Source organism: Bacillus safensis FO-36b, assembly GCF_000691165.1.
GTDB lineage: Bacteria > Bacillota > Bacilli > Bacillales > Bacillaceae > Bacillus > Bacillus safensis.
Window position 1 is genome coordinate 459,847 of the sequence record NZ_ASJD01000003.1, and the last position, 55,288, is coordinate 515,134.

A 55,288-nucleotide genomic window follows, 5' to 3' on the forward strand; every position below is an offset into this window, starting at 1 on the left:
TGATCAAATTTATGACGGCCTTGACCAAACAAATGAGGGCCAAAAACAATTGATTAAAGAAATGCCTAAAATCGAAGATGGTGCAGATCAGCTGACAGAAGGCCAAAAAGCCATCAAAAAAGGATTTAGCCAGCTTTCATCGAAACTTACGTTATTAACAGATGGATTAGATGAAAGTATTGAAGGGCTTGAGCAGGTCAAAAGCGGCTTCACCGAGGCTGACGGCTACTTAAAGCAGCTTCAGCAAGCGCCAGATGAAGAAGTAACGGGCTGGTTTATTCCAGAAGAAGTGCTGAAACGCCAAGAATTTAAGCAAATCTTTCATACGTATATGTCTCCAGATCGTAAATTAACGACTTTTGAAGTCATCTTAAATGTGAATCCATACAGCAATGAAGCGATGAAAGGTGTCGCGAAAATTGAGGAAACCCTTGATCAATATTTACCTGTAAGTGGACTCAAAAATGCCAAATACGGGGTATCTGGTATCTCAAGCTTAAATGTGGACTTAAAAGAAACGTCTGACGGTGACTTTATTCGAACTGTTATCTTCATGTTAATTGGTATTTTTATTATTTTAATTATTTTATTACGGTCAATCGTCATGCCGATATACTTAACACTTTCACTGATTTTAACGTATTTTACATCAATCGGTTTAACAGAATGGATCTTTAAAACATTTTTTGGCTACGATGGTGTCAGCTGGGCTGTCCCATTTTTCAGCTTTGTCATTCTTGTGACGCTCGGGATCGATTATTCCATCTTCCTCATGGATCGTTTTAATGAATGGAAGGGAGAGCATGTACAAGCATCGATGATATCAGCGATGAGAAATATGGGTTCTGTCATTATTTCTGCAGTGGCCATTTTAGCAGGTACGTTCGCTGCTATGCTGCCATCAGGAGTATTATCGCTTGTTGAAATTGCAACGGTCGTACTCATTGGACTTTTATTATATGCTTTTGTTGTATTGCCCCTCTTTATTCCGGTCATGGTTCGTATTTTTGGTAAATGGAATTGGTGGCCGTTTAGAATGAAATAACGACTGGCGTCTCTGCTATGAGCAGAGGCGTTTTTATTTCCTATCCTTTCCTCTGATTGATATAATGTCTATTAAATGGCTGTTTCACGTATATATCAGCCATGTTCTAATACATAATAAATAGGATGAACAAAGGAGGTTTCTCATGACGTACTTACAAGAGAAGACACTGGACACACCCGGTCTTCATACTCATATTGTCAAAACAGAAAAATTCAAAACCGTGACAATCCTTTTTAAAATGCTTGCACCGCTATCCAAAGATGACGTCACCATGCGTTCTCTTTTCCCGCATGTGCTGTTGAGAGGAACAGAAAAGATGCCCAAAACAGGCGCACTGCGTGCCTATTTTGATGAGCTCTATGGAGCAACCGTTTCGGCAGACATGGCAAAAAAAGGTGAGAATCACATCATTACCTTCCGCCTAGAAATGGCGAATGAAAAATATTTAAAGGATCAAACTCCTTTACTAGAAAAAGGGATTTCCTTACTATCCGACCTATTATTCCACCCGTATGTTGAAGATGGGGTGTTTAGTCAATTATATGTGGATCAAGAAAAACGCACTTTAAAACAGCGAATTCAGGCAGTTTATGATGACAAAATGCGTTATTCGAACTTAAGACTCGTGCAGGAAATGTGTAAAGGAGAACCATATGCACTGCACGTCAATGGTGAAATGGAAGACATTGACGCCATCACAGCTCACTCGCTCTTTGAAGCTTATGAGCATGCGCTTCAATCAAACCAGCTTGATCTTTATGTTGTCGGAGATGTTGACGAAGAAGACATCAGCCGAATGGTCTCCCAGTACTTTAAAACAAGTGAAAGAGAACCAGTCAAAAAGCAGACTGAATCAGCAAGACCTCAAAATGAACCAAAAGAAGTCATTGATGAAGAGGACGTGAAACAAGGCAAGCTGAATATCGGCTTTCGCACACATACAACGATTGCAGATAAAGATTATCCGGCACTGCATTTGTTTAATGGCATATTCGGCGGTTTCTCGCATTCTAAGCTTTTCATTAATGTTCGGGAAAAAGCAAGTCTTGCGTACTATGCTGTGTCTAGACTTGAGAGCTTTAAAGGCTTGATGATGGTGATGTCAGGAATTGAAGTCGGCAACTACCAGCAGGCAGTGGACATCATCAAAGAACAATTTGAAGCGATGCAAAAAGGTGATTTTTCAGATGAAGCAATTGATCAAACAAAAGCAGTCGTCAAAAACCAGCTGCTTGAAACGATCGATACGTCTTATGGAACAGCAGAATATTTGTATCAGCATGCCGTTGTGCCAACTGGGGAAACCCTTGATTCCTTTTTAGAAGCATTAGACCGAGTGACAAAAGAGGACATCATCAAAGTGGGTCAGAAAATCGAATGGGATACGACCTATTTTCTTAAAGGAACGGAGGGTGCTTCATGACAGTGAAAACAATTCAATTCGATCAGCTGCAAGAAACGGTCTATCACGAAAAAATGGAAAGCGGACTTGACGTCTATGTGCTGCCAAAGCAAGGGTTTAACAAAACCTATGCGACCTTTACAACAAAATATGGCTCTGTCGATAACGAATTTGTGCCGCTTGGAAAAGAAGACATGATTCGAGTGCCTGACGGAATTGCCCATTTCTTAGAGCATAAGCTGTTTGAAAAAGAAGATGGAGACGTGTTTCATACTTTTAGTAAACAAGGAGCATCCGCAAACGCTTTTACAACGTTTACAAGAACGGCTTATTTATTCTCAAGCACCTCAAATGTCGAACAGAACCTTGAGACACTCATTGATTTTGTTCAAGAGCCTTATTTTACTGAAAAAACAGTCGAAAAAGAAAAGGGCATCATTGGTCAAGAGATTAACATGTATGATGACAATCCGGACTGGCGTTTATTCTTTGGTCTGATTGAAAATTTATATCAAGAGCATCCTGTGAGAATAGATATTGCTGGAACAGTAGAGAGCATTGCCCCTATTACAAAAGATCATTTATATGAATGCTATGAAACGTTCTATCACCCGAGCAATATGCTTCTATTCGTTGTCGGGCCTGTTGATCCGAAGCAAATTTTAGATCAAGTCAGAGCGAATCAGGCGAAAAAGCCATTTACAGACCAGCCGGAGATCAAACGAAAAGACATCAATGAGCCTGAAGGTGTATACCGGAAAGAATACGAACTTCCAATGAACGTACAAGGCTCTAAATGTATGTTCGGTTTGAAAACAAAGAATCCGCATAAAAAAGGAAATCAGCTGCTAAAGCATGAGCTTGGGATGAATCTCATTTTAGAGACGCTGTTTGGCAAAAGCTCCTTACAATATGAACAGATGTATGAAAAGGGCTTAATTGATGAAACATTCAGCTACGATTATACCGAAGAAGGCGGTTTTGGCTTCACTTCAGTTGGCGGGGATACAAATGATCCTGATCAACTCGCAAAGGTATTAAAAGAAACCCTTCTTCAAGCAAAAAGCCTCATGACAGAAGAGAAAATTGAGCTTGCACGCAAGAAAAAAATCGGCAGCTTTTTAAAAGCCATGAATTCTCCAGAATATATCGCGAACCAATTTACTCGATATGCATTCTTAGACATGAGCTTATTTGATGTCGTCACAATGCTGGAACAAATTCAATTAGCTGATATTCAGCAAATTTTAGATGAAGAAATTGATGAAGAACGGATGTCTGTTTTCAAAGTCGTCCCAAAAACAAAATAAATTTAAAAAGACAAACTCATATCGGCAGAGTTTGTCTTTTTTATGTTCATTGAAAAAGCCGCTTTATTTACGAGGATATTCATTGACATTTGTTTTGGATATTAGTTAAACTCTTTAATAGTTAAACACTTAAACTAAAAAGGAGCAGCGTATGGAACAAAATAAAATTGCCCAGCTCATCCAGAGGTATGCAGATGTCTATCTCTGGATGGAGAAAAAAGTCTCGAGTATGATCACCGAAAAGCTTGATAAAGAGCTGACGCTTGATCAATATTACTCGCTTCGATACATCAATTTACATCCAGGGTGTACATCTACGGACCTTGCTTATGTATGTAATGTAAACAAAAGTGCTGTAACATCCATGACCAACCGTCTTTTTACGAAAAACTATATTTTTCGTGAACATGATCAAGCTGACAGAAGGAATGTTCATCTGTACGTCACGCCAGAGGGCAAAGAAGTGGTCAGCCGAATGGAAAAGCAGCTTCAAGACTTAGTTCGGTCTTATTTTGAAAAGCTTGAAGAAAAAGAAATGGAATCATTTATTCAAACATATGAAAAGATCTATCAAGTGATCATCGAAGAGGAGGCACAAAGTACTAATGAGAGCAATCATAAAGGGTAGATGGCTGATCACGATCCTGTGGGTCGTATTAGCGGCAGTGTTACTCATCACCGCTCCTAATATGGCGCAATTAACAAAAGAAAAGGGGCAAATTTCTGTACCAGACGGCTATCCGTCCTCATATGCCAATCAGTTATTAAAGAAAATGTCTGAAAACGGCGATACAGAAAAATCAATCGTCATTGTCTTTCAAGAAAAGAACATTGTGAAAGAAAGAGAAACATCTTTAAAAAAGGCAATGGATATTTTAGAAAAGGATCAAGATCTCCACATAGAGGACATTACTTCTTACTTTGAAGCCAATAAAGATATCAAAAAACAAATGCTCTCTAAAGATCAAACGACACTCCTTGTTCCAGTTACATATGACTCAAACAAAATCAAAGCGTCCGATTTTAAAGAAAGAGTCAATGAAAAGCTGAAAAGCTTAAATCTGAAATTTGAAATGACAGGGCAGCCGTTAATTGATGATGATGTTATTACAAGTTCGCAGGAAGGCCTGAAGAAAACAGAATTCATTACGATTGGGTTTATTCTCGTTGTCCTTATTCTTGTCTTTAGGTCAGCTGTGGCGCCTTTCGTTCCGTTAGTCGCAGTGGCACTGTCTTACTTGGTGAGTCAATCAATCGTAGCTTATTTAGTGAAATATGTAGACTTTCCGCTCTCGACCTTTACTCAGATCTTTATGGTCGCGATCATGTTTGGAATTGGAACGGACTACTGCATACTGCTTCTCAGCCGTTTTAAGGAAGAGATCGCACACGGTAAAGATAAAATTGAGGCGATTCTGATTACGTATAAAACAGCAGGAAAGACCGTCTTATTCAGCGGAATTGCGGTTCTGATCGGTTTTACATGTATTGGCTTGGCACAATTCCAGCTTTATAAATCAGCTGTTGCAGTAGCAGTTGGGGTTGCTGTGCTCATTGTGGCTCTTCTCACGATTGTGCCGTTCTTTATGGCAGTTTTAGGAAAGGTGTTATTTTGGCCGATTAAAGGCGATATTGCCCACCCGCAGTCAAAAATGTGGGAAACAGCAGGCCGTTTTTCATTTAAGAAACCGCTTTTCAGTTTATTAATTGTAGGAATCATTACGCTTCCGCCAATTCTCATGTATAAAGGAACTCTTTCTTATAACAGCTTAGATGAAATTGGTAATAAATACGAATCGGTTAACGCATTCAATACCATTTCTGATAAGTTTGGACCGGGTGAAGCACTTCCGGCAACAGTGGTTGTGAAATCATCTGACCTTTTAGACAACAATGAAGGGCTGATTGCCATCGAAAAACTCAGCCGTGCAATTGAACAAACAGATGGCGTCAGCAAAGTCAGAAGTGCCACCCGTCCTGTCGGTAAAGGGCTGAGTGATCTGTACGTAAAATCACAAGCCAAAGAACTGAACACAGGACTTGATAAAAGCAATGAAGGCTTGAAAAACATCCAAGATGCACTGACGACAATGAGTCAATCCATTGAGGATCAAACGCCGCAAATCAAATCATCAGGAAAAGGCATTAACAAATTGATTTCTGGTACAGAATCTGTGCAAACAGGGATTCAAAATGTTGAAAAATCCTTAAGAAAATTGCAAAACGGCATCGACCAAAATAAAAAAGGTGTAGCAGCCATTAAAGATGAAATCAAAGGTGCAAAAAAGGAATTAATGGCTCAAGTCGCACAAGTGAATCAGCAAGTTTCACTGTATAAAAGCATTTCCAAAGAATTAAAGGCAGCATTAGCGCAAGTGGATACGTCATCCTCTGCCGCAGCAGATGTAAAAGCGTTAATCAAACAAGCAAATACACAATTTAGTACCCTTGAAAAGCAAATCCCGCAGGTAAAAGAAAATCAATCGTATCAAGCGATTAAAGCTTCGTACAATGAACTTTCTGCGACTTTGCAAGAAGGGGCGAAACAGGCAGACAGCTATGCCAAACAAGCGAAAGAAGCTAGAAAGCAGCTTGAAGCAGCTGATGCCTTTATCGCAAAAGCTTCTGAGCAGCAAAAAGTCTTGACAAATCAAATCGATGAACTCATTGCTGGCTTAGATGCAGTTGAAAATGGACTGGATCAAACGTCTAAAGGTCAAGGACAATTAGCTGATAATATGCCAAAGCTTGCAAATGGAGCGGGCGACATCATGAATGGCCAAAAGCAAATGAAAGAAAAGATTGGCGGCTTTGGGGATAACCTGACCAAGCTGACAGACGGTCTGAACAAAAGTGTGAAAGGATTGGAGAAAATTTCAAGCGGCTTAATGGGTGCAGGTGACTACTTAGACGAACTGAAAAATGCACCAGATCAAGATATGACCGGCTGGTTTATTCCAAAAGACGTCTTAAAAAATAAAGCATTCAAGCAAGTATTTGATTCATACATGTCAGATGACCGCAAGATGACAAAAATTGATGTCATTTTAGAGAAAAATCCATATGGAAATGACGCCTTGTCGATAATTAAACAAGTGGAAGCTTCTGTCGAGCGGGCACTTCCTGAAACAAACCTAAAAGATGCGTCATTTGGCGTCTCAGGTGTATCAAGTATGAACGCTGATCTAAAACAGCTGTCAGACCAAGATTTCAATAAGACAGTTCTTTACATGATGATTGGTATTTTCCTTATTTTGGTGATTTTGTTCCGTTCGCTTGTCATGCCGCTTTACTTGGTAGGTTCACTCATATTGACTTACTTTACAGCAATCGGTGTAACAGAATTTATTTTCACCCATTTCTTCGGATATCCTGGCATTAACTGGGCAGTACCATTCTTTGGATTTGTCATATTAATGGCGCTCGGAGTCGATTATTCGATTTTCTTAATGGAGCGGTTCAATGAATATAAAACAAAAGACATCCAGTTTGCCATGACTGAATCAATGAAAAATATGGGATCTGTCATTATGTCTGCTGCTGTTATTTTGGCAGGTACATTTGCCGCAATGCTTCCATCCGGTGTGCTGTCTCTCCTGCAGATTGCAACACTTGTCCTCACAGGACTTTTACTGTACGCACTCGTTGTGCTACCATTATTCGTACCTGTGATGGTGAAATTGTTCGGATCAGCCAACTGGTTCCCATTTAAACGAAAAGAATAGGTATTCTATATAGAAAGAAGGAATCAATGTGACGAGTCGTTGGGCGCTGATAACAGGTGCCAGTGGCGGGATTGGGCAGGCAGTTGCCAAAAAGCTTGCCCAAGAAGGCTGCCATGTGATGCTCCATTATTATAAAAATGAACAGGCAGCTGTGCGCCTCGCCGCTCATTTGGATGAGGTATATTCCATTCAAACGCATGTCGTTCAAGCAGATTTATCTAAAACGGGAGGAGCAGATGAGCTTGTCAGCCGTCTGCCGCTCTGTCCAGATATTCTTGTTTTAAATAGCGGCAGGAGCCATGTCGGATTGGTGACAGACACAGAAAAAGACGTATTAGCCAGTATGGTGCAGCTTCATGTCACAAGTCCATATGAGCTTACCCAATCCCTTTTACCTGCCATGATTCAAAAGAAAGCAGGCCATATCATTGCGGTCAGCTCGATATGGGGAGAAACGGGAGCATCGTGTGAAGTGCTGTACAGCATGGTCAAAGGTGCGCAAAATGCATTTATAAAAGGATTAGCAAAAGAGCTTGCTCCAAGTGGAATTAGAGCAAATGCTGTCTCGCCAGGTGCTGTCAAAACAGACATGATGAATCGTTTTACGCAGGAAGACATCGCGATGCTGGAAGAAGAAATTCCGCTTGGCCGGCTTGCATCGCCTGAGGAGGTTGCAGATGTCATTTGGTTTCTCGCCTCAAAACAGTCAAGTTATATCACCGGTCAAATTTTATCTGTCAATGGCGGCTGGTACTGTTAAAAAACGTGTATAATTCGTCTCTCCATGACAAAAGCTATGGCTGTAATTCATCTTTTCGAATGGAGGAATCGACATGTCTGTACTTGAGAACTGGGACCATTGGAAAAACTTTTTAGGTGATCGCTTAAATCATGCGCAGGATAAAGGTTTAGAGGATGAGACCATCAATAACCTTGCGTATGAAATTGGCGGATATCTAGCTAACGAAGTTGAGGCAAAGAACGAGCAGGAAAGAGTACTTGCTGACCTTTGGAGCGTTGCATCAGAAGATGAGCAGCGTGCCATTGCAAATATGATGGTCAAGCTGGTTGAAAATAATAGCTCGCACTAAACAAAAAGAGAGGTCGTTTGTGCCTCTCTTTTTATTTTAACCGTTTCACAACATTGTGCTTTCTAAAAATGTGAAAATGCTTTATGATAAAGGAAGGTAAAAATTTGCCACAATGAAGGGGGTAATATCATTTGGCAAAGCTCGAATGGTATTTTGAATATGAGATACAGGTAAACCGTCCCGGACTTTTAGGAGACATTTCTTCTCTAATGGGGATGCTTTCAATTAATATTGTGACAATCAATGGTGTTGATGTATCAAGACGCGGAATGCTTTTACGCTGTGACCACACAGATCAAATTAAGCGGCTTGAATCAATTTTAAATACAATGGAAACGATAAAAGTAACGAAATTAAGACAGCCAAAGCTTCGTGACCGCTTAGCTGTTCGTCATGGAAGATACATACAGCGTGATGCGGATGACAAAAAGACGTTCCGTTTTGAAAGAGACGAGCTCGGTCTTCTTGTTGATTTTATGGCTGAACTCTTTAAAAAAGAAGGACATAAATTGATTGGGATTCGCGGAATGCCGCGTGTCGGAAAAACAGAATCAATTGTGGCTTCAAGTGTTTGTGCAAGCAAGAGATGGCTGTTTGTATCATCAACTCTTTTGAAACAGACGATCCGAAGTCAGCTGATCGCAGATGAATACAGCCCAGATAACGTCTTTATTATTGATGGGATTGTGTCGACAAGAAGAGGTTCTGAGAAGCATTTGCAGCTTTTAAGGGAAATTATGAGACTGCCGGCAACGAAGGTGGTCGAGCATCCAGACATCTTTATTCAAAATTCAGAATATACAATGGATGATTTCGACTATATCATTGAATTGCGGAATAGCGCAGACGAAGAGATTACATATGAACACGCTGAAGAACCACAAGTGTTTGATCATTCTGGTTTTTCCGGCTTCGATTTTTAATATGGTAATGGTAGGTGTTTGTTTTGACTGAATTGGGAAAACGGCTCGTTGAGGCCAGAGAGGAAAAAGGGATGTCGCTGGAGGATCTGATGGCGGCTACCAAGATCCAAAAGCGCTATTTGCTAGCAATCGAACAAGGAAACTATGATATTATTCCAGGTAAATTTTACGTCAGAGCGTTTATTAAACAATATGCCGAAGCCGTTGGACTGAATCCTGAACAATTGTTCGAAGAATTTCGTAAAGATGTTCCAAGCACGTATAACGATGAAGTATCTGATAAATTATCGAATATTAAGCCGCAAAGAGAGCTGCCAAAGCCTGCCTCGAAAGTGCTTGAACTATTGCCGACAATTTTAATTATTGGAGGCATCATTGTGGTCATCGCCATCATCTATGTGATCGTGCAGGCGGTCAATCATGATAGCGGACAGAAGAATAATCAGGCGGCCCCTCAGCAATCAGAATCTAAATATGAAGTATCTGAGGATTCATCTCTTGCAAAAGATCAAAAGAAAAAAGAAAAAGCTTCATCAGATGATAAAGAAAAATCATCTAAAAAAGAAGATTCATCAAAAGATGATGAAACGGTATCTTTAAAGGCGACGAATACAGAAGGCTCGACGACAACGTATGAAGTATCAGGTGCTGACGAAATGGAGTTAACCATTTCTGCCTCGCAAGCTTCATGGCTGCGCGTAAGAGACGAATCTGGAAAAGTGCTGAAGATGGGTGAACTAAAAGATGGCGAATCGTTTAAAACAGACCTGTCTGATCTTTCTCAGGTCGATATCCGTCTAGGCAATGCGTCTGGAATAGATATCAAGGTAAATGACGAGACACTTAAGTACGAATTAGACCCTAAGAATACCATGACACAAAACATTGTGATTGTGAATAAAGGAAAGGAAAAGTCATCTTAAGCAAGTAGATGACTTTTCTTTTGTTCCTACTATTATATACATAAAAAATTGCATTATTGGAGGATTGGATTTCATGTTTAACTTACCGAATAAAATAACCCTTTCTAGGATCGCCTTGATCCCTGTTTTTATGATTATTATGCTTGCACCGCTAGATTGGGGTGTTGCGCGCTTTGGCGACGTCAGCATCGAAGTGACGCACCTTGTTGGAGCGATCCTGTTTATTGTCGCTTCAACAACTGACTGGATTGATGGATACTACGCACGTAAGCTTAATTTAGTGACGAACTTTGGTAAATTTTTAGATCCGCTTGCAGATAAATTGCTTGTTTCAGCTGCTTTAATTATACTTGTTCAATACAACCTCACACCGGCATGGATGGCGATTGTGATCATCAGCCGTGAATTTGCTGTAACTGGTCTAAGGCTTGTATTAGCCGGAGGCGGTGAAGTAGTGGCAGCGAATATGCTTGGAAAGGTGAAGACATGGGCGCAGATCATTGCGATTTCAGCACTTTTACTGCATAACCTGCCGTTTGAACTTGTGTCATTCCCGTTTGGTGATCTAGCGATGTGGGTAGCGGTGTTCTTCACTGTTGTCTCAGGCTGGGATTACTTTGCAAAAAACTGGGAAGCTTTAAAGAATTCTAACTAAAAAGGACGTGTACGCTTTGAAGTCAGAGAGAAAAGCAGAAATTATTGCAGTCGGTTCCGAACTATTGCTTGGGCAAATTACGAATACGAATGCACAATTCATCAGCAAACAACTAGCCGAAATTGGTGTGAATGTTTATTACCATACAGCAGTTGGTGACAATCCAGAGCGTTTAAAACAGGCCATTCAGGTGGCGCAGGAAAGATCTAATTTTATTATCTTCTCAGGTGGTCTTGGACCAACCAAAGATGACTTAACAAAAGAAACCATTGCGAGCTCGCTTGGGAAAGAGCTTGTACTAAATGAAGAAGCATTTGAATCGATTCAAGACTACTTTCTAAAGACCGGACGCGTTATGTCACCGAACAACCGTAAGCAGGCACTCGTTCTAGAAGGGTCTGATGTGCTCGTGAACCGTTTCGGGATGGCCCCGGGTATGTTTGTTCAAGAAGACGATACGTTTTATATGCTTCTTCCTGGACCGCCAAGTGAATTGCACCCGATGTTTGAAAACGAGGCAAAGCCGCTGATTTCTGAGAAACTTGGCTTAAAGGAAAAGATCGTGTCTGTTGTTCTGCGCTTCTTCGGAATCGGTGAATCGCAGCTTGAAACAGACCTAGAAGATTTAATTGACGCTCAAACGAATCCGACAATTGCACCACTCGCATCTGACGGTGAAGTGACGCTAAGGCTGACTGCTAAGCATGAGGATGAAAAAGAAACAGAGCGTCTGTTAAAAGAAACAGAAGCGCAAATTTTGGCGCGGGTAGGTGAGTACTTCTACGGATATGGGGATACATCACTTGTCCGCGAAGCATCCAAAGCCTTGCACGAGCACGGAAAAACAGTAGCAGCAGCAGAAAGCCTGACTGGCGGAATGTTCTCCGAATGGCTGACAGATCTCGAAGGAGCATCATCCATTTTGAACGGAAGTGTGGTTTGTTATACAAACCAAGTCAAGCAGCAGGTACTTGGCTGCCGGGAGGAAACATTGTCTTCCCATGGTGCTGTCAGCAAAGAGTGTGCTTTAGAGCTTGCTGAAGGAGTTAGAAAGCTGACCGGAAGTGATATTGGCATTAGCTTTACGGGTGTAGCAGGGCCTGATACCCAAGAGGGTCAGCCTGTTGGAAAAGTGTTCATTGGACTATCTACGAAAGACCAGACGGACGTGTTTGAATGGATGTTTACAGGCAGCCGGTCGGGCATTCGAAAGCGTGCTGTGAAATATGGTCTGCATCACTTACTCAACTTATTAAGAGAGAGTTAATTTTGTTTTTTGTTAGGTTTACTCCTTTATAAAAGAGCGTTTTTTCTAATAGAAAATACTCTTTTCTTAAAAAATCTGCCAAGAAAAAATCGAATATGTGTTCGTTTTTTTCTTGGCAAATGACGTAAAACAAGGTATAGTATAGATAGTGGAATTGATAAAGGAGGAAACAATAGAATGAGTGATCGTCAAGCAGCCTTAGATATGGCTCTTAAACAAATAGAAAAACAGTTTGGTAAAGGCTCTATTATGAAACTAGGAGAGCAAACAGATACACGTATTTCAACAGTACCTAGTGGTTCGTTAGCACTTGATACTGCGCTTGGAATAGGCGGATATCCCCGCGGCCGTATTATCGAAGTATATGGTCCAGAGAGTTCTGGTAAAACGACAGTAGCCCTTCATGCCATTGCTGAAGTTCAGCAGCAGGGAGGACAAGCTGCATTTATTGATGCAGAGCATGCACTCGATCCAGTTTACGCTCAAAAACTAGGTGTCAACATTGATGAACTGTTACTTTCTCAGCCGGATACAGGAGAGCAAGCACTTGAAATTGCAGAAGCTCTTGTCCGAAGCGGGGCAGTTGATATTGTTGTTATTGACTCTGTAGCTGCTCTTGTACCAAAAGCAGAGATTGAAGGAGACATGGGTGATTCACACGTTGGTCTTCAAGCACGTTTGATGTCCCAAGCGCTCCGTAAACTATCAGGTGCCATCAACAAATCAAAAACAATTGCCATCTTTATCAACCAAATTCGTGAAAAAGTTGGTGTCATGTTTGGTAACCCTGAAACAACGCCTGGTGGACGTGCGCTGAAGTTCTATTCGTCTGTTCGTTTAGAAGTGCGCCGTGCTGAACAGCTGAAACAAGGCAATGACATTATGGGGAATAAAACGAGAATTAAAGTGGTCAAAAACAAAGTAGCACCTCCATTCCGTATTGCCGAAGTAGATATTATGTACGGTGAAGGGATCTCAAAAGAGGGAGAAATCATCGACCTTGGAAGCGAGCTGGATATCGTACAAAAGAGCGGTGCTTGGTATTCTTACCAAGAAGAACGTCTTGGACAAGGCCGTGAAAATGCGAAACAGTTCCTAAAAGAAAATAAAGATATCATGCTGATGATCCAGGAGCAAATTCGCGAACACTACGGTTTGGATACAAACGGAGTGAAAGCAGCTGAAGAAGAAGGACAAGAAGAATTGGAGTTTAATGACTAAAAAGACTAAAAGACGCTGAAAAGCGTCTTTTTTTTACATTTACATGACAGCTGGCAGGTCAAAAGTTCTGTCTTTGCTTGAAATAACGACTTACGCCTCAGTCTGACTAGCTTGACAAGTATTTCCGACACAATTACAATGGGAATGTATCACTTGTTTTTCTTAACATGATTGATAACTAATTTAAACTTGACAAGGGCAGTGAGGATCTCATTCCCTGTGAAGGCCCTGTATGTTGAGACACAAAACAATGTACATGCCGACACTTTATTTGTAAAACCAAGTTCATAGCAAGAGGAGGTGAAAATATGTCGCCTACGATGTTTACGATCATCTCCATTTTGCTGAGCCTAATCTGTTTAGTTGTTGGCTACTTTGTTCGTAAAACCATTGCAGAAGCAAAAATATCCGGCGCAAGAAACATGGCCGAACAAATTGTTGAGGATGCAAAGCGTGATGCGGAAGCATTGAAGAAAGAAGCGCTCTTGGAAGCGAAAGATGAAATTCATTCGTTTCGTGTAGAGGCGGAGCAAGAAGTTCGTGAAAGACGAAATGAGCTTCAAAGACAAGAAAACCGTTTACTTCAAAAAGAGGAAAATCTTGATCGCAAAGACGAATCTTTAGATAAACGGGAGTCCCTGTTGGAGAAGAGAGATCATTCTCTGAATGAACGACAACAACATATTGAAGAGATGGAAAGCAAAGTGGATGATATGATTCGTTTGCAGAAAGCCGAGTTGGAACGTATTTCAAGTCTAACTCGAGATGAAGCGAAACAAATCATTCTGGATCAAGTTGAAAATGAGCTTTCCCACGACATTGCAGTCATGACGAAAGAATCTGAAAACCGAGCGAAAGAAGAGGCTGACAAAAAGGCGAAAAACATTCTTTCACTTGCGTTACAGCGTTGTGCAGCTGATCATGTGGCTGAAACAACGGTATCTGTAGTCAATCTTCCAAATGATGAGATGAAAGGTCGTATTATCGGACGTGAAGGACGAAATATCCGTACGTTAGAAACGTTAACAGGTATTGACTTGATCATAGATGATACACCTGAAGCTGTTATACTATCGGGCTTTGATCCGATTAGACGTGAAACAGCGAGGATAGCTCTGGACAAGCTAGTCCAGGATGGCCGCATTCATCCTGCACGAATTGAAGAAATGGTGGAAAAATCACGCCGTGAAGTCGATGATTATATCCGTGAGATGGGTGAGCAAACGACATTCGAAGTCGGAGTTCACGGTCTGCATCCGGATCTGATCAAAATTCTCGGCCGCTTAAAATTCCGTACAAGTTATGGACAAAATGTCCTGAAGCATTCAATTGAGGTTGCACATCTTGCAGGTCTCATGGCTTCAGAGCTTGGAGAAGATGCAAAGCTTGCAAAACGAGCAGGTCTTCTGCATGACATTGGAAAAGCCATTGATCATGAGGTAGAAGGAAGCCACGTAGAAATTGGCGTTGAGCTTGCGACGAAATATAAAGAGCATCCTGTTGTCATCAACAGTATTGCCTCTCACCACGGTGACCAAGAACCGACATCTATTATCGCTGTTCTTGTTGCGGCAGCTGATGCATTATCTGCAGCACGCCCTGGTGCAAGAAGTGAGACACTTGAAAATTACATTCGGAGACTTGAGAAATTAGAAGATATCTCTGAATCTTATGAAGGTGTTGAAAAATCGTTTGCGATACAGGCTGGACGTGAAGTACGTATTATGGTGAAGCCAGATTCAATTAATGATCTTGAAGCTCACCGTCTAGCAAGGGATATTCGTAAGCGAATTGAGGACGAGCTCGATTACCCTGGTCACATTAAAGTGACAGTCATTCGAGAAACTCGCGCAGTAGAGTATGCAAAATAGAGCGGTGCGCTTAGCGCCGCTTTATTTTTTTGTGTAAATATGCAACACTGATAAGAAGATCAATTTAAAAGAGAAAGGGTTCAAAAGCGCATGAAAATATTATTTGTTGGAGATATCGTCGGTTCACCTGGCAGAGACACACTGAAAGAATACTTGCCAAAGCTGAAGAAAAAATATCAGCCGCACTTTACTATTGTCAACGGAGAAAATGCTGCTCACGGGAAAGGTCTAACTGAAAAAATCTATCATGAGCTGCTGCAAGCAGGAGCTGATGTGCTCACAATGGGTAACCATACATGGGATAAAAGAGACATTTTCGATTTCATCGATGATGCAGCAAATATGGTCCGACCTGCTAACTTCCCAGAAGGCACACCTGGAAAAGGTCTCACCTTTATTAAAAAACAAGGAAAAGAATTGGCTGTCATCAACCTGCAAGGACGTACGTTTTTACCGCCAATTGACTGCCCATTTCAAAAAGTAGATGAATTAATTGCGGAAGCATCCAAACGGACACCGTTTATTTTTATTGACTTTCATGGTGAAGCCACAAGTGAAAAGCAGGCGATGGGCTGGTATACAGACGGCCGTGCATCATGTGTCGTTGGAACGCATACACATGTTCAAACAGCAGATAACCGCGTATTGCCTAAAGGAACTGCGTATATTTCAGATGTCGGGATGACAGGACCTTATGATGGCATTTTAGGTGTTGACCGAGAAACGATCATTAAACGATTCAAAACAAGTCTCCCAGTCCGGTTTGAAATTGCAGAAGGCCGCACGACGTTAAGTGCAGTAATCGTAGAAATTGACGAACAGTCGAAAAAAGCTGTCAAAATTGATCGAATTTTGATAAATGATGACCATATTTTCTTTGAATAAATGTTCACATATTTATTTCAGAAAAATATTAATCAGAAAGAAGGAATATGCGCCCTCTATCGTGAATATAGTAAAAATGGTAGGTAGCCTGCTATTTTTGAAAAACATTTTGGGGATGGATTTTCAAAAAAATAGCATCATCTAACAAAGATTGTTCTAATGAACACTCACTTATCCATTGTAAATTTAAGGGGGAGCAGAAATGGAAATTTTAAAAGTTTCAGCAAAGTCAAATCCGAATTCAGTAGCAGGAGCATTAGCCGGCGTTTTACGTGAACGCGGTGCAGCGGAAATACAAGCAATCGGCGCTGGAGCACTGAATCAGGCGGTTAAGGCTGTCGCCATTGCAAGGGGATTTGTCGCGCCAAGCGGAGTGGATTTGATATGCATTCCAGCCTTTACTGACATTCTGATCGATGGAGAAGAAAGAACAGCCATCAAATTGATTGTTGAGCCACGATAATTCTAATTTTATTATTTTCAACCTGCTTACATCATGTAAGCAGGTTGTTTTTGTTTACCGCTATACATTTCTTATATAACATATTCAGTTCGTGAAATAGATAAAAATGACATATTAGAGCTTGCATTTTTTCACCATGATGATAAATTAAGATTAAGTTGAATTTACTTCATCAAAAATAAATATTTAAGTAGGTGAAATAATGTTCGAAGCTTTTTTGAAAAGAGGAAAGCTAGTTTTTATTTTATTTTTTATCGTTCTCATTGCTGGCGGCTATTTATTCGCGCAGCTTCCTAAACGAGAACTGCCAGAATTCGAGGCGAATCTCGTCACGATTTCTACCGTTTTTCCTGGTGCAGATGCAAAACAGGTGGAAAGAGATGTCACCAATAAGCTGGAATCAGCCCTATCTGATATCAACGGTGTAGAGAAAACGAGCTCGATTTCAGCCATTGGTTTCTCAAATATTGTGATTGAAATTGAGGACCAAGCCGACTTTCAAAAGGCGGCAAGTCAAATTAAGAATGAAACCACAAGTGCTGCGTCGTCTTTTCCTGATGGGGTGATGGAGCCGGAAGTAAAGGATGAATTTGGCAGCGTGCCGGTTGGTTCTTATATGATTGTGTCGAGTGAATCATCGGACTTAGCAAAGAGTCAGAAATCGCTGCGTGCATTGAAGGAAAAAGTGGAGGACATCAAAGGGGTAGACAGTGTCGTTATCAAAGGCTTCAATGACAAACAAGCGATATTAAACTTAGATTCAAACAAGCTGGAGGGTGAAGGGCTCAATGTAACTGATGTCACAAATGCCATCAATCAAGAATTTGACACATCTCCACTAGGCGATATTCGGGCAGGCAAAGAGAAGGTGAAGCTGTCCATCGATACATATGACCGCTTAGATCAGGTTAAAAAGATTGAGCTTTTTTCTAAAACGAAAAGAGAGCCGGTCACAATTAGTCAGCTTGGCAGTTTAAAAGAAGTAGAAAAACAGAAAAGTGATATTGTGTCGTATAACGGAAAGCCCGCTTATTCATTTACTGTGAATATTAAACCAGGGCTTGATATTCCTAAAATGTATGACAAAGTCAGTGGTGTCATTGAGAAAGAAAAGCAGCTGCCAAACGGGGTGGAGTGGGTAGACTACTATTCACAAAAAAGTGAAGTGGATACCATTTTCAATGATTTAATAAAAGAAGCCATTATTGCGGTCATTGCTGTCATAATTGTTACCACACTTGGACTCACGATTGGCGGGGCGTTTATCGTTTCACTAGCCATTCCGCTATCGATTACAATTGGAACGATTCCGCTACCATTTTTACAAGTGGACCTCAATCAAATTTCGATCATCGGCTTTATTATTGCCTTAGGGATACTTGTCGATGATGCCATTGTCGTCAATGATAATATTTTAAGACAAATGAAAAAATACGAAAGTCCGCTTAAAGGAACAATTGCAGGAGTGAAAGAAGTCGCAGGATCCATTTTGACATCAACACTAGCTGTTGTATTTGCCTTCCTGCCGCTTGTTTTCCTATCAGGTGCAAACGGTTCATTTATTCGGGCATTACCGTCTGTTCTAGTTACGACTGTGCTTGCATCCATGGTGATTTCTCTGACACTTGTACCGGTCTATCAATATACTGTGAACCGGAAAAGAAAGAACAAAAACAGTCAAAAAGAGCCGGGATTCCTAGGGAAACCATTAAAAAGGCTGGCTGATTTCTATGCAGACCGTGTGCTGACAAACATTGTGAAGCGGCCGCTCGTTATTGGACTAAGTGGTTTGCTCGTTGCAACGCTTGCTTTTTTACTTATTTTCGTCACACCATTTGAATTTTTCCCTGCGGCGAATAAGAAAGAAGTGGTCGTCACTGTCACACTTCCAAGTGAAACAACACTAGACAAAACAAATGAAACACTAAAGAAAATAGAACAAGAGATCAAACGGCAAAAAGGCATTGAAGAAACGGCGATTTTTGCAGGCGGCGGTGTGCCGAACCTGTTTAATGAAAGTATTTCAAATGCAAGTGACCACACCGGTCAAGTTGTTGTGAGAGTAGACAATGATCAGATAACTAGTAAGGCATTGATAGATCGTATGACTGAGCCTTTGCGAGAGAAATTCAATGAGGCAGAAATCTTTATGAAAACCATTGTTCAAGGGCCGCCATCTGGAGCACCAGTGACAGTAACGGTTGCGGGTGAATCTTTTTCAAAGCTCATTGATGTCAAAGAAACGCTGACAAATGAAATGAAAGACAAAGGGGCAAGCTTGATTACGGACGATGTCAATCAGCCGGTGAAAACGATCTCCTTTGAATTAAACCGCGAGCGAATGGCAGAGGATGGGCTCAGTGCTCAATTTGTCAGCAGACAGCTTGGTCTTGTGACAGAAGGAATTCCATTAGGTACCTTTCAACAAGGAACAAATGATATCGATTTAGTGGTGAAACAGGATATAGGCACACATCAAAATGGTTTAAAGCTAAAAAAAATGAATGTGCCTGTGAAGACAAATGAAGGCGGTATGCCTCAACTTGAGCCGCTTAGCCGATATGTAAAAGAAAAAGAAACAGAGCAGTACGAAAGCATTCCACATGAAAATGGAGTGCCGACCATTACGCTGAAGGCGTATCCCGGTGCATCAGATTCGTTTAAAGACGATATGAAAGAAGTCGTCAATCAAGTAGGAAAAAGCGCTGCAGCGAAGGATTTGACCATTTCACAAGGTGGAGAAAATGAAAATCAGACCCAGTTCTTTATTGAAATTAGTCTCTTATTTGCAGTTGTCTTGCTGCTCATTTATGTGACCATCGCATTCCAGTTCAATTCATTGATGCTTCCGCTGTTAGTTCTAGGAACTGTTTACTTAGCCGTATCAGGAGCCATTATCGGACTATTTGTTACACAAACACCATTCAGCTTTATGGCAACAATGGGAATTGTCTCATTGGCTGGTATTGTCGTCCGAAATGCGGTCGTCCTCTTCGAATTTATTGAGCAGCGGCGCAAGCAAGGGTTTGATCAACAGACAGCTGTCATTGAAGCAGGAAGAGCAAGGATTAAGCCAATTCTCTTAACAGCATTTACGGCACTTGTTGCACTAATGCCTGTTGCATTAAGTCATGATCCACTCTTTAAGCCACTGGCCATCTGCATTGTATCTGGTGTCTTTTTCTCAACAATACTGACATTATTCATTGTGCCAGCCCTATATGTTGCCGTTTCAAAGAAACGCTGACGATGAAAGCAAATCTCCGATCGAAAGGAGATTTGCTTTTTTTTTAGAAAAATATCCAAAAAAATATGTGGGGTGTTCATTTGTATTTATCTGGTGGACAGTGGTATTTACGACTAAAATAAGTCGTGTTAAAATCTGATTGGGAGAAGTTTTTTAACAAAGGGGTTGTACGTCATGTGTGGAACGATGAAAGCAATTGTTAAAAAAGAAAGCGCTTACGGAGCGGCGTTGATGGAGATGCCGATTCCAGAAATCAAAAATCATGAAGTTTTGATCCAAGTGAAAGCCACTTCGATATGCGGAACAGACGTGCATATTTATAATTGGGACGACTGGGCTAAGGGAAGAGTCAAAGCGCCCTACATTTTTGGACATGAATTTACTGGGGAAGTTGTTAAAGTGGGGAAGCAAGTCTCACGAGCAAAGGTAGGGGACTTTGTATCGGCTGAGACGCATGTTGTATGTAATCAATGTTATATGTGCTTAACAGGGCAGCAGCATTTGTGCAGTGAAACGAAAATTTTAGGGGTAGACATTGATGGCTGTTTTGCTGAATATGTCAAAGTACCTGAACAAAATGTGTGGCACAATCCAGCCCAAATGCCGGTTGAGCTTGCCTCTATACAAGAGCCGCTAGGAAATGCTGTTCATACTGTACTGCACACACCTGTTTCAGGTAAGTCAGTGGCAATTTTTGGCTGCGGACCAATCGGTTTAATGGCAATTGCTGTCGCAAAAGCCTCCGGGGCTGTTCAAGTGTTCGCTGTTGATAAAAATGAATACAGGCTCGATCTTGCCCGAAAAATGGGTGCAGATCATATTGTAGATATTGGAAAAGATGATCCAGTCGCGATGATTAAGCAGCTCACGCGGATGGAAGGGGCAGACGTGATGTGTGAGATGTCAGGTCATCCAGCTGCCATTAATCAAGCACTCGAAGCTTGTGCAAATGGAGGAAAAGTCAATATACTAAGCTTGCCAGAACGGCCAGTGACAATTGATATTACGAATCAAATTGTTTTTAGGGGATTAACCGTGCAAGGGATCACGGGGAGAAAAATGTTTGAGACGTGGCGTCAAGTATCTGAGCTGTTAAGAACGAATACCATTGATGTAAAGCCAGTTGTCACTCATACACTGCCATTTGAAGAGTTCCAAAAGGGATTTGAACTTATGCAAAGCGGTACGTGCGGAAAAGTCGTACTGATGATGCCATCATATCAAAGGGGGAAGAAATGATGAAAGAATTCACGTATTTACAAGATGAATTGGACACAATGAAGCAGCAAGGCACCCACCAAACTTTGAAAGAGATTGACTCAAAACAATCATCCACTGTTACATTAAATGAACAATCTGTCATACAACTCTCCTCAAATAACTACTTAGGCCTCACCTCGCACCCAAGGCTGATGAAAGCAGCAAAAGAGGCGATTGATGAATTCGGTGCGGGTACAGGATCTGTACGAACCATCGCCGGCACAATGACAATGCATGAACGCCTTGAAAAAAAGCTTGCTTCATTTAAAAAGACAGAAGCTGCTCTTGTGTTCCAATCAGGCTTTACGACCAACCAAGGGGTCTTATCCAGTATCCTGACAAAAGATGATATTGTCATTTCAGATGAACTAAATCATGCCTCCATTATTGATGGAATCCGATTAACCAAAGCAGATAAGAAAGTATACAGTCATTCTAATATGGAAGAGCTGGAGAAGATTTTGAAGAAATCAATGAATTACCGCGTCCGCCTCATCGTTACAGACGGTGTGTTCTCGATGGATGGAGATATCGCGCCACTTCCTGAGATCGTCAGGCTCGCAGAAGCATATGATGCATTTGTGATGGTAGACGATGCGCATGCCTCGGGCGTGCTTGGCGAGAATGGCCGCGGGACGGTCAACCATTTTAAACTCGACGGCAGAGTGCACATTCAGGTCGGGACACTTAGCAAGGCTGTCGGAGTGCTCGGCGGCTACGTGGCTGGTTCAGCGGTTTTAATTGATTATTTAAAGCATAAAGCAAGACCGTTTTTATTCAGCACCTCACATCCGCCAGCTGTGACTAGAGCGTGTGAAGAAGCAATTGAAGTGCTGTTAGATGAACCGAAGCGAATCGATACACTTTGGGAGAACGCCGCTTATTTTAAAGAAAAAGTCATCAGCCTTGGATTTCAAGTCGCTCCAACAGAGACACCGATTATCCCAATCATGATTGGAGACGAAGCACTTACTTTTCGTTTCTCAAAGGCTTTAATAGAACGAGGCGTGTTTGCCCAAGGCATCGCCTTCCCAACTGTAGCAAAAGGCAAGGCAAGAATTAGAGCCATCATCACAGCCGAGCACACAAAAGAAGAACTAGACCGGGCACTGACAATCATTGAAGAAGAAGCAAAAAAACTAAACATACTTGATTGAGAGAGCGCAGGCTCTCTTTTTTTTGACGATATTCTTTCCAATTTTCATCAAATCTACCGTTTGTTATGTATAATGTATGTAAAAAGATCTATTGGGGTAAGTGATGAGACAAATGTTATTTAATAAAGAAGATTTTTATAAGCAATATTTAGATTATAAGAGCAATGTAATAACAGATAAGAATCACCCTTTTCACAAAATGTTTAATAAAGAGATACCAAACAAAATTCAAAATGAATTAGAAAAACGTCATATGAAAAATTTGGATAGAATCGATATTAAAGCATCTACAGGAAATGGAAAAGTTTCAGAGTCTATTTGGATAGCGTTTCTAGACCAGCTCTTAACAAAGAATCAAAAAACAAATAAAACAACAACACAAAAAGGATTATATATAGTCATTTTATTCGCTAATAATGGCAAAGACTTTTATTTATCGATTGATTTAGGTACTGAAAATCTATCTCTCAAAAAGATTGAATATGAAGCGAGTGTTTGGCGAGAACGACTAAAACCTCAATTGATGAATAGTCCTAATTTAAAAGGATTTGAAATAGGTGATTTTTACTTAGGAGAATCTGATAGACCTAAAAAATATGCAGCAGGTTCTTTGGTATTTAAAAGGTATAATATTGATACATTTAATCAATACGAATTTTTAAAGGACATATATAACTTAAATGAATTTTTTTATGATTTTATTTTCGAAATATATTCGAATCCGGATCTTCATATGGACACAAAGATTAATAAGAGTATAAAACGAAAAAGAATCATCCATAGAGACGTTTATAAGCAATTAAGAGAAGAAAGAGCCAAGCAAAATGAAGAGACAGGTCGAATAGCAGAGAAATTTGTTTATGATATGGAAGTAGAGCAATTAAAAGCAGCGGGTCAGGAGCAATTAGCGAAAAATGTCAATTGGTTAGCCGAGGCGGAGGATGGTCATGGATTTGATATCAAATCTTATTACCCTGATGGAAAAGAAAAACTTATAGAGGTGAAGGGTTCTAAACTTGCTCATCAAGACTTTCCTTTCTTCTTATCTGAACAAGAAAGAATGGTAGCAGAAGAGGAAAAAGAAGCGTATGTGATTACTTTAGTTGAGAGTGTCGGTACAAAGCAAATGAAGATTGTAAAAGAAATACAAAATCCTTTGGAGAAAGATAACATACTGTTAAAACCTATTCAATACTCATGCAGAATCCGGGTGGATTGAAAAGTGATGACACATATGATTTATTTTCAATTCATCACAAAATAGTCTATACTGTAGGGTGGAACTTGGTTTGAAAGGAGTACAAATTCATGAATGAAGAGCAGAGAAAAGCGAGCGGACAAGTAAGTTCATCGGACAAAAAATCCGAGAAGGACTACAGCAAATATTTTGAAGCTGTGTACATTCCGCCTTCCTTAAAAGATGCAAAAAAACGGGGTAAAGAAGAAGTTGAATACAATCAATTTCAAATTGACGAGCAGTTTCAAGGGTTAGGAAACGGCCGCAAGTTTTATATTCGCACATATGGCTGTCAAATGAATGAGCATGACACAGAAGTGATGGCTGGTATTTTTATGGCGCTTGGCTATGAACCAACAAACTCAACGGAAGATGCAAATGTCATCTTATTAAACACTTGTGCTATTCGTGAGAATGCAGAAAATAAAGTGTTTGGAGAGCTTGGTCATTTAAAAGCATTAAAACGTGAAAAGCCAGATTTAATTTTAGGTGTCTGCGGATGTATGTCACAAGAAGAATCTGTCGTGAGCCGTATTTTGAAGAAACACCCATTTGTTGACTTGATTTTCGGCACGCACAACATTCACCGCCTGCCAGAGCTGTTATCTGAATGCTACCTTTCAAAAGAAATGGTGATTGAGGTTTGGTCAAAAGAAGGCGACGTGATTGAGAACCTTCCAAGAGCCCGTCAAGGTAAAATCAAGGGCTGGGTGAACATTATGTACGGCTGTGATAAATTCTGTACATACTGTATCGTGCCTTACACGCGCGGCAAGGAAAGAAGCCGCCGCCCAGATGAAATTATTCAAGAGGTCAGACGTTTAGCGGCAGAAGGATATAAGGAAATTACCCTTCTTGGTCAAAACGTGAATGCATATGGAAAAGATTTTGAAGATATGGAATATGGTCTTGGCCACCTGATGGATGAGCTGCGAAAAATTGATATTCCGCGTATCCGTTTTACAACAAGTCACCCCCGTGATTTTGATGATCACTTAATTGAAGTCTTAGCCAAAGGCGGAAACCTTCTCGATCATATTCATCTGCCAGTTCAATCCGGAAGTTCTTCTGTGCTGAAGCTTATGGCGAGAAAATATGACCGTGAGCGTTACCTTGATCTTGTGCGCAAAATCAAAGAAGCTATGCCGAATGCTTCATTAACAACGGACATTATTGTTGGGTTCCCAAATGAAACAGATGAGCAGTTTGAAGAAACACTTTCCCTCTATCGCGAGGTTGAGTTTGATGCTGCTTATACATTCATTTATTCTCCAAGAGAAGGAACGCCTGCAGCGAAAATGAAAGACAACGTGCCAATGCGTGTGAAAAAAGAACGTCTGCAGCGCCTAAATGCACTTGTGAATGAAATTTCTGCGAAAAAAATGAAGGAATATGAAGGGCAGATTGTCGAAGTATTAGTAGAGGGTGAAAGTAAAAACAACCCTGAGATCCTAGCCGGATATACAAGTAAAAGCAAGCTTGTGAATTTTAAAGCACCAAAAGAAGCGATTGGCAACATCGTCAAAGTGAAAATCACACAAGCCAAAACTTGGTCTCTTGACGGAGAAATGGTTGGAGAAGCTATCGAGGTGAATTAAAATGACACTTTATTCAAAGAAAGAGATTGTCGAGCGCGCAAGAGAGCTCGCTAAAATGATTTCTGAAACGGAAGAAGTTGATTTCTTCAAAAAAGCAGAAGCGCAAATCAATGAAAATACAAAAATTTCAACGATTATTAATCAAATTAAGGCGCTTCAAAAACAAGCTGTGAACTTAAAGCATTACGGCAAACATGAAGCCTTAAAGCAAGTCGAAGAAAAAATCGATGCCCTGCAAGAAGAACTGGATGACATTCCAGTGATTCAAGAATTCAAAGAATCACAAATGGAAGTCAATTCCCTGCTTCAGCTTGTAGCGCACACGATTTCGAATCAAGTAACAGATGAAATCATTCTTTCAACCGGCGGTGACCTCTTATTAGGAGAAACCGGTTCAAAAGTGAAAAACTCATCACCAAGTTGCTCCATTAAATGAGAAAACCCCGCAGATGCGGGGTTTTTTGCTTTCATATTAACATTTTTTGAAAAGCACTACCCATTCTTTTTCATGCTTCATCGTCTCCAAACCTCTCACTCTCCAACTTTTCCAATTTTCAAGGCAAGTTTATGGGCGACCATGCATACACTGAAACAGAAATGAATTTAATTGAACATGAAGTTCAAAATCGTGACACACTAGACGAATGCCCAGCATAAGATAAAACGATCAAGAACAAGGAGGCATGCCGGAATGTCTGAATACAGAGAAATTATTACAAAAGCGGTGGTTGCAAAAGGGAGGAAATTCACCCAAAGCACACACACCATTTCTCCATCGCAAAAACCAACCAGCATCCTAGGTGGTTGGATCATTAATCATAAGTATGATGCTGAAAAGGTCGGTAAAACCGTTGAGATCGAAGGAACATTTGATATTAACGTATGGTACTCTTACGCCGACAACACGAAAACAGAAGTCGTCACAGAGCGTGTGAAGTATGTAGACATCATTAAACTGAGATATAAAGATAAGAATTTCCTTGATGATGAGCACGAAGTAATTGCGAAAGTATTGCAGCAGCCCAATTGCTTAGAAGTGACCATTTCTCCAAATGGCAATAAAATTATCGTTCAGGCAGAGCGTGAATTCATTGCTGAGGTAGTCGGTGAAACAAAAATTGTCGTAGAGGTCAATTCAAGCTGGAAAGAAAAAGATGATCACGAGTGGGAAGAAGAAGTGGATGAGGAGTTAGAGGATATTCATCCAGAATTCCTAGCAGGTGAGCCAGAAGAGTAATGAATGACTAGGGCGCATATCCCCCTAGTTTTTTTGTGCCTGATCTAGGAGAAAAAAGGTGATTTTTTATGCTATAATTAAAGATGGTATGAATTCGAAAGTAATATAGTGAGGGATTAGAAATATGGCAAGTTATACGCCCATGATACAGCAATATTTAAAGATCAAGGCAGATTATCAAGATGCCTTTTTATTTTTTCGCCTAGGCGATTTTTATGAGATGTTTTTTGATGATGCAAAGGAAGCCGCGCAAGAACTAGAAATTACGTTAACAAGCAGAGACGGCGGCACAATTCCAATGTGCGGCGTTCCTTATCATTCTGCGTCTGCATACATAGAACAGTTGATTTCAAAAGGCTACAAGGTCGCCATTTGTGAGCAGGTGGAAGACCCTAAAACGGCAAAAGGTGTAGTCAAAAGGGAAGTCGTTCAACTGATTACACCAGGAACCGTCATGGATGGTAAAGGTTTAAGTGAAAACGAGAACAACTTTATTGCGTCTGTTACCAGCTTTCAAAATGGGTACGGTCTTGCGCTGTCAGATTTATCAACAGGTGAAAACATGGCGGCATTCATCGATCGATTAGATGAAGTCGTATCAGAAATTTATTCTGTTGGTGCAAAAGAAATTGTGGTGTCAAAGCAGCTGGATGAGGAAACAATCAAAACCCTTAAAGAACGCTGCCAAGCGACCATTTCATACGAAGATAGTGATGAATTATTAGATGAAGCTGAACAGCTCATTTCCCATCTTGATGAAAAGTTAAAAACAGCATTTTTAACACTATATGCCTATTTAAGAAGGACGCAAAAAAGAAGCTTGGACCATCTTCAGAAAGTTCAAGTATTTGAGCTTGAACAAACGATGAAAATCGATCTTTACTCAAAACGAAACCTTGAATTAACAGAAACGATTCGTTCAAAAAGCAAAAAAGGCTCTTTATTATGGCTGTTAGATGAAACAAAGACAGCGATGGGCGGCAGACTGCTCAAACAATGGATCGACCGGCCGCTCATTCGCCTTTCGCAAATTAACGAGCGTCAGGAAATGGTGCAGATTCTGATGGATCATTTCTTTGAGCGAGAGGATCTGCGCGAACGATTAAAGCAAGTATATGATCTTGAGCGTTTAGCGGGCCGCGTGGCATTTGGCAACGTGAATGCCCGTGATCTCATCCAGCTCAAAGAATCCTTAAAACAAGTACCGGATATTAAACAACTCGTTCATTCATTACCAGAGGAAATGGCGAAATCAAGAGCGAATGAGATTGATCCTTGTGGTGACCTCCTTGATTTATTAGAAGATGCACTTCATGAAAATCCGCCGATGACGATAAAAGAAGGCAATCTGATTAAAGATGGGTACAATGCAAAATTAGATGAATACCGTGATGCCAGCCGAAACGGAAAGGACTGGATTGCACGGCTTGAACAGCAGGAAAGAGAATATACCGGCATTCGCTCCTTAAAAGTCGGGTTTAATAAAGTGTTTGGTTATTATATCGAAGTGACACGCGCAAATACACATCTGCTGGAGGAAGGGCGTTACGAAAGAAAACAAACGCTTGCCAATGCAGAGCGGTATATCACACCTGAATTAAAAGAAAAAGAAGCACTGATTCTTGAAGCAGAATCAAATATTAACGAATTGGAATATGAACTATTTACAGCTCTTAGGGAGCAAGTAAAAGGCTATATTCCTAGATTACAGCTGCTTGCAAAACAAATGAGCGAGCTTGATGCGCTTCAATGCTTTGCGACTGTCAGTGAAAAGCGCCGTTATATCCGGCCGGAATTCTCAGAGGATGATGTGGATGTCAAAGATGGCCGTCACCCTGTCGTTGAAAAAGTGCTGGATCACCAGGAATATGTACCGAATGACTGCCAGATGGGAAAAGGCAGACAAACCTTACTCATCACTGGACCGAATATGTCAGGGAAAAGTACGTATATGAGACAAATGGCGCTCATCTCGATTCTTGCGCAGATTGGCTGCTTCGTGCCTGCGTCAAAGGCGACGCTTCCAATCTTCGATCAAATCTTTACACGTATTGGTGCAGCAGATGATTTGATTTCTGGTCAAAGTACTTTTATGGTAGAGATGCTCGAAGCGAAAAATGCGATGGTGCATGCTACGAAAAACAGCTTGATTTTATTTGATGAAATTGGACGCGGGACAAGTACTTATGATGGAATGGCTCTTGCGCAGGCGATCATTGAATTTGTTCATGATCATATTGGGGCCAAAACCCTATTCTCTACACATTACCATGAGCTCACTGTCCTTGAATCTCAATTAAGCGAGCTGAAAAATGTTCATGTGCGAGCTGAAGAGCATGAAGGCACGGTCGTTTTCTTACATCAAATCAAAGAAGGTGCAGCTGATAAAAGCTATGGTATTCATGTAGCGCAGCTTGCGGAATTGCCTGATGCCATCATTAATAGAGCCCAGACTATTTTAACGGAGCTTGAGAGCGGATCACATGACTTGACCCCAACCGTATCTGCAGCACCAAAAGCAGAAAAGGCTGAAGAAAAACAGCAGCTATCTTTCTTTGAAGTAGAAGAAAAACCGCAGCCCAAAGCTGCCCTAAAACAGAAGGATCAAGCGGTCATCGACGAATTAAAGTCATTCAACCTAATGGATATGACGCCGCTTGACGCCATGACAAAGCTATATGAATTGCAAAAGAAATTATAATGTAAGGTGAGGTGAGCAGAAATGGCAAAGATTATTCAGTTATCCGATGACCTATCCAATAAAATTGCTGCAGGTGAAGTGGTTGAGCGTCCGGCTTCTGTTGTAAAGGAGCTTGTGGAAAATGCGATCGATGCAAAAAGTACAGTCATTGAAATCGATGTAGAAGAAGCAGGTCTTTCTTCTATCAGGATTATTGATAATGGTGTTGGAATCGATGCTGAAGATTGTAAGCTCGCCTTCCAGCGCCATGCAACGAGTAAAATCAAAGATGAAAATGATCTGTTTCGTGTTAGAACGCTCGGATTCAGAGGAGAGGCGCTGCCAAGTATTGCATCCGTCTCTCATCTAGAAATGAAAACAAGTACTGGCGAAGGAGCTGGGACACACTTAGCTTTGCAAGGCGGGAAGATTATTTCAGAGAAAAAAACCTCTGGCCGCCGCGGCACCGAGATTGTGGTCACCAATTTATTTTACAATACGCCAGCCCGCCTAAAATACATGAAAACCGTTCATACGGAACTTGGCAATATATCGGATGTGGTCAATCGAATTGCACTAGCTCATCCCGAAGTATCGATCCGTTTGCGTCATCAAGGGAAAGTTCTGCTACAGACAAATGGAAACGGAGATGTGCGTCATGTACTTGCGGCCATTTACGGGACAGCTGTGGCTAAAAAAATGCTGCCGCTTCACGTACAATCACTTGATTTTGAAGTGAAAGGATATATTTCCTTACCAGAAGTGACGAGGGCATCACGGAATTATATGTCTTCTGTTGTAAACGGCCGATATGTCAAACATTTTCCGCTCGTGAAAGCGATCCATGAAGGGTATCACACGCTGCTTCCGATTGGCCGCCATCCAATTACATTTATTGAGATGAAGATGGATCCCATTCTAGTGGACGTGAACGTTCATCCTTCGAAGCTTGAAGTGAGACTAAGTAAAGAGCAGGAACTTCATGAGCTGATTAAACAAGGAATTAAGGAAGTATTTCAAAAGCAGCAGCTCATTCCAAGTGCTTCAGCACCAAAAAAAGCACCAATGCCAGCTGTGAAAAATGAGCAGCAATCCTTAACCTTCGATGCGAAACAAGGAAAACAAAGCCCAGCGGAAACACCGCTAACCTATCAGCCGGAGCCGCTCGAATCGATCGTATACGAGACAAGTCATACCGATGCATACGGAATGCCTAAACAAGAGAAGACAGAAGCATCATCACCAGTATGTTATGAAGAAGCCTCATCTGAGCGTGTTCATTTAGAGGAATCCGCCGCTTCACTTGAATATGAAGAGACGGTACTGCACGAAGAAATGACAGAAACAATTCCTGAAAATGAGCGCGTCCCTGTGATGTATCCAATTGGACAAATGCACGGCACATATATTTTGGCTCAAAATGAACGAGGTCTTTATATCATCGACCAGCATGCGGCTCAAGAGCGAATCAAGTATGAGTATTATCGTGAGAAGGTGGGAGAGATCAAGCAGGAAGTGCAAGAAATGCTCGTCCCCTTAACATTTCACTACTCTAAAAACGATATGCTGATCATTGAAGAGCATAAGGATATTCTAGCGAAAGTGGGGGTCTTCTTAGAGCCCTTTGGTTCAGGTAGCTACATCGTTCGGTCGCATCCGCAGTGGTTTCCAAAAGGTGAAGAGGCTGAACTGATCGAAGAGATTATAGAGCAAGTGCTTAATGAAAAACGTGTTGATATCAAGAAACTGAGAGAAGAAGCGGCGATTATGATGAGCTGTAAAGGCTCAATCAAAGCAAATCGTCATTTGCGTCATGATGAAATCAAAGCCTTATTAGATGAACTTCGGCAAACGAAGGACCCATTCACCTGTCCGCACGGCCGGCCGATCATCATTCATCACTCGACATATGAGATGGAGAAAATGTTTAAACGGGTGATGTGATATAAAAAAAGCGCTCTAATCAGAGCGCTTTTTTATTTAGCATCCGCAAGGATCTGGCGGTGTGACCACAACTGGTCGTGTATTAATATCAATCGTATCTTCTGCATAAAATGTGGAACCGATGCTGATGGCTCGATTTTCTGCACGGAACGTATATGTACCTGCAGCAGGAAGTACTTTATGTGAAAGCTTTAATGTATATTTGGAAATTCCAAGTAAATCCAATCTGAGCGGGATACGAACGGTTTGTCCGTTGTTCAAAATGTAGCTGTCTTTTAATGCTTTACCGTTCATAATGTCTTTAGTTGTTGCTTGGAAACCCTTTGGCAGAGTGAACTCAACCGCACCAAGACTTAGAACAGAATTTGGGCTGTACGTCAGCTCAATGTCAGAAAAAGACCATTCCTGCTTACTTGCTCCTGTAATTTTTGCGTAAAGTGCAGCTGGTTTTGCATTGGTTGTTGCTTTGCCGGCTTCCTCAGCAGATGCAGAAAGCGGTACTGACAGTGCCATAACCAATGTGAGCATCCCCATCATAAGAATCGTCCACGTTTTTTTCATTTTTTCCTTCCCCCTTGTTGAATATAGGTAAATAATAGATGATTACACCCATTATTTACCTATAATGTTACCATATTACCATATGGTATTAAATGGGATATTATACCCTTATTTTGTCATTCTTTAGTAATAGCGGGGAAATAGCGCATTTGGTTGATTCATTCCGTAATAATGGCCTGGCATTTGCTGGTTTGTTGGCATCATCATATGCATATCTTGATAACCATATGGATGATGTGGCATCATCCCGTATCCACCATAATGGCCTAGATGATGATGGTCCTTCATTGGAACATGCTTTGAAAAGGTATCATGCTGATTTGGAAACGGTGAATAAACTGAATGATGATGTGGATGGTGCGCGTTATACACATCTTTTTTGCCGCTATGATAATGGTTTGGCATATTCATATGATCATGCATGTTTGGCGCGACCATATGCTCATGATTGGCTGTATACACATTTTCAAATGTGTGATAGGGATTTTCTTGGTGATAATGATTCATTTGGCTGTTCATATCGTTCATGTATATCTCATCCTTTATGTCAGGTTGCCATATCCTATGAGACAGATCTGCTTCATGAGCCTATCCATATAAAAGAAAAAAACCGGCCTTTCAGCCGGTAAAAGGAAAAGCAGGTAAAGCGTCAAGCCTTAAATTGTGTAGCTGTGTCTTCTTCTGCGACGCTTTTTACATCTGCTGCAGACACTTTTAGGAAAATAACAGGGATCGTAGCTTCGAGAGGTATCCCAAAAATCGCTCTCAAACCATTTATCTTTTTTATGACAAAACTTTTTTTCTTTACAAGGATCCTCATGGCAATGATCGTCATGCTTTTTATGGCAGTGTGAGTGGGAATGTTTGCACTTGCATTTGCACATTGTCATCCCTCCTAAATGTGACTCAATGCTAGTATATGCAAGAAAGAGTCATGAGGACTGGATGCTCTTGCTTCTTTTATAAAAAAAGGCCTTTTTCTGAAAAAACTCAAATAAAAAGAATTGACTAGTGCTAAATTAACATGATAAAATATAAATTTTTATCCTCTGATGAAATGTGTTATAATGATATTGTGAATACTTTCGGAGGTGGCGGATTTGTTTCAAATAGGTGATAAAATTGTTTATCCAATGCATGGAGCCGGTGTGATTGAAGGAATGGAAGAAAAAGAGATTTTAGGTAAGACGCAGGAATATTTCCTGATTCAAATGCCGAATATGCAGATGATGGTCCCAAAAGGCAGAATCAATCAACTAGGTATACGTCCGGTAGCAGATCAAGCAACGCTGAAAGTTGTGATGAACAATTTTGCAGAAGAAACAAACGACGACACGCTTACTTGGAAGCAAAGATATGATGAAAATCTGAAAAAGCTAAAAACAGGTGCGATCGAAGATGGTGCAGACGTTGTCAAAGATCTAATGAGACGAAATCAGAAGAAAGCATTAAATTCAAGTGAAAAGAAGATGCTTGAAGATGCAAGAGGTATGTTAGTGAGTGAGATTTCACTTGCACAGGGACTGACGCAAGATGAAGTGATGACAGCTTTAGAGAATGAATTAAGAATGTAATGATGATATACAGAGACTAGCTGTAAACTGAAGGGGGCACTCCTTTTGTTTACAGCTTTTTTGTTTGAAGAAAAGAGTAATATTGCCATTTTTGTAGGTGGTTTTAACTAAAATTGAAATGAGGTCATACGATTTAGTTTTTACGTTCACAACAAAAATTTAAAGACCTCTGAAATACCTAGATAACATTAAAAACAGGTAACTTCTCCTGATTCATTCAAATGAGCCGGACAACCTTTGAATTTTCTAAGCCATTGATAGTAAAATATTGCGGTAAGATGACACCTAAGAGAAAAAAGGAGCGGTGAAATGAAAAGGTTACTAATATGTGGATTCATCTTTCTTATTCTGTGTACTCTTTTAATGGTGAAATGCAGCCATTCTGTTCAAGAAAAAAAAGAGCAAAAGCAGCATCATCAAGAGGTAGAAAAGTATCAAAAAGAGCGAAAACAAGGCGATCAATATGAAAACTTTAAACAGCTCATGCGATATGAAAGAGACGGTTATGAGATAGAATTTCACGAAAAGGGCGGAAGTGATTTACTCGTATTTTCTCCTCATGGAGGTGACATTGAACCAGGAACAAGTGAAATTGTAGAAGCCTTTCAAGAAAGCTACTCTACGTATTTGTTTGAAGGTACAAAGCAAGACAATAACCGGGACCTGCATATCACGAGTACCAATTTTGATGAACCCATTTTGGTTCAAATGATTAAAACGTATCCTTTTTCAATTTCCATCCACGGCTATAAAAGTGATAAAAGACACACGCTCGTTGGCGGCACAAATGAAAAAATGCAAAGAGCAGTTGTACGAGAACTAAAAGATCGGGGATTTTCCGCAGAAATGGTACAAAAAGGCGAACGGCTTTCTGGTACAGATCCCAAAAATATAAATAATCGAAATGCGAGTGGTGAAAGCGTTCAGCTCGAAATTAGTACAGCGCAAAGAGAAGCTTTTTTTGACAATTTTGATACGAGAAAGGGAAAGAAAAAAGCATTCAGACGCTATATTAATGCGTTAAAAGAAGTGCTCAGAGAATTCGACCCTTCTTCGTAATAAAATTTTGATGGGCAAAAGTACTCTATTTAAACTTGGTAAAAAAGATAGGAATATGCGATTTGAACATAAAATATGTAATAACTTACAATTTGCCTTAAAAACATAAATTATGTAAAATAATAGTTATCAGTTTGATATGATAGAATGGGGCTGAAGTGGATGGCACACAAAATACCATCTTCCGAAGTAGGTGTAAAGATCAATCAATGGTACACGCATATTTGCAAATTTGAAGTTGAACAGGCAAACGGCATGAAGCGCCTTGTTGAAGAAGAAATTCATGATATGGAAGAGGATCAAGATTTACTCCTATACTATTCTCTAATGGATTTTCGCCATCAAATGATGCTTCAGCACTTAGCGCCAGTCCATGCAGGGAGTGAAACGCTTCAAGCAGTGTCCTTTCCTAAAGAAATTGACGATGCAGAAGATGAGATGACAGGCTTACTCGGCTATTATTTTCATTTTTTTCATGGAATGTATGCGTTTATCCAGCGCCGCTATATCGAGGCCATTTCATATTACAAGCATGCTGAACATCAACTGATTTTAGTGACAGATGAGATTGAAAAAGCAGAATTTTACTATAAAATCGCAGAAGTATACTATCATATGAAACAAACCTATTTCTCCATGCACTACGCTAAAAAGGCAAGAGACATCTACAAGAAACATCAGCTTTATGGAAAAAGAAGCATTCAATGTGATTTTGTCATGGCAGGTAATTGGATTGATGTTAATCAGTATCAAAAAGCGCTTCCTTATTTAGAAAAAGCGTTAAAGGTCTGTGAAGCGATGGAACAAAAAGAATGCACATCTTACTTTAAAGCAATGGCTCTTAATAACTTAGGCACTTGCCATTATAGTATGGGAACGTACCATACAGCGACTGTCTTTTTTGAACAAGCCATCTCACTTTATCAGAAAGATCAAGCATCCACGATGATCAAATCATTGTTTTCACTTGCCCTTACTTGTTTTAAACTCGGAGATATTCAGCGGGCGGGGGAGGCCATATCTACAGGAATGAAAGAGGCTTGTGTATTGGAAGATGAAATTTATCAGTTGAAATTCCAATTTTTGCAGGCGCTCTATATAGAGAAAGACGGCTGTGAGCAATTGAGGTCGGCCCTTTTTGGTCTGAGAAATAAAAAAATGTTTGCTGATTTAGAGGAATTAGCGCTTGATGCGGCTAATTATTATAAGGAACGCGACATGTACAAGGAATCCTCCACTTTTTTTGAGATTGTGATCGAAGCGCGTACGCACATTCAAAAAGGAGATGAGATGTATGAGAACGAAGCATAACATGTCAGCTGCTCAAGTAGATGAAAGACTTCACACTTAAAAATGAGACAAACAACACCCTTTACGCAAAACGTAAAGGGCTTTTTTCTTTATTCTTTGATTGCTTTTTCTGCGTCAATTGCACCTGCTCCATAAATCATCGGGTCATCCCCAGACCACTTGCCAGTATTTTCTTTTAACAGGGTTTTGACTTCATCTGGCGTTAAATCCGGTGAATGCTCTAATAGTAGAGCGCAAATACCAGCACAAATCGGTGTTGCCATCGATGTGCCAGATAACGTTGTATAATCCTCATCGACTCTGCTTGATTTATCGAGTTTATCCAGAAAGGATCTTGGTGATCTGAGAGAAACGATGTTTACGCCTGGTGCGAGGATATCAGGCTTTGCTTCCCCATAAACAGTTGGCCCTCTGCTGGAAAACGGTGCCACGACATCGTCACTTGATTCTGGTGTATTCCTGTCATCGTAGGCTCCGACCGTAATGACTTTTTGGCTGACAGCAGGGCTTGCAATTGTCTGGCTGTTAGGACCAGAGTTTCCTGCAGCGACGCATACAACAATGCCTTGATCCCAAGCCGCATTGACAGCACGCACCATTGGATCGTCCTGTTCGTCATCATAACGCTGCGCAGCACCGCCTAGCGACATACTGATAATATGAATCGGATCATCAGGGTGGTCTTCGTTGAACTGTATGCACCATTCAACACCTTCTATAATAGTAGAAAGTGATCCAGCGCCTTGTTTATTTAACACTTTCACGCCAATCAGATTTGCTTTTGGTGCAGGTCCTTTGTATAAGCCATCTGAAGCGGCTCCATCTCCCGCGACATCTCCCGCGCAGTGAGTACCGTGGCCATTATCATCATAAGGCTTTGTTTTTTGTTTGACGAAATCCACAAAATCTCGAATTCTTCCATCTAAATCTTCATGCGGATAAATTCCTGTGTCAATGACAGCGACCGTAATGCCTTCTCCGGTTAAAGTTGTCCCGTTTCGGATGACTTCTTCAGCATGACTTGCTTGTGCGGCTACATCCAGCAGCGCATGAACTTTCCGGTCTAAATAAATTTTACGAATATGCTCCCCATTTGCTAATAGCTCCTCTAAAGCAGCAGGCGTTAGATCAGCAGCGCAGCAATTGATATGGGAAAAATGCCGTTTTATATTTGTTTTTCTGCTTTTTTTCATGAGCTGTTTTGTGCTTTGAATCCCTGCTTCGGCTGCACCTTCCTTAAATTCAATGATCACACGAAGCTTCTTTTTCTTCTTCAGCCTGCCTTCGAAAAAACGATGAAGAAAGCATGGCGTCCATTTAAAAGGTTTATAAAGGTGAAGAACGGTCTCTCTTAAAGGCTGATCTAGTTTACTAGCATGTGTTCTGACCATTTGCACCATAGAAAATCCAAACATGTGATGCCCTCCATTCCAGCTATCCATTCTCGTACACTCTTACGTTATGAGAATGAGAACTGCTTGGTTCGGATTCTTGTCCCTCCTTTTCTTTATATTGGCGGCTTGCTTATGTCTTTCAAAAAAGAAAAGCGCTTACATTTTGTAAAATAATAGAAAAAGGTGGAAATCATATAGAATCTGCCGATGATAGGTGGGAGAGTTCTTCTGAGAGAACCAGTGAAACAAAGGATTTTGCAGAAAAAGGAGGGCTGTGGACAGGGTCAATGCTCATATAAATGTGATGCGTGACAGGTGGAAAACATCAAATCCTTATCAAAAAAAGCCGAATTAAAGAAAACAGACTGGATAGGACTAGGTCATATTAAACATAACGTCATTTGTTTGTCATACTATTCTAACTCTGTTTTCAAAGAGGAGAGGCGTTTCTGTGTATATAAATGCAATTATCTTATTTTTGAGGAATCTCATGATCTAGAGTGTTATGATCAAACGTGAAGAGAAAATGTGGAAAAAATGATAAGAAATGATGATTCAATATAAATCATAGAAACGGCTTAGAAATCTGTTAAAGGAGAACGGGAATGAAGAAGTTTTTTGCTTTGCTTCTCCTGCTTGCGATCGGATGGGGCGTTTATTATACCATGCAAGCACAGGAACATGATGAGCCAGTGTCATCAGGTGGGGAAGACGAAAGCGGTTCAAATGATATTTATCGAAATTTTAAAGAACTTGAAGAAAACGAATCAACGAGCAGCTATAACATTACAGCCAACCCAGTGCCCGGCAGCCGCCTTCTTGTGATGTCACCTCATGGCGGGAGGATCGAAGGCGGCGTGAGCGAGATCGTCCATTTTTTTGACAACGATTTTTCGACGTATTTATTTGAAGGTCTAAGAGAGAATGCATCAGAACTTCATATTACAAGTACAAACTTTGATGAGCCAATCGGCGTCGCGCAGGCAAAAGCACATGATTACATTTTAGCAGTGCATGGATACAAAGGCGAGGAAGGAATTGACCATACTCTCGTCGGCGGAACAGATTACGACCGTGCAGAGAAAATTGTCAACTCATTAGAGCGGAACGGATTTTCTGCTGAACTAGCTGTCGCACACGCAACCCTGAGCGGGACAAGCAATCATAATATTAATAATCTTACAAAAACAGGGCAAAGTGTGCAGCTTGAGATTAGTAGAAGTCAGCGTGAAGCTTTATTTGACAGTTTCGATTTTCGGAGGCGGTCAAGTACAAAAAACGAGACATTCTATCGTTATGTCAGGGCGATTCGGACAGTGCTGGATGAAGAATATACATAATGGCTGTGCACCTGCTAAGACAAGCAGGGGAATTCTTGTTACACTATGAACAGTGATAACAAAAGGAGAGACGGATATGGCGCGTCATCATTTTCATCTTCAGGCAAGCTGGCCTGGTCTGCGTAACGATGTGGGTACAATCGCATGTGAACAATTAAAAACAAAGATTTCGATTCCAAAGGAAATGGACGGTCCTGGTGTTGGAACCAATCCAGATGAGATGCTCTTAGGTGCAGCGGCTACGTGTTATATCATTACACTTGCAGCCATGATGGAGCGGAGTCAATTAGAGAAAGAGGATCTATCGATGAGCTCTGAAGCCGTCGTAGATGTGACAAATGGTGTGTTTACTTATGAGGAAATCATTCATCGACCTGTCATCACCCTTAAAGAGTCCGCTTCTGCACATGAAATTGAGCTTGCTCGTAAGCTTGCGCATAAAGCCGAAAGCTCATGTATGATCTCAAGAGCTGTTCAGGGGAATGTGAACATTTCTTTAGAAGAAACCATTCAAGTCGGCCGTTAAAAACAAAAAAGTCATTTTCTCTTGAAATATGGAGAAAATGACTTTTTTTATGACGTCCATTCGGTTTGATCGAGTTGTGCTTTGGTTTCGTTCTGTTGCTTCTTGGACTGATTTAAGACAATCACGCCGCAGATGACAAGTGCAAGGCCGATGAAGCCTTTCGTGCTGATGGTTTCGTTAAACAGCACAAGTCCTACAAGAGCGGTAAGGGCTGTTCCAACGCCAGACCAGGTTGCATAGGCAGACGAAAGCTCAATGGTTTTTAGTGCCAAACTGAGGAAAGTAAAGGCGCAGCCAAATCCGATCAGTACCCCAATACTCGGTAGCAGCTGCGTAAAGCCTTGTGAAAGCTTCAGCATTGTACTGCCAAAAACCTCCGTTAAAATGGCTCCTGTTAAGTAGAGCATTCCTTTTATGATCTCTCACATCCTTTATGACATATTCAATAGTACGACCCCTGAGACAAGCATCGCCATGCCAATGACTGCTTTTTGGTTCAAGGTTTCTTTGAAAAAGAGCACGCCAAAAATAGCCGTGAGGACCGTACCAACCCCAGACCATGTTGCATAAGACATGCTAAGTGGAATGATGTTCAGCGTCAATGACAGCATATAAAAAGCAAGTGTATAGCCAGCCACTACGGCAGCGCTAGGCTTCCAGCGCGTAAAGCCATTTGATAATTTTAACATCGCGGCGCCAATGGCTTCTGAAAAAATGGCAACAGCCAAAAAAAGATATCCGAGGATCATGATCATCCCTCCTCTAATAGGTGTAAAATCCGATGAAGTAAAAGGGTTTTTTCCTCTCTTTTCAGCGGTTCAAGCTGAAACATTTCTGAAAACCATATCCCATCACATGCAAGGCGGATCAGCTGACTCAGTGCAGGATCGCTTATTTCCTCAGCTGCTTTTTCTTTGAACTCCGCATAAAAATCACGCCAAGGTTGCAGCAGCGCATCATCAAATGACATCGTAGCCAGCATACTTGTACATAGCTGGGTCGTATGCTGCATATCTAAATCATGTAATGTGGCCAATATATATGCGCGTACATAAGGCGCTTTTTCGTGTTTGTATGTTTCTTGATACGTCTCGAGCTGCTGACGAAAACAAAGAATCGCATGCTCATTCATTTTTTGGATGAGCTCTTCCTTGCTTGAAAAATGATAAAACAGACCAGCTTTGGTCATATTTGCATGCTCTGCCACCTGCTGAAGGGTGAGCTGGCTGACTCCTTCTTTTAGAATTGTGCTGGCAGCCGCGTCAAAAATTTGCTCTTTTTTGGTTTTAGACATAAAAAAAACACCTACTTTACTGAACAGTCGGTAAAGTAAATGTTAACCCATGAAAAAAGAGTGTGTCAATCGATTCATTTTATGAACGGATGTTTTCACTTAAACGTCATATTTAATACCAAGGGTATGGTCCATATGGCGGGAATGGCGGATAAGGATATCCAAATCCTGGAGCAAGCAAAGATCCAGCAAGCAGACCGCCAGCAAAACCACCTAAAAATGGAGGTCCAAAGAATCCAGGTCTTCCAAAGCCAAAGCCTGGGCGGCCAAATCCAAAACCGGGTCTCCCAAATCCAAAACCAGGGCGGCCAAACCCAAATCCAAAAGGTCTTCTCATGTCTTCTTGAATAAACGGAGGTGCGTCAAAATAATTCATAATGAAAGGCTCCTTTCTCATAAAATCACTGTAACTGACACCAGTGTATTCCAGTTGCCTACATATGTTTGGGTGAACGCCTAATATAAGGAGGAATGTTGGAAATGGGCCTGTATCCATCTGATTGGGCAAAGTGTCCGCCGCATGCTCATGCATATAAAGCACGTACGGATGTAACAGAGGGGCATTATCATTTAATAGAAGGTATTTCTCAGCCTGTGAATGGAAGCAATACCGACCGGCATACTCATTTTTATCGCGGAATCACCTCCTTTGAAAGAGGACATTTCCACAGGTACTACGGGGTCACAGGGCCTGCAATTCCAAGAGTGGATGGAACACATTATCACGAGATCGAGGAAGTCACCTATTCAGCCTATCTCGATTCTGTACCCATCCCATATGGAGGTGTCGTCTATAGTCCAGATGAGAAGCGGCCAACCCATAAGCATCGTTTAAAAGGAAAAACATATGAAGTGGTTGGAAATGAACCGCTTGGCTGGTGATGGGCAGGATATAGGAGAGTAAGAAAAGTTATGCTATACTGTAGGCAGTTTTGTAAAAGTGAGTGATGTTATGAATAAAGCGAAGCAGCCAGTAATCGTGTTAGTAGGGCCGACAGCTGTCGGCAAAACCAAATTGAGCATTGATATAGCCAAAGCATTTAATGGAGAGATTATCAGCGGGGATTCGATGCAGATTTATAAAGGGATGGATATCGGAACAGCTAAAATCACCCCCGAAGAAATGAATGGCATCCCGCACCATTTAATTGATATTAAACAGCCGGACGAATCTTTTTCGACAGCTGAATTTCAGCAGCTGGTTCGTTCGAAGATCAAAGAGATTGCCGCTAGAGGGAAAACGCCAATGATTGTCGGCGGAACAGGCCTCTATATCCAATCTGTTTTATATGATTACACATTTACGGATGAGAAAAGTGATCCTGCTTTTAGAGAAGAAATGACGCTCTTTGAACAGCAGCACGGCGCGCTTTTGCTGCACGAAAAGCTAAAGGCAGTAGATCCTGATGCGGCAAACGCTATTCATCCAAATAACGTCCGCCGCGTGATCCGGGCGCTGGAAGTGATTCATACAACAGGTCAGAAAATGTCTGAGATGCAAAACGGGCATCAAGAAGTTCCTCTTTATGATACAGCCTTCATTGGGCTGAAAATGGATCGAGAGGTTTTGTACGAGCGCATTCATCAAAGAATTGATATGATGATAGATGAGGGCTTAATTGAAGAAGTGAGAGCACTTTATCAATCTGGCTTGAAGGATTGTCAGTCTGTTCAAGCCATTGGTTATAAAGAGCTGTATGCCTATTTTCAAGGTGACTGCTCACTTGATGAAGCCATCCAGCAATTAAAGCAAAATTCCCGTAGATATGCGAAGCGTCAGTTCACGTGGTTCCGTAATAAAATGGCGGTCACTTGGTTTGATATGACACCGCCTTGCCACTTTTCAGACAAAAAAGAGGAAATTTTCGCATATATAGCAGGAAAGCTTGGACTTAAAGCGAAACTGTAGTTATCAGAATCAAGGAGGACGAAACATGAAACCGATTAATATTCAGGAGCAGTTTTTGAATCAGATCCGCAAAGACAATACATTTGTCACAGTATTCTTGCTGAATGGCTTTCAGCTTCGCGGTCAAGTGAAAGGGTTTGACAATTTCACGGTGCTGCTTGAAACAGAAGGGAAGCAGCAGCTTATTTATAAACACGCCATTTCTACATTTGCACCTCAAAAGAATGTAAATCTAGAATTAGAATAGGATATGTTGTATTTAAAATAGCCCCATGCCTCTGCGAATAAACCGGCCGGAACCCGCTACGTTTTTTGTCAGTGCAGAGGGGCTATTTTGTATGCAATGAAACTTTTCTGCCAATTTTCCGTATAATTCCTTATTGGATATTAGAAGGGTGAGGGGATTCATATGGAAAATGCAGAGCTTGAATTAAGAAGGATTAGAGTGATCCTCCTTTTGATTGGAATTGTTGTCTTGTTTGGATCGTGCGCTATCTCAAACATTGAAACGAGACAAGAAAGTTGGAATAACCATTCTCATGAAAATGCAGATGGAGTTTTACCATCATCTGCTGCACTAAAAAATAATCATTTTGCTGTTGTGAAAGATGATCAAGTACATGTGTACCGGTTTGATGAAAAAGAAGGAGAGCTGACTCTCGTTACAACGAAATACATAGATGAATGGGACGACGAAGAATATGATGATGACCTTGATGAAGAAGAGTAAGCACGTAAATTTACAAATGAATGTGAAGCCGCTACACTATAATCATGCATCAGACATCTAGACAGAAAAGGATGAGTTCATGACACATAAAATTAAAATTAATCATTGGGAACAAACTTGTGAAGACGACTCCTGTTTCGAATATGGAACAAGCGTTTCTGTAAATGGGAAAGAATTAGTGAGAGAAGCTTCAATCGTCTCTGCGCTTGAAGCGGTGCTAAAAGAATTAGGTGTTGACGTGGAAATTACAGAAGTGTCAGAAGATTTACAGTGCGATGCCTACAAAAAATAAAACAAAAAGTCTAGTCTACTAAGCGATTTTTTTTCGTGTTATGATAGATTTCGGTTTCAGTTGAATAGGGAGTAGAGCAGTCTATTTTTAGATCCTGTTCTGCTCTATTTATTTGAACGTACGAGTTCGGCTGTGAAGGTTCGGCCGGGTTGGTTGATTTTTTTCGTTTTGAACATCTATATGTTGTGTTTTGAAAAAACATAGTATACTATATATAGTGAATAACGAAATGATCAACAATACTAAAAACTAGGTCGTGATGGAATTGATTCAAATCGTATTTGATTCAAAAACAGGAAATGTTCAACGCTTTTTGGACAAGACCCCTTTTACAGACAAACGAAAATTGACTGGAGAAGAGTTTTTGGATACGCCGTTTATTCTCGTCACCTTTACGACAGGATTTGGACAAGTCCCTAGTACCACTCAGTCCTTTTTAGAGAAAAATGCTCACCTTTTACTAGGTGTTGCGGTGAGTGGCAACAAAGTGTGGGGAGATAATTTTGCAAAAAGCGCCGATACGATTTCTAAACAATATCAAGTTCCTATTTTGCACACCTTTGAACTAAGCGGAACAAAAAGGGATGTTGAATTGTTTACACAGGAGGTAGAAAGAATTGTCACAAAATCAGGTTCCAAAGTGGATACAATTAAATAACGAGATTATGATTCAAAAAGAAGGAAAGTTTCAGTTCGATAAGGACAAAGAAGCTGTACATAGTTATTTCGTAGATTACATTAATCAAAACACGGTCTTTTTTCACAATCTAGAAGAGAAGATTGATTACTTAATAGAAAACGACTACTATGAGGAAGAATTTTTAAGACAATACAGCATGGCAGATATTAAAGAAGTCTTTGAAGCTGCATATGCCAAAAAATTTAGATTCCCATCATTTATGAGTGCGTTTAAGTTTTACAATGACTATGCACTGAAAACAAATGATAAAAAGAAAATCCTTGAACGCTATGAAGACCGCATTTCAGTTGTAGCACTTTTCTTTGCAGGTGGGGATAAAGAAAAAGCACTTGAGTTTGTAGAACTGATGATCAATCAAGAGTACCAGCCAAGTACACCAACCTTCTTGAACGCTGGACGTAAAAGACGCGGTGAACTTGTGAGCTGCTTCTTGCTTGAAGTAAATGACTCACTAAACGATATTTCAAGAGCGATTGATATTTCCATGCAGCTGTCAAAACTAGGCGGCGGCGTCAGTTTGAACCTGTCAAAACTTCGTGCAAAAGGCGAAGCAATCAAAGATGTCGAAAACGCGACAAAAGGTGTCGTCGGCGTGATGAAGCTTCTTGATAATGCATTCAGATATGCAGATCAAATGGGGCAAAGACAAGGATCAGGCAGTGCCTACTTGAATATTTTCCACAGAGATATCAATGATTTCTTAGATACGAAAAAAATCTCTGCCGATGAAGATGTTCGCGTGAAAACTCTGTCCATCGGAGTCGTCATCCCGGATAAATTTATCGAGCTTGCTAGAGAAGATAAAACAGCTTATACCTTCTATCCGCATACAGTCTATAAAGAATATGGACAGCATCTTGATGAGATGGACATGGAAGAAATGTATGACGAGCTTGTAGAAAACCCGAAAGTCAAAAAAGAAAAAGTCAATCCGAGAAAGCTTCTTGAAAAATTGGCTGTTCTACGCTCAGAATCAGGCTATCCATATATCATGTTCCAAGATAATGTAAACAGAGAGCATGCCTTGAACCATATTTCACGAGTGAAATTCTCAAACCTTTGCTCAGAAGTGCTTCAGGCTTCAGAGGTTTCTTCTTACACGGACTATGATCAAGAAGATGAAATCGGTCTTGATATTTCTTGTAACCTTGGTTCATTAAATATCATGAATGTCATGAAAAACAAATCGATTGAAAAAACGGTTAAGCTTGCAACAGACTCACTAACGCTTGTGTCTGAAACAACGGACATTCGCAATGCACCGGCTGTTCGAAAAGCGAACAAAGCGATGAAGTCAATCGGACTTGGCGCGATGAATCTTCACGGGTATTTAGCTCAAAACCAAATTGCCTATGAAAGTGAAGAAGCAAGAGATTTCGCAAATACGTTCTTTATGATGGTGAACTACTATTCAATTAAACGCTCAAGTGAGCTTGCAAAAGAAAAAGGAGAAACATTCCATCGTTATGAAGGCTCTGGCTATGCAACTGGTGAGTACTTCAATAAATACGTGGAGAATGATTTCACACCAAAAACAGAAAAAGCAGCAGCGCTATTTGAAGGCATGCACATTCCAACAAAAGAAGACTGGGCAGCACTCAAAGAATTTGTAGCGGAAAATGGCATGTATCACAGCTATCGTTTATGTATTGCACCAACAGGTTCCATTTCTTATGTTCAATCGGCAACAGCTTCTGTGATGCCAATTATGGAACGTATCGAAGAAAGAACATACGGCAACAGCAAAACCTATTACCCAATGCCAGGTCTTTCAGCACAAAACTGGTTCTTCTATAAAGAAGCGTACGATATGGACATGTTTAAAGTGGTCGATATGATCGCAACGATTCAGCAGCACGTCGATCAAGGAATCAGCTTTACACTATTCTTAAAAGATACGATGACAACGCGTGATTTAAACCGCATCGATCTTTATGCACACCATAAAGGCATTAAGACACTTTATTATGCAAGAACGAAGGATACAGGGCAGGAAGGCTGTCTTTCTTGTGTTGTTTGATTAAAGGAGAGTTTAACGTGACAAAAATTTATGATGCAGCCAACTGGTCAAAACACGAAGACGATTTTACACAAATGTTTTACAACCAAAATGTGAAGCAGTTCTGGCTTCCAGAAGAGATTTCCTTAAACGGAGATCTCTTAACATGGAAATATTTAGGTGAAAAAGAGCGAGATACGTACATGAAGGTACTTGCTGGACTGACTTTACTTGATACAGAACAAGGAAATACAGGGATGCCGATTGTTGCTGAACATGTGGACGGCCATCAGCGTAAAGCTGTACTCAACTTTATGGCAATGATGGAAAATGCGGTGCATGCGAAATCATACTCCAATATCTTCATGACACTTGCACCAACTGAAACGATCAGTGAAGTGTTTGAATGGGTCAAGAAGAATAAATTCCTGCAAAAGAAAGCAGATATGATTGTCAGTTTATACCGTTCGATTCAAAAGGGCGATCCTATTTCTCTCTTTAAAGCAATGGTTGCTTCTGTTTATTTAGAAAGTTTCCTATTTTATAGTGGTTTTTACTACCCGCTTTATTTCTATGGACAAGGAAAGCTCATGCAAAGTGGTGAAATCATCAACTTAATTTTGCGTGATGAAGCGATTCACGGTGTGTATGTTGGATTATTAGCACAAGAAATTTACAACAAACAAACACCTGACGTGCAAAAAGAGCTGTATGATTTCTCTATTGACCTTTTAAACGAGCTTTATGAAAATGAACTTCATTACACTGAAGATATTTATGACCAAGTCAATTTATCGCATGATGTGAAAAAGTTTATTCGTTACAATGCCAATAAAGCGTTAATGAACCTTGGATTTGCCCCTTACTTTGAAGAAGAAGAGATCAACCCTATTGTATTGAATGGACTCAATACAAAAACAAAGTCGCATGACTTCTTCTCAATGAAAGGGAACGGCTACAAAAAAGCAACAGTTGAGCCGTTAAAAGATGACGACTTCTTCTTTGGAGATGAATCATAAGGAAAGCGTAAAAGTCAAAACGCATCACTCGTTTTGGCTTTTTGCCATTTCTAACAATGTGTTACATACTGGAGGTTACCGAACATGGGAAAAATGGACGAAATCATTTTAGTTGCACCACGCGCACGCGTGTTCCAAAACGAAACACTTGCGTTTAATGGTGTGAACAGTGAAGAGAAAACAATCAGCACAATAATGAAAGAAATCGAAGAGCACTTCGAGCAAATGCGAAGAGGCGATGCAGAAGAAAATCCTGACTTCAAGCAGCCGATTCCTTATGTTGTGATTAAGCGTGAGGACGAAGTGTATGTATACGAAAGACTTCAAGGCGGGGGAGAGACTCGCTTACATCATAAGTTATCTCTTGGCTTTGGGGGGCATATGAATTTCATCGAAGGAAAAAACTTTGCTGAGATTCTAAAAGAAAATACAGATCGTGAGCTGGACGAAGAACTTTCTATTCAAGAAGAAGACAAACTTGAAATGAAAACCCTTGGATTAATCAATGACGATGACAACAGTGTCGGCCGTGTGCACATCGGACTGTTATCAGCGCTTGAGCTATCTCCGGGTGCTCATGTGGAAGTAAAAGAAACAGATCAAATCTCAGGAAAATGGATGAAAGCAGCCGATTTGAAAAAGCCTGAATACTTCGACCGTCTTGAAACATGGTCTCAATTTGTTGTCAACATCCTAGCGTAAATGAATACACAACAAACCGGCTCAGCAGAAGACTTGAGCCGGTTTGTTTCGTTACAACAGCTACAGCTTATTGGAAAACGAATGCGTCGTGACCGGCCTGCTTCAATCTTGCGACGAGGTCATCTGCATTTTGTTTTGTACGGAAAGCGCCGGCCTGTACTCGGAACATGCCGCCGTCTAATACAACAAACGCGTCAAAGCCTTTGGATTTAAGTGTTGCTGCTAATTCATCTGCATTGGCTTTCACTTTGAAAGCTCCTGCCTGCACTTTATAAAGATTACTTGCTTTTTTTTTCAATTGAAAGGCTTCTTCTAGACCAGTCGCATGAGCGCGAGCGATGCCTTGAAGGAAGGTTGTGTTGCGGAGCTTATTAGCATCAGCTGCCGTATCAATAAAACCATTCTCTGTTAAAATAGCGGGCATAGAAGTTTCTCGAAGAACGTGGAAGTTCGCAGTTTTCTTGCCGCGGTTCGCAAAATCAACCGAGCGGACAATTTCATCATGAAGGGCATTGCGATACGTGGTGGTCGGTGCTGAAACGCCAGGATACACATAGCTTTCAAACCCTGTGCCCCCGCCAGCATTAATATGAATAGACACGAAATAGTCTGCCCCCCAGCTGTTTGCCGCATTCGTACGCTGGGACAAAGTGACGGATTGGTCAGTTGAACGACTTAAGCGGACAGAAACCCCATCATATTCACTAATCAAAATGTCTCTCAATAAAAGCGCGATTTGAAGTGTTATATTTTTCTCCAAAAGTCCATTAGCACTAGCTCCAGAATCTGTTCCTCCGTGGCCAGGATCAATAAAAATTTTCACCATCTATTCATCACCTCGTCTTTATTTTATGAGAAAATAGAAGAATTGCCTGTACAAAATGCGGAAATCATTGAGACTCTTTTCTGCATCATTTGTGATCAAAAAGCTACATTTTTCTAAGAAAAAGCAAATTGTTGGTTTGTCCGCCCAAACGGGGTGAATACAATGGAAATAGCACATCATTTCCTGGGAAACCGCAGAAATCCCTACAATATTCGGTATCTCGGGTCATTTTGACAGCAAACTTGGGCTTAAGCGGGCGATTGTCACGATTACAGCTCCACCCGAATAGAATAAAGAGAGAAGAGCGAGAGGTGAATACGTTGGAGCGAGCTGTCACATATAAAAACAACGGCCAAATCAATATTATACTTAACGGACAAAAGCAAGTATTGGTTGATGCAGACTCAGAGGCAGAATACCTGGAAGCCTTGCAGAAAAATGAGGCAAAACACAGCATCTTACGGGAAATAGAGCGTGAAATGAACAGCCTTGTCGGTATGGATGAAATGAAACGAAACATAAAAGAGATTTATGCTTGGATTTTTGTTAATCAAAAACGGCAGGAACAAGGGTTAAAGGTAGGAAAACAAGCGCTTCATATGATGTTCAAAGGAAATCCTGGCACAGGGAAAACCACAGTTGCAAGACTTGTCGGGAAGCTTTTCTTTGAAATGAATGTGCTCTCAAAGGGTCACTTAATTGAAGCAGAACGCGGTGATCTTGTTGGAGAGTATATTGGTCATACAGCGCAAAAAACAAGGGATTTAATTAAAAAATCACTAGGTGGTATTTTGTTCATTGACGAAGCCTATTCTCTTGCACGCGGAGGAGAAAAGGATTTTGGAAAAGAAGCGATTGATACCCTTGTAAAACATATGGAGGACAAACAGCACGAATTCATTCTCATTCTTGCTGGCTACTCCAAGGAAATGGATCATTTTCTTTCTTTAAACCCCGGCCTGCAATCAAGATTTCCAATCAACATCAGCTTTCCTGATTATACAGTCGATCAGCTCATGGATATTGCAAAACGAATGATGGCAGACAGAGAATATGTATTTACACAAGAAGCCGAATGGAAGCTGCGGGATTATTTAATGCACATTAAAAGTACCACAAGCCCGGCAAAATTCAGCAACGGCCGGTTTGTGCGAAACACCATTGAAAAAGCCATACGAACCCAGGCGATGAGACTGCTTCTTGTGGATCATTATGATAAAAAAGATCTGCTGACCATTAAAAGTCACGATCTTCAAATGAAAGAGGATACGCCTTCTTGAAATGGCGTATCCTTTTTATAAAGAGTCACTAAAATAAACCATCCGAATAGTGGTATACGTGTGATGTGTTTGGTATGATGGTACTACTGAAAACTTAAGTACAGAAAGGAAACAACTGACGTTGAATGAACATGAAATGACTGAAAAAGCGATCCTTGTCGGCTGTCAATTGCCGCATGTAACGGATGAACGCTTCCAATACTCAATGGAAGAATTAGCTTCCTTAACCAAAACAGCTGGCGGTGAAGCTGTCAGTGTGATGACGCAGAAGAGAAATAGACAAGACAGCGCAACATATATCGGTAAAGGGAAAGTAGAAGAACTTGAAGTGCTTTGCGAGGAACTCGAATGTGATGTCATTATTTTTAATGACGAGCTTTCTCCAAGCCAGCTAAAAGCTTTGGCGACTGCTTTAGATGTGAAAATTATTGATCGTACGCAATTGATTTTAGATATCTTTGCAAAAAGAGCCCGTACAAGAGAGGGGAAGCTGCAAATAGAGCTTGCCCAGCTTCAGTATGCCTTGCCGAGACTAAGTGGACAAGGGATCAGCCTTTCAAGACAAGGGGGCGGAATTGGCGCAAGAGGTCCAGGTGAAACAAAACTTGAAACAGACAGACGTCATATTCGAAACCGCATTCATGAAATTAACGGGCAGTTATCTGCAGTCAAAGAACACCGAACAAGATACCGGGAGCGCCGAAAGAAAAATGGTGTGTTCCAAATTGCCATTGTCGGGTATACGAATGCCGGAAAATCAACTTTGTTTAACCAATTAACAGAAGCGGATAGTCATGAAGAGGACCTGCTGTTTGCGACACTTGATCCAATGACACGTAAGATGACATTAGAATCTGGCTACAGTGTGCTGATTTCAGATACAGTTGGCTTTATCCAAGACCTTCCGACCACACTGATTGCCGCATTTCGTTCCACCCTTGAAGAAGTGAAGGAAGCCGATTATTTGCTTCATGTCATCGACTCTTCTAATGAGGATTATGAAGGGCACGAACGAACGGTTCATGAGCTTTTAGAAGAATTAGAAGCGGACCGTATTCCGATGCTGACTGTTTATAACAAGGAAGATCAAATCCGACCAGATTTCATCCCATCTTCAAAGCATCGCCACATCTTAATCAGTGCTAAGCGCAAAGAAGATGTAAAAAGGTTAAAAGCGGATATTATGGCCGAGCTGAAAAAAGCCTTTTTAAAGCCATATCATGTAAAGATTCCAGCGTATGAAGGCAAGCTCATTTCCGCATTAAAATCAGAAACGCTTGTGGAATCACTAGAATTTCAAAAAGAAGCAGAGATATATGACATCAACGGATATAGTGGTGAGGATCAGACCATTTTAGGTCAAATCAAGAAGTATATGTTGGAAAGGAATTAAATCAAGATGTTTCACACATTAAAACACGGCAGTATTTTAGAAAAAGCAGCAGCAGAAACAGAACAAGAGATTTTACACGTGCATCAGCAAATTGATCAAAAGAGCGAACAAAATGAGTGGCGGGTGCTTGAAAGCTATCGAAAGCACAAAGTCAGTGACTCTCACTTTAATCCGACGACTGGATATGGCTACGATGATATGGGGAGAGACACATTAGAAAAGATTTATGCGGATGTCTTCGGCGGAGAAAGCGGGCTTGTGCGTCCGCAAATTATTTCCGGCACACACGCAATTTCCATTGCCTTATTTGGTGTGCTGAGACCGGGCGATGAATTGATCTATATGACGGGAAAACCATACGATACGCTAGAAGAAATTGTCGGGATTCGCGGGAAAGAAGGGACAGGCTCATTAAAAGACTTCCAGATTGACTACAAAGCCATTGATTTACGACAAGATGGATCCGTTGATTATGAGAAAGTTAAAGAGTCAATTTCCTCTAAAACAAAAGTCATCGGCATTCAGCGTTCGAAAGGCTATGCATCAAGACCATCCTTTACTATAGAAGAAATTGAGCAAATGATTTCATTTGTGAAAGAGATGAATGAAGAAATCATTGTGTTTGTAGATAACTGTTATGGTGAATTTACTGAATTAAAAGAGCCGTGTCATGTCGGAGCTGACCTCATGGCCGGTTCACTCATTAAAAACCCAGGCGGTGGCCTTGCCAAAACAGGCGGCTACATCGTTGGAAAAGAAAAATGGGTAGAAGCCTGCTCTTATCGAATGACATCTCCAGGCATCGGCAGTGAAGCGGGTGCATCGCTGTATGCACTCCAAGAAATGTATCAAGGCTTTTTCTTGGCGCCGCATGTTGTCGCTCAAAGCTTAAAAGGCGCAGTGTTTACGGCTCGTTTTCTTGAGAAGCTCGGATTCCAAACAAACCCAGCGTGGAATGCGAAAAGAACGGATTTGATTCAATCAGTCGAATTTGGAGATCCTAAAAAAATGATTGCGTTCTGTCAGGCAATCCAGTATGCATCTCCGATTAATAGTCACGTCACACCACATGCGAGCTATATGCCGGGCTACGAGGATGATGTCATTATGGCAGCGGGCACCTTTGTACAAGGGGCCAGTATCGAATTATCAGCCGATGGTCCGATCAGACCGCCTTATACTGCCTATGTTCAAGGCGGACTCACGTATGCCCATGTGAAAAATGCGATTTGCAGTGCTGTCGATGCCTTATTGGAACAAGGTTTTATTGAAGTACCTGCTCAATAAAAAAATCCATGTTAATATTCCTAACATCTTGTTGACACATAATATAACATGACATATAATAAATTTAAGCAAAGAGGAGGAGACAGTTGAGATGAGTGATAACATTCGCCGCTCAATGCCTTTATTCCCAATTGGGATTGTCATGCAGCTAACAGAATTATCTGCAAGACAAATTCGCTATTATGAGGAAAATGGTTTAGTATTTCCAGCAAGAAGTGATGGAAACCGCCGATTATTTTCTTTTCATGATGTTGATAAATTACTAGAAATTAAAAACCTCATCGAACAAGGTGTAAACATGGCAGGAATCAAAAAGCTTTTTGCCAAAGCTGAGGCAGAAAATCCATCGTCTGTTACAAAGACGGAGGAAAAAACCACAGCGAAACACAACTTGACAGATGATGAACTCAGGAAGCTACTGAAGAAGGAACTCATTCAGGCTGGACGTTTCCAACAAGGAACGACCTTTAGGCAGGGGGATATGTCAAGGTTCTTCCGTTAACCAATTAGCAAAAGCATTGCTATACACATTTTACCTTTTGTAGGGGAGGAGTTTTACGAAATGGCAAAGTACACAAGAGAAGATATCGTAAAATTAGTAAATGAGGAAAACGTAAAGTACATCCGTCTGCAATTTACAGACATTCTCGGAACGATTAAAAATGTTGAGATTCCTGTGAGCCAGTTAGAAAAAGCTCTCGATAACAAATGTATGTTTGACGGTTCATCTATTGAAGGATTCGTACGTATCGAAGAATCAGATATGTATCTATACCCAGACCTAAACACGTTTGTTATTTTCCCTTGGACAGCAGAAAAAGGTAAAGTTGCACGCTTTATTTGTGACATTTATAAGCCAGACGGGACACCATTTGATGGAGACCCGCGTAACAACTTAAAGCGTATCTTGAAAGAAATGGAAGAACTAGGATTTAGTGATTTCAACCTTGGACCTGAGCCAGAATTCTTCTTATTTAAATTAGATGAAAAAGGCGAGCCAACGCTTGAACTAAATGATAAAGGCGGATACTTTGACCTTGCACCAACAGATCTAGGCGAAAACTGCCGCCGTGATATCGTGCTAGAGCTTGAAGAAATGGGCTTTGAAATAGAAGCATCTCACCACGAAGTAGCACCAGGGCAGCACGAAATTGATTTCAAATATGCAGGCGCAATCCGTTCTTGTGACGACATTCAAACGTTTAAACTTGTAGTTAAAACCATTGCGAGAAAGCATGGTCTTCATGCGACATTCATGCCAAAACCATTGTTCGGTGTAAACGGATCTGGAATGCACTGTAACCTATCATTATTCAAAAATGGTAAAAACGCATTCTTTGATGAAAAAGCAGATTTACAATTAAGCGAGACGGCTAGACACTTTATCGCAGGTATCGTCAAGCACGCAACAAGCTTTACAGCGGTCACAAACCCAACGGTAAACTCTTACAAGCGTCTTGTACCTGGCTATGAAGCACCTTGCTATGTGGCATGGAGTGCACAAAACCGCAGCCCATTGATCCGTATCCCGGCATCACGCGGCATCAGCACACGCGTAGAAGTGCGCAGCGTAGACCCATCTGCAAACCCATACCTTGCACTAAGTGTATTACTTGCAGCAGGTCTAGACGGAATCAAAAACAAACTAGAAGCACCAGCACCAATCGATAGAAACATCTATGTCATGGACAAAGAAGAGCGTCTTGAAAATGGCATCTCTGACCTTCCTGCAACACTTGCAGAAGCACTCGAGCTGCTGAAATCAAACGAAGTCATGATCAACGCACTAGGCGATCACCTATTCGAGCACTTCATCGAATCAAAAGAAATCGAATGGGATATGTTCCGCACCCAAGTACACCCATGGGAACGCGATCAGTATATGTCTCAGTATTAATAAAGAAAACCCCTTGGAGCCAATGGTTTCAGGGGGTTTTCGTTTTGGGGATGTTTCCTTTACAAAGGGCGCTGGAGTAAAAGAATTGCAGGAAGCCCTGACTACTGTGTATTACTACCTAGATAAAGGCACAAAAAATAACGGTATTGACGGCTACTATGGTCCAGTGACAAAAGCAGCTCTTCAAAACACATTGTGATAAAAATGAAGCAGACCTCTCTTTCATGAGAGGTCTGCTTCTATAAGCAAGTGTCGGAGGCGGATCCTCATGTATATTATAATCACCTTTTTCATACGTCTGCATAAAAATATAGTCCCATTGTTCTCAAACTCATAAGAATCATTTTCACCCCACCTGAGAAAAAATCTCCACTAGAAGGTGATTTTTTCTCAACTTATATTCATCAATTGCTATCAAACTATCAAACCCGAGATTAAAGAAAGTTCAGTAATTTAGCACCTATAAAAATTAGATTTTATAATCATTTTTTTAAGAAAAACCAAATAGTACAAATTATATTAAATGAGAAAGAGTTGGTTGATGTGAAAAGATGTCGGTATTGTGGGAAATCGTGTACATCTAACTCGAATTATAACAAACGAGGGAGTTGGTATGATTCATATAAGGATGGTGGCTGGGAATGTGATAGTTGTAAGAAAGGGAAATCAGGAAAGACAGAGAAACCAGTGAAGAATCCTTGCTGCGGAAAAGATCCTTGTGTTTGTGTTATTCAAGGTCCGCCAGGCGGGAGAGGAAGAAGAGGTCCAGCGGGTCCGGCAGGCCCAGCAGGTCCGGCAGGTCCAACAGGCGTTGGTTTAACAGGAATCTTGGGATTTGATCCAGCAGTAGCCCCAACCTACCCAGTAGGGCAAGTGGTGACATACGATGGCAGTACGTATGTGGTCAATTCAGCACCGCCATTAGGTACACCGGATACGTCGGCAGATTATACATTATTAGCCGCAGCAGGGGAAACAGGTACAGGGCCAACAGGTGTCACAGGAGATCCAGGTCCTACTGGAGCCACTGGCGATACAGGAGCGACCGGAG

The 55,288-nt window shown here is 40.9% G+C and carries 52 protein-coding genes and 1 pseudogene (1 of these 53 cut by a window edge); 45 read left to right on the forward strand and 8 right to left on the reverse strand.

The window, feature by feature from the left end:
* From BA81_RS10160 to mutL, 24 genes are all read left to right on the forward strand, one after another.
* Positions 1–1,045, forward strand: the end of a protein-coding gene (locus BA81_RS10160) for an MMPL family transporter (RefSeq protein ID WP_034281888.1). Its footprint begins 2,072 nt before the window's first position; only the last 1,045 of its 3,117 coding nucleotides appear in the window; the start codon falls outside the window, past its left edge; its stop codon occupies positions 1,043–1,045.
* 145 nt (positions 1,046–1,190) lie between these two features.
* On the forward strand, positions 1,191–2,471 hold the full coding sequence (gene yfmF / locus BA81_RS10165) for an EF-P 5-aminopentanol modification-associated protein YfmF (protein ID WP_034281889.1): 1,281 nt from the start codon (positions 1,191–1,193) through the stop codon (positions 2,469–2,471).
* Positions 2,468–3,760 carry an EF-P 5-aminopentanol modification-associated protein YfmH gene (yfmH, locus tag BA81_RS10170; protein ID WP_025092606.1) on the forward strand — a complete coding sequence of 431 codons (1,293 nt, stop codon included), beginning with the start codon at positions 2,468–2,470 and terminating at the stop codon, positions 3,758–3,760. Before yfmF ends, yfmH begins: the two co-directional genes overlap by 4 nt.
* A gap of 151 nt (positions 3,761–3,911) precedes the next feature.
* Complete coding sequence (locus BA81_RS10175) at positions 3,912–4,388, forward strand: MarR family winged helix-turn-helix transcriptional regulator (protein WP_034281891.1); 477 nt, start codon at positions 3,912–3,914, stop codon at positions 4,386–4,388.
* Positions 4,366–7,485 carry an MMPL family transporter gene (locus BA81_RS10180; protein WP_034281893.1) on the forward strand — a complete coding sequence of 1,040 codons (3,120 nt, stop codon included), beginning with the start codon at positions 4,366–4,368 and terminating at the stop codon, positions 7,483–7,485. The genes BA81_RS10175 and BA81_RS10180 overlap by 23 nt, the downstream gene beginning before the upstream one ends.
* A gap of 28 nt (positions 7,486–7,513) precedes the next feature.
* Positions 7,514–8,245: an elongation factor P 5-aminopentanone reductase gene (gene ymfI, locus BA81_RS10185; RefSeq protein WP_051627347.1), complete on the forward strand. Its 732-nt coding sequence runs from the start codon at positions 7,514–7,516 to the stop codon at positions 8,243–8,245.
* Positions 8,246–8,318: 73 nt separating this feature from the next.
* Complete coding sequence (locus BA81_RS10190) at positions 8,319–8,576, forward strand: DUF3243 domain-containing protein (protein WP_024424114.1); 258 nt, start codon at positions 8,319–8,321, stop codon at positions 8,574–8,576.
* Between the two features lie 131 nt (positions 8,577–8,707).
* Positions 8,708–9,499 carry a DUF3388 domain-containing protein gene (locus BA81_RS10195; protein ID WP_003211480.1) on the forward strand — a complete coding sequence of 264 codons (792 nt, stop codon included), beginning with the start codon at positions 8,708–8,710 and terminating at the stop codon, positions 9,497–9,499.
* A gap of 23 nt (positions 9,500–9,522) precedes the next feature.
* On the forward strand, positions 9,523–10,422 hold the full coding sequence (locus BA81_RS10200; protein WP_034281897.1) for a helix-turn-helix domain-containing protein: 900 nt from the start codon (positions 9,523–9,525) through the stop codon (positions 10,420–10,422).
* Positions 10,423–10,495: 73 nt separating this feature from the next.
* Positions 10,496–11,077, forward strand: coding sequence for a CDP-diacylglycerol--glycerol-3-phosphate 3-phosphatidyltransferase (gene pgsA / locus BA81_RS10205; RefSeq protein ID WP_008358030.1), 582 nt, complete (start codon positions 10,496–10,498; stop codon positions 11,075–11,077).
* Between the two features lie 16 nt (positions 11,078–11,093).
* Positions 11,094–12,344, forward strand: a complete 1,251-nt coding sequence (locus BA81_RS10210) for a competence/damage-inducible protein A (RefSeq protein WP_034281899.1) — start codon at positions 11,094–11,096, stop codon at positions 12,342–12,344.
* 177 nt (positions 12,345–12,521) lie between these two features.
* A complete protein-coding gene (gene recA, locus BA81_RS10215; protein ID WP_034281901.1) occupies positions 12,522–13,565 on the forward strand; it encodes a recombinase RecA in 1,044 nt (347 codons plus the stop codon).
* 308 nt (positions 13,566–13,873) lie between these two features.
* A complete protein-coding gene (gene rny, locus BA81_RS10220) occupies positions 13,874–15,436 on the forward strand; it encodes a ribonuclease Y (RefSeq protein WP_003211958.1) in 1,563 nt (520 codons plus the stop codon).
* Positions 15,437–15,526: 90 nt separating this feature from the next.
* Positions 15,527–16,321, forward strand: a complete 795-nt coding sequence (locus BA81_RS10225; protein ID WP_024424109.1) for a TIGR00282 family metallophosphoesterase — start codon at positions 15,527–15,529, stop codon at positions 16,319–16,321.
* A 202-nt stretch (positions 16,322–16,523) separates the two neighbouring features.
* Positions 16,524–16,784 (forward strand): stage V sporulation protein SpoVS, encoded by a 261-nt coding sequence (gene spoVS, locus BA81_RS10230; RefSeq protein WP_003211281.1) that lies wholly within the window; start codon positions 16,524–16,526, stop codon positions 16,782–16,784.
* A gap of 202 nt (positions 16,785–16,986) precedes the next feature.
* Complete coding sequence (locus BA81_RS10235) at positions 16,987–20,031, forward strand: efflux RND transporter permease subunit (RefSeq protein WP_034281902.1); 3,045 nt, start codon at positions 16,987–16,989, stop codon at positions 20,029–20,031.
* Positions 20,032–20,205: 174 nt separating this feature from the next.
* On the forward strand, positions 20,206–21,270 hold the full coding sequence (gene tdh, locus BA81_RS10240; RefSeq protein ID WP_034281903.1) for an L-threonine 3-dehydrogenase: 1,065 nt from the start codon (positions 20,206–20,208) through the stop codon (positions 21,268–21,270).
* Positions 21,270–22,448, forward strand: coding sequence for a glycine C-acetyltransferase (locus BA81_RS10245; RefSeq protein WP_034281904.1), 1,179 nt, complete (start codon positions 21,270–21,272; stop codon positions 22,446–22,448). The genes tdh and BA81_RS10245 overlap by 1 nt, the downstream gene beginning before the upstream one ends.
* A gap of 103 nt (positions 22,449–22,551) precedes the next feature.
* Positions 22,552–23,667 (forward strand): MrcB family domain-containing protein, encoded by a 1,116-nt coding sequence (locus BA81_RS10250; protein ID WP_227001720.1) that lies wholly within the window; start codon positions 22,552–22,554, stop codon positions 23,665–23,667.
* A gap of 89 nt (positions 23,668–23,756) precedes the next feature.
* On the forward strand, positions 23,757–25,283 hold the full coding sequence (gene miaB, locus BA81_RS10255) for a tRNA (N6-isopentenyl adenosine(37)-C2)-methylthiotransferase MiaB (RefSeq protein ID WP_034281907.1): 1,527 nt from the start codon (positions 23,757–23,759) through the stop codon (positions 25,281–25,283).
* A gap of 1 nt (position 25,284) precedes the next feature.
* Positions 25,285–25,719, forward strand: coding sequence for a regulatory iron-sulfur-containing complex subunit RicA (gene ricA / locus BA81_RS10260; RefSeq protein ID WP_008358013.1), 435 nt, complete (start codon positions 25,285–25,287; stop codon positions 25,717–25,719).
* Positions 25,720–25,974: 255 nt separating this feature from the next.
* Complete coding sequence (cotE, locus tag BA81_RS10265; RefSeq protein WP_034281908.1) at positions 25,975–26,520, forward strand: outer spore coat protein CotE; 546 nt, start codon at positions 25,975–25,977, stop codon at positions 26,518–26,520.
* 124 nt (positions 26,521–26,644) lie between these two features.
* On the forward strand, positions 26,645–29,221 hold the full coding sequence (gene mutS, locus BA81_RS10270; RefSeq protein ID WP_034281909.1) for a DNA mismatch repair protein MutS: 2,577 nt from the start codon (positions 26,645–26,647) through the stop codon (positions 29,219–29,221).
* A 21-nt stretch (positions 29,222–29,242) separates the two neighbouring features.
* Positions 29,243–31,144, forward strand: a complete 1,902-nt coding sequence (mutL, locus tag BA81_RS10275; protein WP_034281912.1) for a DNA mismatch repair endonuclease MutL — start codon at positions 29,243–29,245, stop codon at positions 31,142–31,144.
* 36 nt (positions 31,145–31,180) lie between these two features.
* On the opposite strand, the gene bslA is transcribed toward mutL, so the two are convergent.
* Together bslA and BA81_RS10285 are read right to left on the reverse strand one after the other, a co-directional pair.
* Complete coding sequence (gene bslA / locus BA81_RS10280; protein ID WP_024424102.1) at positions 31,181–31,705, reverse strand: biofilm surface layer hydrophobin BslA; 525 nt, start codon at positions 31,703–31,705, stop codon at positions 31,181–31,183.
* 123 nt (positions 31,706–31,828) lie between these two features.
* Positions 31,829–32,233 (reverse strand): hypothetical protein, encoded by a 405-nt coding sequence (locus BA81_RS10285; protein ID WP_034281914.1) that lies wholly within the window; start codon positions 32,231–32,233, stop codon positions 31,829–31,831.
* Between the two features lie 572 nt (positions 32,234–32,805).
* Between BA81_RS10285 and BA81_RS10295 the strand changes: the two genes are divergently transcribed.
* From BA81_RS10295 to BA81_RS10305, 3 genes are all read left to right on the forward strand, one after another.
* On the forward strand, positions 32,806–33,279 hold the full coding sequence (locus BA81_RS10295; protein ID WP_024424099.1) for a CarD family transcriptional regulator: 474 nt from the start codon (positions 32,806–32,808) through the stop codon (positions 33,277–33,279).
* Positions 33,280–33,588: 309 nt separating this feature from the next.
* Positions 33,589–34,338 (forward strand): poly-gamma-glutamate hydrolase family protein, encoded by a 750-nt coding sequence (locus tag BA81_RS10300; protein WP_034281917.1) that lies wholly within the window; start codon positions 33,589–33,591, stop codon positions 34,336–34,338.
* Positions 34,339–34,500: 162 nt separating this feature from the next.
* Positions 34,501–35,649: a Rap family tetratricopeptide repeat protein gene (locus tag BA81_RS10305; RefSeq protein WP_034281920.1), complete on the forward strand. Its 1,149-nt coding sequence runs from the start codon at positions 34,501–34,503 to the stop codon at positions 35,647–35,649.
* A gap of 89 nt (positions 35,650–35,738) precedes the next feature.
* On the opposite strand, the gene BA81_RS10310 is transcribed toward BA81_RS10305, so the two are convergent.
* Positions 35,739–37,064 carry a S8 family peptidase gene (locus tag BA81_RS10310; RefSeq protein ID WP_034281922.1) on the reverse strand — a complete coding sequence of 442 codons (1,326 nt, stop codon included), beginning with the start codon at positions 37,062–37,064 and terminating at the stop codon, positions 35,739–35,741.
* Between the two features lie 584 nt (positions 37,065–37,648).
* Here BA81_RS10310 and BA81_RS10315 point away from each other — a divergent pair.
* Both BA81_RS10315 and BA81_RS10320 read left to right on the forward strand, forming a co-directional pair.
* Complete coding sequence (locus tag BA81_RS10315) at positions 37,649–38,383, forward strand: poly-gamma-glutamate hydrolase family protein (RefSeq protein ID WP_024427035.1); 735 nt, start codon at positions 37,649–37,651, stop codon at positions 38,381–38,383.
* A 76-nt stretch (positions 38,384–38,459) separates the two neighbouring features.
* The gene (locus BA81_RS10320; protein WP_034281924.1) at positions 38,460–38,909 is read left to right on the forward strand and encodes an OsmC family protein; all 450 of its coding nucleotides are present in this window, start codon (positions 38,460–38,462) and stop codon (positions 38,907–38,909) included.
* 47 nt (positions 38,910–38,956) lie between these two features.
* Here the strand turns inward: BA81_RS10320 and erbB are convergent, their stop codons facing one another.
* The 4 genes from erbB to BA81_RS10340 form a co-directional block, all read right to left on the reverse strand.
* Entirely contained in the window at positions 38,957–39,325 is a 369-nt protein-coding gene (gene erbB / locus BA81_RS10325) for an SMR family multidrug efflux transporter EbrB (RefSeq protein ID WP_034281925.1), read from the reverse strand.
* 15 nt (positions 39,326–39,340) lie between these two features.
* Positions 39,341–39,658 (reverse strand): SMR family multidrug efflux transporter EbrA, encoded by a 318-nt coding sequence (gene erbA, locus BA81_RS10330; RefSeq protein WP_034281927.1) that lies wholly within the window; start codon positions 39,656–39,658, stop codon positions 39,341–39,343.
* A 2-nt stretch (positions 39,659–39,660) separates the two neighbouring features.
* Entirely contained in the window at positions 39,661–40,203 is a 543-nt protein-coding gene (locus tag BA81_RS10335; protein WP_034281929.1) for a TetR/AcrR family transcriptional regulator, read from the reverse strand.
* Between the two features lie 112 nt (positions 40,204–40,315).
* Positions 40,316–40,579 carry a hypothetical protein gene (locus BA81_RS10340; protein WP_025093279.1) on the reverse strand — a complete coding sequence of 88 codons (264 nt, stop codon included), beginning with the start codon at positions 40,577–40,579 and terminating at the stop codon, positions 40,316–40,318.
* A gap of 104 nt (positions 40,580–40,683) precedes the next feature.
* Between BA81_RS10340 and BA81_RS10345 the strand changes: the two genes are divergently transcribed.
* From BA81_RS10345 to BA81_RS10385, 9 genes are all read left to right on the forward strand, one after another.
* A complete protein-coding gene (locus tag BA81_RS10345; protein WP_034281930.1) occupies positions 40,684–41,085 on the forward strand; it encodes a YmaF family protein in 402 nt (133 codons plus the stop codon).
* A gap of 70 nt (positions 41,086–41,155) precedes the next feature.
* Positions 41,156–42,112, forward strand: coding sequence for a tRNA (adenosine(37)-N6)-dimethylallyltransferase MiaA (gene miaA, locus BA81_RS10350; protein WP_034281931.1), 957 nt, complete (start codon positions 41,156–41,158; stop codon positions 42,110–42,112).
* A 25-nt stretch (positions 42,113–42,137) separates the two neighbouring features.
* On the forward strand, positions 42,138–42,359 hold the full coding sequence (gene hfq, locus BA81_RS10355) for an RNA chaperone Hfq (RefSeq protein ID WP_024424088.1): 222 nt from the start codon (positions 42,138–42,140) through the stop codon (positions 42,357–42,359).
* 162 nt (positions 42,360–42,521) lie between these two features.
* Positions 42,522–42,842, forward strand: coding sequence for a YmzC family protein (locus BA81_RS10360; protein ID WP_024424087.1), 321 nt, complete (start codon positions 42,522–42,524; stop codon positions 42,840–42,842).
* Positions 42,843–42,921: 79 nt separating this feature from the next.
* On the forward strand, positions 42,922–43,134 hold the full coding sequence (locus BA81_RS10365) for a hypothetical protein (protein ID WP_034281933.1): 213 nt from the start codon (positions 42,922–42,924) through the stop codon (positions 43,132–43,134).
* 265 nt (positions 43,135–43,399) lie between these two features.
* The gene (gene nrdI, locus BA81_RS10370) at positions 43,400–43,792 is read left to right on the forward strand and encodes a class Ib ribonucleoside-diphosphate reductase assembly flavoprotein NrdI (protein WP_008360380.1); all 393 of its coding nucleotides are present in this window, start codon (positions 43,400–43,402) and stop codon (positions 43,790–43,792) included.
* Positions 43,752–45,854, forward strand: a complete 2,103-nt coding sequence (gene nrdE / locus BA81_RS10375; RefSeq protein ID WP_034281935.1) for a class 1b ribonucleoside-diphosphate reductase subunit alpha — start codon at positions 43,752–43,754, stop codon at positions 45,852–45,854. Before nrdI ends, nrdE begins: the two co-directional genes overlap by 41 nt.
* A gap of 17 nt (positions 45,855–45,871) precedes the next feature.
* On the forward strand, positions 45,872–46,852 hold the full coding sequence (gene nrdF, locus BA81_RS10380; RefSeq protein ID WP_034281936.1) for a class 1b ribonucleoside-diphosphate reductase subunit beta: 981 nt from the start codon (positions 45,872–45,874) through the stop codon (positions 46,850–46,852).
* Positions 46,853–46,936: 84 nt separating this feature from the next.
* A complete protein-coding gene (locus tag BA81_RS10385; protein WP_024424084.1) occupies positions 46,937–47,554 on the forward strand; it encodes a hypothetical protein in 618 nt (205 codons plus the stop codon).
* 67 nt (positions 47,555–47,621) lie between these two features.
* On the opposite strand, the gene BA81_RS10390 is transcribed toward BA81_RS10385, so the two are convergent.
* Positions 47,622–48,380, reverse strand: coding sequence for an N-acetylmuramoyl-L-alanine amidase (locus BA81_RS10390; RefSeq protein WP_034281937.1), 759 nt, complete (start codon positions 48,378–48,380; stop codon positions 47,622–47,624).
* Between the two features lie 320 nt (positions 48,381–48,700).
* Between BA81_RS10390 and spoVK the strand changes: the two genes are divergently transcribed.
* The 7 genes and pseudogenes from spoVK to BA81_RS19845 form a co-directional block, all read left to right on the forward strand.
* Entirely contained in the window at positions 48,701–49,660 is a 960-nt protein-coding gene (gene spoVK, locus BA81_RS10395; protein WP_024424083.1) for a stage V sporulation protein K, read from the forward strand.
* Positions 49,661–49,781: 121 nt separating this feature from the next.
* A complete protein-coding gene (gene hflX / locus BA81_RS10400; protein ID WP_034281938.1) occupies positions 49,782–51,053 on the forward strand; it encodes a GTPase HflX in 1,272 nt (423 codons plus the stop codon).
* A gap of 6 nt (positions 51,054–51,059) precedes the next feature.
* Positions 51,060–52,340, forward strand: a complete 1,281-nt coding sequence (locus BA81_RS10405) for a methionine gamma-lyase family protein (RefSeq protein ID WP_034281939.1) — start codon at positions 51,060–51,062, stop codon at positions 52,338–52,340.
* Positions 52,341–52,431: 91 nt separating this feature from the next.
* On the forward strand, positions 52,432–52,842 hold the full coding sequence (locus BA81_RS10410; RefSeq protein ID WP_034281940.1) for a MerR family transcriptional regulator: 411 nt from the start codon (positions 52,432–52,434) through the stop codon (positions 52,840–52,842).
* 60 nt (positions 52,843–52,902) lie between these two features.
* Positions 52,903–54,237 carry a type I glutamate--ammonia ligase gene (gene glnA, locus BA81_RS10415; protein WP_024427046.1) on the forward strand — a complete coding sequence of 445 codons (1,335 nt, stop codon included), beginning with the start codon at positions 52,903–52,905 and terminating at the stop codon, positions 54,235–54,237.
* Positions 54,238–54,259: 22 nt separating this feature from the next.
* On the forward strand, positions 54,260–54,436 hold the full coding sequence (locus BA81_RS19230; RefSeq protein ID WP_080701202.1) for a peptidoglycan-binding domain-containing protein: 177 nt from the start codon (positions 54,260–54,262) through the stop codon (positions 54,434–54,436).
* A gap of 488 nt (positions 54,437–54,924) precedes the next feature.
* Positions 54,925–55,288, forward strand: a pseudogene (locus tag BA81_RS19845) (exosporium glycoprotein BclB-related protein); the annotation flags it as partial.

Excerpts from the sequence above, each read along its gene's own strand:
- BA81_RS10235 (WP_034281902.1), top strand. The coding sequence starts at position 16,987 with ATGTTCGAAGCTTTTTTGAAAAGAGGAAAGCTAGTTTTTATTTTATTT.
- BA81_RS10335 (WP_034281929.1), bottom strand. The coding sequence starts at position 40,203 with ATGTCTAAAACCAAAAAAGAGCAAATTTTTGACGCGGCTGCCAGCACA.
- BA81_RS10320 (WP_034281924.1), top strand. The coding sequence starts at position 38,460 with ATGGCGCGTCATCATTTTCATCTTCAGGCAAGCTGGCCTGGTCTGCGT.
- BA81_RS10340 (WP_025093279.1), bottom strand. The coding sequence starts at position 40,579 with ATGAATTATTTTGACGCACCTCCGTTTATTCAAGAAGACATGAGAAGA.
- BA81_RS10225 (WP_024424109.1), top strand. The coding sequence starts at position 15,527 with ATGAAAATATTATTTGTTGGAGATATCGTCGGTTCACCTGGCAGAGAC.
- BA81_RS10245 (WP_034281904.1), top strand. The coding sequence starts at position 21,270 with ATGAAAGAATTCACGTATTTACAAGATGAATTGGACACAATGAAGCAG.
- rny (WP_003211958.1), top strand. The coding sequence starts at position 13,874 with ATGTCGCCTACGATGTTTACGATCATCTCCATTTTGCTGAGCCTAATC.
- tdh (WP_034281903.1), top strand. The coding sequence starts at position 20,206 with ATGTGTGGAACGATGAAAGCAATTGTTAAAAAAGAAAGCGCTTACGGA.
- BA81_RS10190 (WP_024424114.1), top strand. The coding sequence starts at position 8,319 with ATGTCTGTACTTGAGAACTGGGACCATTGGAAAAACTTTTTAGGTGAT.
- BA81_RS10285 (WP_034281914.1), bottom strand. The coding sequence starts at position 32,233 with ATGAACGATATGAACAGCCAAATGAATCATTATCACCAAGAAAATCCC.
- BA81_RS10360 (WP_024424087.1), top strand. The coding sequence starts at position 42,522 with ATGGAAAATGCAGAGCTTGAATTAAGAAGGATTAGAGTGATCCTCCTT.
- BA81_RS10405 (WP_034281939.1), top strand. The coding sequence starts at position 51,060 with ATGTTTCACACATTAAAACACGGCAGTATTTTAGAAAAAGCAGCAGCA.
- yfmF (WP_034281889.1), top strand. The coding sequence starts at position 1,191 with ATGACGTACTTACAAGAGAAGACACTGGACACACCCGGTCTTCATACT.
- BA81_RS10315 (WP_024427035.1), top strand. The coding sequence starts at position 37,649 with ATGAAGAAGTTTTTTGCTTTGCTTCTCCTGCTTGCGATCGGATGGGGC.
- BA81_RS10390 (WP_034281937.1), bottom strand. The coding sequence starts at position 48,380 with ATGGTGAAAATTTTTATTGATCCTGGCCACGGAGGAACAGATTCTGGA.
- pgsA (WP_008358030.1), top strand. The coding sequence starts at position 10,496 with ATGTTTAACTTACCGAATAAAATAACCCTTTCTAGGATCGCCTTGATC.
- BA81_RS10175 (WP_034281891.1), top strand. The coding sequence starts at position 3,912 with ATGGAACAAAATAAAATTGCCCAGCTCATCCAGAGGTATGCAGATGTC.
- BA81_RS19230 (WP_080701202.1), top strand. The coding sequence starts at position 54,260 with ATGGTTTCAGGGGGTTTTCGTTTTGGGGATGTTTCCTTTACAAAGGGC.
- BA81_RS10305 (WP_034281920.1), top strand. The coding sequence starts at position 34,501 with ATGGCACACAAAATACCATCTTCCGAAGTAGGTGTAAAGATCAATCAA.
- miaA (WP_034281931.1), top strand. The coding sequence starts at position 41,156 with ATGAATAAAGCGAAGCAGCCAGTAATCGTGTTAGTAGGGCCGACAGCT.
- erbA (WP_034281927.1), bottom strand. The coding sequence starts at position 39,658 with ATGATCCTCGGATATCTTTTTTTGGCTGTTGCCATTTTTTCAGAAGCC.
- BA81_RS10310 (WP_034281922.1), bottom strand. The coding sequence starts at position 37,064 with ATGTTTGGATTTTCTATGGTGCAAATGGTCAGAACACATGCTAGTAAA.
- BA81_RS10180 (WP_034281893.1), top strand. The coding sequence starts at position 4,366 with ATGAGAGCAATCATAAAGGGTAGATGGCTGATCACGATCCTGTGGGTC.
- miaB (WP_034281907.1), top strand. The coding sequence starts at position 23,757 with ATGAATGAAGAGCAGAGAAAAGCGAGCGGACAAGTAAGTTCATCGGAC.
- ricA (WP_008358013.1), top strand. The coding sequence starts at position 25,285 with ATGACACTTTATTCAAAGAAAGAGATTGTCGAGCGCGCAAGAGAGCTC.
- glnA (WP_024427046.1), top strand. The coding sequence starts at position 52,903 with ATGGCAAAGTACACAAGAGAAGATATCGTAAAATTAGTAAATGAGGAA.
- yfmH (WP_025092606.1), top strand. The coding sequence starts at position 2,468 with ATGACAGTGAAAACAATTCAATTCGATCAGCTGCAAGAAACGGTCTAT.
- cotE (WP_034281908.1), top strand. The coding sequence starts at position 25,975 with ATGTCTGAATACAGAGAAATTATTACAAAAGCGGTGGTTGCAAAAGGG.
- mutL (WP_034281912.1), top strand. The coding sequence starts at position 29,243 with ATGGCAAAGATTATTCAGTTATCCGATGACCTATCCAATAAAATTGCT.
- BA81_RS10250 (WP_227001720.1), top strand. The coding sequence starts at position 22,552 with ATGAGACAAATGTTATTTAATAAAGAAGATTTTTATAAGCAATATTTA.
- BA81_RS10385 (WP_024424084.1), top strand. The coding sequence starts at position 46,937 with ATGGGAAAAATGGACGAAATCATTTTAGTTGCACCACGCGCACGCGTG.
- recA (WP_034281901.1), top strand. The coding sequence starts at position 12,522 with ATGAGTGATCGTCAAGCAGCCTTAGATATGGCTCTTAAACAAATAGAA.
- BA81_RS10300 (WP_034281917.1), top strand. The coding sequence starts at position 33,589 with ATGAAAAGGTTACTAATATGTGGATTCATCTTTCTTATTCTGTGTACT.
- spoVS (WP_003211281.1), top strand. The coding sequence starts at position 16,524 with ATGGAAATTTTAAAAGTTTCAGCAAAGTCAAATCCGAATTCAGTAGCA.
- BA81_RS10365 (WP_034281933.1), top strand. The coding sequence starts at position 42,922 with ATGACACATAAAATTAAAATTAATCATTGGGAACAAACTTGTGAAGAC.
- hfq (WP_024424088.1), top strand. The coding sequence starts at position 42,138 with ATGAAACCGATTAATATTCAGGAGCAGTTTTTGAATCAGATCCGCAAA.
- bslA (WP_024424102.1), bottom strand. The coding sequence starts at position 31,705 with ATGAAAAAAACGTGGACGATTCTTATGATGGGGATGCTCACATTGGTT.
- mutS (WP_034281909.1), top strand. The coding sequence starts at position 26,645 with ATGGCAAGTTATACGCCCATGATACAGCAATATTTAAAGATCAAGGCA.
- BA81_RS10345 (WP_034281930.1), top strand. The coding sequence starts at position 40,684 with ATGGGCCTGTATCCATCTGATTGGGCAAAGTGTCCGCCGCATGCTCAT.
- BA81_RS10410 (WP_034281940.1), top strand. The coding sequence starts at position 52,432 with ATGAGTGATAACATTCGCCGCTCAATGCCTTTATTCCCAATTGGGATT.